The organism is Pigmentiphaga litoralis, assembly GCF_014651835.1.
GTDB classification, from domain to species: Bacteria; Pseudomonadota; Gammaproteobacteria; order Burkholderiales; family Burkholderiaceae_B; genus Pigmentiphaga; species Pigmentiphaga litoralis.
Genome location: NZ_BMXQ01000001.1, coordinates 2445201 through 2500433, shown reverse-complemented (window position 1 = coordinate 2500433; position 55233 = coordinate 2445201). Strand labels below are relative to the sequence as shown.

Sequence of the window (55233 nt, the reverse complement as noted above, 5' to 3'; positions counted from 1 at the left end):
TACGCCGAGCCTGACGCCGACTTCGACGCGCTGGCCGCCGAGCAGGGCGAACTCGAAGCCATCATCGCAACCGGCAGCAGCGGCGGCGACGTCGAGCATCAGCTGGAAATCGCAGCCGACGCACTGCGCCTGGCGCCCTGGGACGCCATCGTCGGCAACCTGTCCGGCGGTGAAAAGCGCCGTGTCGCCTTGTGCCGCCTGTTGCTGTCCAAGCCCGACATGCTGCTGCTGGACGAGCCGACCAACCACTTGGATGCCGAAAGCGTCGACTGGCTGGAAGTCTTCCTGCAAAAGTTTCCGGGCACCGTCGTAGCCGTGACGCACGATCGCTACTTCCTCGACAACGCCGCCGAGTGGATCCTGGAACTGGACCGCGGCCACGGCATTCCGTGGAAGGGCAACTACAGCTCGTGGCTCGAGCAGAAGGACGCGCGCCTGAAGAACGAAGAGGCCAGCGAATCGGCACGCCAGAAGACCATCAAGAAAGAACTGGAGTGGGTGCGCCAGAACCCCAAGGCGCGCCAGGCCAAGTCCAAGGCGCGTATCGCGCGCTTTGAAGAACTGAGCTCGCACGAATACCAGAAGCGCAACGAGACCTCGGAAATCTTCATTCCCGTGGCCGAGCGCCTGGGCAACGAAGTGGTCGAATTCAACAACGTGAGCAAAGGTTATGGCGATCGTCTGCTGATCGACAACCTCAGCTTCAAGGTGCCCCCGGGCGCCATCGTCGGCATCATCGGCCCGAACGGCGCCGGCAAGTCGACCCTGTTCCGCATGATCGCCGGGCAGGAGACGCCCGATTCGGGCGAAGTCGTGACCGGTTCGACCGTCAAGACCGCCTACGTGGCACAGATGCGCGATGCGCTGGAAGACGGCAAGACCGTGTTCGACGCCGTGTCGGACGGCGCCGACATCCTGACCGTCGGCCGCTTCGAAATGTCGTCGCGCGCCTATCTGGGCCGCTTCAACTTCAAGGGCGGCGACCAGAACAAGATTGTCGGCAACCTGTCGGGCGGTGAACGCGGCCGCCTGCACCTGGCCAAGACGCTGCTGGCCGGCGGCAACCTGCTGCTGCTGGATGAGCCGTCCAACGACCTTGACGTCGAAACCCTGCGCGCGCTGGAAGACGCCTTGCTCGAATTCCCCGGCAGCGTCATGGTCATCAGCCACGATCGCTGGTTCCTGGACCGGATCGCGACGCACATCCTGGCATTCGAAGGCGACTCGCAAGTCACCTTCTTCGACGGCAATTACCAGGAATACGAAGCCGACAAGAAGAAGCGCCTGGGCGAAGAAGGGGCCAAGCCCAAGCGCCTGCGTTACAAGGCACTGAAGTAAGGCAGCAAGCCAGGCACAGGGATCGAAAAAGCCAGCACGATGTGCTGGCTTTTTTCATGGCTCTATTTTTTTACAGGGGTGCGTGGACTCGGCAGATCCAAGGTCACGCGCAAGCCTCCCAGGTCCGAGCGGTCCAGCCGCAGCCGGCCGTGATACGCATCGACCAGGTCACGCGTAATCGCCAGGCCAAAACCCGTCCCCGGCGTCGACTCGTCCCATCGCTGGCCCCGGTCGATGTGGGCCGTCTCGGCTTCCGACATGCCCGGGCCATCGTCTTCGATCACCACCGTCACGCGATCCCCTGAAGCACTCGCAGACAGCCGCACCTGGCTTGCCGCCCACTTGCGCGCGTTGTCCAGCAGGTTGGCAAGCAGTTCGGTCAGGTCACCTTCGTCACCGGCAAAACGCAGGCCTTCCGGCACGTCGCTGACCCAGGTCAATGCGCCGGCATCGGGCAAGGTCTTCAGCATGCGGAGGGTCTTGCGGCACACCACCGACACGTCGGCCGCCTGCTGACCCAGGGCGGCTGCCATGCCGGCCCGTGCGCGGGCCAGGGCGCGGTCGACGTGCCGGCGCATGGCGTCGATCTGCTCGTCGATGCCGGTGGCCAGGTCGGCCTCGCCTGCGTCCCGGGCCGTGCGCGCCATGGCGGCAAGCACGGCCAGGGGCGTCTTCAGGCCATGGGCCAGGTCGGCCGATTGCGTGCGTGCGCGTTCGACGGCGGCGTCCTGGAAACCGATCAGGCGGTTGAGGTCGTCAACGACAGGCTGCACTTCTTCGGGCACGTCGCGCGACAGCGTGCGGCGCCGGCCGGCGTGGATGTCGCCCAGGTCCGCGCGCAGGGCGCGCAACGGGCGCAGCGCAAGGTGAATGAAGAAGGCCATGGCCAGCACCAGGAGGACCGCCAGGGCAAGCAGCGAGGGCAGCAGCAGGCCAAGAAAGGACCAGCGCTCGGCCGACAACAGCGCTTCGTCGACCGCAACCGTGATCTGCAGGCGCTGTTCGCTGGCGCCCTGCGGGACCACGATCGTGCGCTGGATCGCCAGCAACTGGGCCGTTTCCGGTCCGGGAATCTCGTGCATGTCCAGGTCGCGCGCGGTGGTGCTGCCGGGCGGGTCCTGCAGCACGAAGTCCCACAGGGACCGGGACCGGAGCCCCTTGCCGCCGGGCCCATCGATCTGCCAGTACAGCCCGCCATAAGGCCGTTCGAAGCGCGGTTCCTGCGGTGGCACGTCGACCTGCAGCGCACCGGCCGTATCCACGCGGACCTGCGCGGCCAGCGTTTTCACGTGCAGATCCAGTTCCGTGGCGGCGCGTCGTTCTGCCTGCTCGTCAAAGATGGCGGTCAGGCCAACGCCGCCCAGTGCAAGCGCAAGCACGATCAGCAGCGCCGCCGCGCCAACCAGCCTGAACCGCAGGGACCGCGGACTCATTGAAACCGGTCGGGTACGAGGTAGCCATGCCCGCGCCGCGTTTCGATCAGGTCTACGTCCAGCTTGCGGCGCAGGCGGCCGACCAGGGCTTCGATGGCATTGGTGTCCCGGTCCGAATCACCGGAATACAGATGATCGATCAGCTCGCTTTGCGAGACGATGCGGCCGCGGTGGTGCAGCAGGTAGGACAGCAATCGATATTCGAGCGCGGACAGCGGCAGGGCGCTGCCGTGCACGGTCACCAGCCGGGTGCGGGTATCGACTTCGACCGGACCGGCCGTCAGCAGCGACGTGGTCTGGCCGACCGCGCGCCGGGTGATCGCCCGCAGCCGCGCCAGCAGTTCTTCCATCTGGAAAGGCTTGGCCAGGTAATCGTCGGCGCCGGCATCGATGCCTTCGACCTTGTCGCGCCAGCCGTCGCGCGCGGTCAGGATCAGCACCGGCGTCGTGACGTCGGACGCCCGAAGTCGCTTGAGCACCGACAGGCCGTCCATCTTGGGCAGGCCCAGGTCGAGCACGATCGCATCGTAGTCTTCGGTGCCGGCCTGGAACCATGCGCTTTCGCCATCGGTGCAGACGTCGACCGCATACTGCGCGCGCTCAAGGCCGGTGCGCACATCGGCCGCAATGCGGGGTTCGTCTTCGACGACAAGAATGCGCATATCAATCTATCTTCAGGATATCGAGCGAATGGGCGTCGACGTCGACTTTCTTGCGCCGCCCGTTGGAGGTGAGGACCTTGACTTCATAGACCCACCCCGTGTCTTCCCGGTCGAGCTCGATCTCGATGATCTCGCCGGGCACCTTGTCGCGCACGGTCCTGAGCACGGCCGACAGCGGCCGGATTTCGCCCTGCAGCAGCGCGTTGCGCGCGCGGTCCTGGTCCCTGTCCCTGTCGCGGTCCCGCGCGCCTGCCGGCGGCGCGCACACGGCAAGCAGGACCGCCAGCAGCAGCGCCAGCAGCGAGATAAGAAGGGCGGGTCGGTATGACATGCCGTCACCCTAACAAACCGAGACTGATAGAACGCTGACAGCGCCAGTCAGGGTAATCCGGGCGGCCGTTGCTACGCTGCGGTCTCAATGATCCCTTCCTGGAGTTCCCATGCGTCTGCTGCCTTCTGTCCTGATTGCCGTGTCGGCCCTTGGCCTGACCCTGTCCGCCGCACACGCCGCCGACAAATGCCCCTACCATCCGCGCGACACCTGGATCCCGATCGACCAGGCGATCAGCAAGGCCGAGGCGCTGGGCTACGACGTGCGCGATGTCGAAGCCGATGACGGCTGCTGGGAAGTCGAAGGCTATGACCGCAATGGCGCCAAGGTCAAGGTCTACCTGGACCCGGTGTCGGGCGAGGTGGTCAAGCCGTCCAGCTGGTTGAGCCGCCTGCGTTGACATTCCGGCGCAAGACAGGTCAGGCGCAAGACGGCGTGCGCCTAACGCAGGAACAGGTACCGCGTCAGCCGGTTCAGCGGATATTCGATGCCGGCCTGCATGCGGGGCGGCAGGTCCAGCGGCTTGAGCAGCATCTTCACGCTCATGTCCACGGGCAGGTTGCGCCGGATCAGAAGGCGCGTGCGGCGGCTGACGTCGGCCAGCCGTGCCGCATCGGCCTGCGGTTCGCGCACCGCCATCACATGCCGGATCGCGCAGTCCGCATCGTCGTTGCGGATCTCCATCAGGCGCCGCAGCAGGGCACCGAACACGGCACGGCGTCCGTTGCGTTCGCGCGCGTTGTAGTCGCAAAAGTAGCGGTATAAATATTTGTAGTGCCGCACTTCGTCGCTGCGGATGTTGTCCATCAGCGTGCGCAGCACCGGCTCGCTGGCATAGGCCTGCAGGCTGCGGTACAGGCTGGCCGTGCCCATCTCGACGACGCAGCGCGCGGCCAGTTCCAGCCCTTGTGTCGGCTCGAGCTCGTCAAGCGTGCAGCGCTGCGCATAGTCGGCAAAGAAGGTGCGATAGGCCGTGTCCCAGTCGAAGTCCGGCCAGACATGTTCGATATAGGCGCGCAGCGCACTGCCATGCTGCAGTTCTTCTGGTTCCCACTGCAGCGCAAGCCAGCGCGCCAAGTCGTCGTTGTCGCCGTAGTAGGCGACCAGATTGCGGGTGTAGGTGTCCGAGCCGCTCTCGACCATCGATGCGCTGGCCAGGACATAAAAGAGAATGTCGTCCTTCTCGACCGTGCGCGGGTCGATGTCGGCAAAAGGAATATCCTTGACGGACCAGGACGCCATGGAAAGAGCAGTAGACGGCACGCACAACCTCCGGGCACGCGCCGAAACCGCACAAAGTGTGGTCAGGACGCTATCAGCATGAAACAGCGCGTAACGGCGCAGCAGGGCCTGGCGTTGATGGCGCATCAAGGTCGTATTGATGAGCAGGCCTGCCGGCTCCAGGGGATCAGGGTACACCCGGCATCATGGCAGTTTGCTGAACGGCCGACAGCTTATCGCCGCTGCAAAGTCACGTTACATTCTGACATGGTTAAGCGATGACGCTGACACACGACCCCCAGCACATCTGTCAACCTACAGCCATGCGGTGGGTTAACAAGGTAATAGCGTTCGGGCCGCGGGCAGGTAACGAACATAATGCTTATAAGGAGTCCATCATGAATACATCGATTATTGCGAAGCTCGTCATCGGCGCGACCCTGGCCATCTCGGCGGTGGGTTGCTCGACCTGGGACGGTATGTCGGGTCGCCAGAAGAGCACGGCAGTTGGCGCAGGCGCCGGCGGTCTGGTTGGCGCGGCTGTGAGCGGCGGTGGCATTCTGGGTACGGTTGGCGGCGCTGCGATTGGCGGCGTGGTCGGCGACCAGGTTGGCAAGAACCGTTAATTCGGTACTGAACGAAACAGCCCCGTCCATGGAAACATGGGCGGGGCTGTTTTTTTTTACTTCAGATGTTCGGCCACTTCACCCGACGTCATCACATCGCCGAATTGCTGGATGAAGGTTTCCAACGTTGCGCGATGCTCTTCGTCCGACAGGGCGGCCAGGCAGTCCGATACCATGATCGGAAAGAAGTCGAGCATCATGGCATCGCGGCCCGTCGACTCGCAGCACACATTGGTCTTGGTGCCTGCGATCAAGAGATTCGTGATGCCAAGACTGCGCAGGCTACGTTCCAGTCCCGACGATCCGCTGACCAGCGCGCTGTAGCGATTCTTGACGATGTGCACGTCTTCGGGATGCACGTCCAGGCCATGCCACAGCGCATCCGCCGTGGGCCGCGGCGCGTTCATTTCGATTGTGCGCGCGCGCACGTCCTGCGCCACGAAGCGGTCGTAGAAGCCCGACCAGTCCGAGCTGTCTCCGATCCGCGCGTTGGCATGAACGACCCACACCACGACACCGCCCCGGTCCCGCAACACCTGCGCCAGCGCATTGATGTTGGGCACGATGCTGCGTGACATCGGCACCTCGCCCGCGCCGCCCTCAGCCACGAAGGTGGGCTGCATGTCGATCACCACCAGGGCCGTGGTTCTGGCGTCGATACGATCGAACAGGTGGTGGCGTCCCCGCCGCGCAACCACGCGGTCGATGATGTGGGGACGGATGTCGATGTCATGCATGGCGAGTCCTTGACGATGGCTGAACAATCGTCAGCATACTGCCGTCTTCACTCGGGCGTGATGCCGGCCGCCTTGATGACCTTCTGCCACTTGGTGTATTCCGCCTTCGAGATCGCCTGCAGTTCCGCCGGCGACACGCGCTTGGAAATGACGCCCTGCTTGGCCAGCGTGGACTTGACCACGTCGGTGTCCGACAGGCGGTTGATCTCGGCGTTGAGCTTGGCCACCACATCCGGCTTCATGCCCTTGGGGCCGACCACCGAATACCATGCCTCGGCGTCATAGCCCGTGGCGCCCACGCTCGCCAGCGGCGGGATGTTCGCGTATTGGGTGTCCTGTTCCTTGCGGGTCGAACCCAAAATGACCGTGCGCTTTTCCTGCACGAACGGCGCGGCGATATGCACCGGCTGGAACATGGCCTTGATGTGGCCGGCCAGCAGGTCGGTCGTGGCGCCGGCCGAGCCCTTGTAGGGTACGTGGACCATGTTCAGGTTCAGCGGCGCCGCCAGCATTTCCATGCACAGATGGTGGAAGGTGCCCTTGCCCGGCGAACCGTAATTGACCTTGCCCGGGTTCTTCTTCACGTATTCCACAAACTGCCCGAAGGTCGTGACTTCCAGCGACGGATGCACGCACAGCACGAAGTTCGTGTAGCCCACCATGGCGATCGGCTGGAAGCTGTCCAGCACATCGAACGGCACCGCGTTGTAGACGAAGGGCAGGGTCAGCGCCGTATTGGTGCTGAAGGCGATGGTGTGCCCATCGGCAGGGGCCTTGGCGACCGCACTCAGGCCGATGATGCCCGAAGCGCCGGGCCGGTTCTCGACCACGAAGGGTTGGCCGGCGGTTTCGGCCAGGCGTTGCGAATACAGGCGCGCGGCCAGGTCGGGGGTGGTGCCCGGCGTGAACGGCACGATCACCTGCACCATCTTGTCGCCAAGGCCGAGTGCGTCGGCGGCGGCAAAGGCGCGGCTGACGCTCAGTCCGCCAAGAACCATGGCCGCGATGAATTCGCGGCGGCCCAATCCGGTAGTCGTTTGCGACATCTCATGTCTCCAGTGCTTTTATGAATACGGCTTTTTTGATCGGGTGGGCCGCCACGGTTCGTACCGTTGCGGCGATACGGCTGTGCTGCCCGCGTGGTTACGCGATCTCGTTCGCGCGGCGCACGCTGGCAATCATCGACGAATTGATGAGGAATTGTCGATGGGCATCTTTGTCCTTGGCCGTGGCGCGCATTTCGTCCAGGCGCTGCTTGCGCACTTCCGGGTCGCGCTCTTCCAGCAAACGCTTGTTGCGGATCGTGATGGCCTGCACGTACTCGACGTTGACCGTGCGGCGCTGCCGCTCGTAGCGCGTCAGCACATCGTCATCGGCGCCGTTCTGCATCACCTGCGCAATCTTGTCGGCCAGGTTGATGGCGTCGTGGATGCCGCTGTTCAGGCCCATGCCGCCCAGGGGATTGTTGACGTGCGCGGCGTCGCCGGCAATGAACACCCGCTGGTCGCGGAAGTTCTTGGCCACGCGCTGGTGCACGCGGTACACGCTCTTGTACGGAATGTCGTAGTCGATGTCGGGCGACAGAAAGCCCTTGATCTTGCCCTGCACCGACTCGGGCTGGAGCACTTCGGCGTCATCGGCGTCACCCTTGATCGGGAACGCGATCCGCCAGATGCCATTGCCATCATGGGGCTGGATGAAGATGGCCGTCCATTCGTCGGGGTCGGCGATATAGGCGTTGCCGGTATAACCCTGCTGGCGCAGGTCATAGGGCGTCGCGAACACCAGGAAACGTTCCGGCCACGTAAAGCCTTCGAACTCGGTGCCCATCGTCTTGCGGACCACGCTGCGGGCGCCGTCTGCGCCGATCAGGTAGCTGCCGCGGATTTCGCCCGCGCCGTCCGGCCCGTCGAAGGTCACGGTCACGCCGTCGGCATCCTGCGTGTAGCCGGTGCAGCGATGGCGATACATCACCTTGGCGTTCGCGTGCTGCTGCAGCGCCTGGTAGGCAATGTTCGACAGCTTGTGCTGCTCCACATGCAGGCGGAAGGGGTAGGGCGTCAGGTCGGCAATCAGGCCAAGGTCGAACTGGGCGACCAGGCCCGTCCTGCGATCGCGGATCTGCCACTCGGGCACCTGAACCGCACGGCTGCGCAGCGTTTCGCCGATGCCCAGCGTATCGAGCATCTCGACGGTAGGCGGATGGAAGGTGCCTGCGCGCAGGTCTTCAGGAATGTGCGACTCGCCTTCGAGCAGCACGACGTCGATGCCTTTCTGTGCAAGCGAAAGGGCGGCCACGAGGCCGACCGGGCCGGCGCCCGAAATGATGACTGGGTGTTGTGCCATGTCTCTGCTTTATTGAATGTCGTTGATGCGTGGCGTTCGGGCGGGCGGCGGACGCGCTCAGACGCGGCCGCTGCGGTTCTCGCGGTACAGCGCCAGGGCTTCCTGCACCGGGCGGTCCGAGAAGCTGAACAGCACCGCATCGTCGCGGACCGAGAACGTATGCGCGGCCCAGCTGGGGATCACGAAGACATCGTTGGGCACCGCGGTAAACCGCTTGTCGCCCACCTGCACGTCCACATCGCCTTCCAGCACGGCGAACACGGTGCCCGACGAACACTGGTAGGGCAGGGTGGTCGTGCCGCGCGGCAGCAGTTGCGCGTAGGCGCCCATGGTCGGCATCGGCGCGCCGCCGGTCAGCGGATCGATGTAGCGCAGCTTGTAGCCCAGGCAAGGATCGGGCGGGCCGCCGGCCTGCATGCCGAACAGCGACTCGCGCGTGCGGGCATACGGATAGCAGAACAGCGGCGATGCCTTGTTCGGTGCGGGGGTCCAGTCGACCGGCGCCATGCCGTTGCCATACCGCAGCACGCTGTCGCCGACCGGGCGCTGCAGTTCCTGGCGGTCGTCATCGGACGACTCGGCAAAGCTGGCGTCAAGCGCCGCAACCAGTTGAACGTCCAGACCGTCCAGCCAGACCATCGGCTTGTCGCTGTCGTTGCCATGGTCATGGAAGGTCCATGAAGGCGTGGTGACGAAGTCGCCGCGCCGCATGATCGTCTTCTCGCCATTGACGGATGTGTAGGCGCCGTCGCCTTCCAGGATCAGCCGCAGGGCCGATTGGGAATGGCGGTGCGCACGGGCGACCTCACCCGGCAGGATGCACTGCAACCCGGCATACAAGGACGTCGTGATCGCCGCCTTGCCGCGCAGGCCCGGGTTTTCCAGGATCAGCACGCGGCGCTCGGCCTCTTGCGCCGTGATCAGGTCGGTCGCTTCCGTGATGTAGGCGCGGACCTGCTCATAGGACCAATGCGCGGGCACGCACGCTGACGTGGGCGTCTTGGTGACCAGATTGTGCAGCTGTTCCCACAGCGGCGCCAGGTTGTCCTGCCCGATGCGGGCATAGAACGCCTCGCGCTCGGCGCGGATCGCCTCGGGGGTTGCAGGTGAGGTCATGTCCATGTCAGCCCCGGACGGCAACGTCCATCTTGCCGATTTGATCGATGCTGGCGTGCATGACGTCGCCCGCCTGCACCGTGCCCACGCCTTCAGGCGTGCCGGTCATGATGATGTCGCCGGGGTACAGCGTGTACACGCTCGATGCCATCGCGATGAGTTCAGGAATGCCGGTGATGAGGTCGCGCGTGTTGGCGTTCTGGCGCGGCTCGTCATTGACGTGGATCGAAAAGCCCAGCTGGCCCGGTTCGGCGATTTCGTCGGCGGTCACCAGGTAGGGGCCGAGCACGCTGTACGTGTCGGCCGACTTGCGATAGCTGCGGTCTTCGGTGCCGCGAACGGTCATGTCCAGGCCGATCGAATAGCCGGCCACGACCGACATCGCGTCGGCTTCGGACACGTTCTTGCATTGCTTGCCGATGATGACGGCCAGCTCGACTTCGTGGTCGTTGCGGCGGCCAGGAAAGTGGATCTGCACGCCTTCGCCCGCACCGACGATACCCGTCGCGTTCTTCAGGAACACGCCGAACTTGGCGACCGGGCTCTTGAAGCCTTCATAGTGCGCAACATGCACGCCGTTGTGGATGCCGGCGTCGGCCAGCGACTCGTCCACATGCGCGTGGTAGTTCAGCGGCGCGGCAATGATCTTGGCGGGCGTGGCGACCGGGCTCAGCAGCTTGACGTCGGAAATCGGGATGCCCTTGGCGCCTTCACGCGCGGCCAGGATCGCCGGGGTCAGCCGCGACAGGTGTTCGATCAGCAGATCGCCCGGGGCCACCGGCCAGGTCAGGGTCGGCAACTGTTCCAGCACGGACGACACGTCGTACACGGTATCGTTTTCGACCAGGCCCAGGCGGCCTTCGTTGTAGCGGCAGATTCTCATGGTCCGACTTCCTGAAATTTTTGATCGTGTTCTAATTTTGAACGTGCTCAATATTAGGGTTCCGCGAGCACTGCTGTCAAGTTGGCGGGCGCGCGCAGGCCTGCCTTGGCAAGGCGGGGTTCAGGGCAGTCGGGGGGAGTGAAACAGCAGGGTGGAGGGGGTGCGGACGGCGGGGCAGACGACGGCGTGGTGCTGCCGGGCCGGCCGCGCAACGCTCATTGCAAGCGTCGCGCGGGGGGTGGGCTGGCCCGGCGGGGCCTTACTTCGACGGCATCTCGATCTTGACTTCGAGCACCTCGAGCGTGTCCTGCCGCTCGAGATTGACTCGGATGTCGTCGGGGTTGATGTTGACGTACTTGGAGATGACCGCGATCAGCTCCTTTTGCAGCTGCGGCAGGTAGTCGGCCGATGCGCCGCGGTCCGAGCGCTCATGCGCAAGAATGATCTGCAGCCGTTCCTTGGCGACGCCCGCCGACTGCTTTTTTTCCCCCAGGAAAAACGACAGGAAGGATTTCATTTATTTTCCCCCGAACAGGCGTTTGAAGAGGCCGGGCTTTTCGTAATCGACGAAACGCAGCGGCTTGTCTTCGCCCAGGTAGCGCGCGACCACGTCGGAATACGCTTCCGACACTTCCGTCCCTTTCAGGTGGATGGCGGGCAGGCCCTGGTTCGACGCGTGCAGCACGTTTTCGGATTCGGGAATCACGCCGATCAGCTTGATGCGCAGGATGTCTTCGACGTCCTTGAGCGACAGCATTTCGCCATCGAACACGCGCTTGGCGTTGTAGCGGGTCAGTAGCAGGAACTCCTTGACCGGCGTATCGCCCTTGATGGCGCGCTGCGACTTGGCGGCCAGGATGCCCAGGATGCGGTCCGAGTCACGCACGGACGATACTTCCGGGTTGGTCACCACCAGGGCGTCATCGGCGAAATAGGCGGCCATCAGCGCACCGGCCTCGATACCCGCGGGCGAGTCGCAGACGATGTATTCGAAGTCCATTTCGCGCAGGCCGTCGATGACCTTTTGCACGCCTTCCTGCGTCAGCGCGTCTTTGTCGCGGGTCTGCGATGCCGGAAGGATGTACAGGTTCTCGAGCTGCTTGTCGCGAATCAGTGCCTGGTTCAGGGTCGCTTCGCCCTGGACCACGTTGATCAGGTCGTACACCACACGGCGCTCGCAGCCCATGATGAGGTCGAGATTGCGCAGGCCCACGTCGAAGTCGATCACGGCGGTCTTGTGACCGCGCAGGGCCAGACCGGAAGAGAAACTGGCGCTGGTCGTTGTTTTACCGACGCCGCCTTTGCCTGAAGTCACGACGACAATACGTGCCATGGAGAGTGGGTCCTTTGAATTAGATGTCTAGCGGGTCGACCAGCAGCTTGTCGCCGGTCAGACGTACCGTAGCAGGTTTGTTTTCGATGTCGGGGGACAGCGCGGCAGTCATGCTGCGGTATACCCCGGCGACGGCGATCAGCTCGGCGTCGAACTGGGTCGTGAAGATGCGTGCGTCCGTGTTGCCGCGCGCGCCGGCCATTGCCTTGCCACGGAGCGGACCATACACATGAATGTTGCCATCCGCAATCACTTCGGCGCCGTGGCTCACGACGCCCAGCACGATCAGGTCGGCGTGGCGGGCATAGACTTTCTGGCCCGAACGAAGCGGTTTGTCGATGATGAGCGTGGCCACGGCCATGCCTGCCGAGGCGGGCGGTTCGCTGACGGCAACACCGGTATCGGCAACCACATCGACCGCCTTGCGAGCGGTCGGCGCGGGAAGGGTGTCGGCCCTGGCAGCGGCATCGGGCGCATCGGCGTTCGCGGCATCGCCATTGGCGGCATCGGTCCTGGCGCCACCGATCTTGGTGGCGCTGGACGGCGCTGCGGCGCCGGCTTCGCTGGACAGCTTGGCCGCCAGCGGCGGCAGGGACACCTGCGCCAGTCCGGCAGCGCGCGCGCTGTCAGCCAGGGCGTCCGGCACCATTACGCCGATCGGGGGCAGGCGATGCCGGCGCAGCGCGGCCAGCAAGGGGTCCCAGTCGACCGGATCGGTCAGGCGGGACGCGTCGATCACGACGGGTTCGTCGTCGAAGAACCCGGCGGCGTCGGCCATGCGTTGATCGAGGGCTGCGAGTATCGCGGCGGTGTCGGCGGTGTAGAGCACCACGCGAACGGCATAGAGCGTCGTGCTCTTGAAATCGAGGACGGGACTGGAAGCTTCCATGGGGGGCGCCGGTAGGGCGCGAGCGCGCAAAGACTCGATTCTACCGGGACGCCGTCCAGTTGGGGTGAGAGGTTGTGACGCGCGGTCTATTTGACCAGCAGAACCGGGGTGCGGCCTTCGGCAAGGACCTTGGTCGACACCGAGCCCGTCACAGCCTGGGTCAGCGTGCCGCGGGCATGGCTGCCCATGACGATGAGGTCGGACTGGTCACCGTAGCGAATGATCTGTTCGACGGCATCGCCTTCGGCCACCTGCAGGGTCGCCTGGAAACCCGCCTGGTTGAGATCCGCAACGATCCGTTCCGGCCCGAAATCCATGTCGTCTTCGCGCAGGACCTTGCGGGCCTGTTCGGCCACGGTCAATTCATTGGTGGCGGGCAGATCGTAGGTGACGTGCAGGCACAGTACCTGGGGGGTGCCGGCCAGCGCGGGGCGCAGGCGCTTCAGGTAGTCGACCGCATCGGCCGTGTGCTGGCTCGCGTCGATTGGCAATAGCAGCTTCATGATGGTGCTCCCTGACGTACGGCTCTTGTGAGCCTGTGTGATTGTGAACGGGGGCCGGCCGCATTCCGGACACCCCGTCACCACATGGTACGGACCTGAGTGGCCCGACAGGAAGCGAAGCTGTTTCCTTATTTAACCCAGGAGTCCTTCAGGGTTGCCGTGCGGTTGAAGATCGGCGCGTCAGGCGTCGAGGTCTCTCGGTCTGCGACGAAATAGCCGTAGCGTTCAAACTGATACGCTTTCCCGGGGGTGGCGTCGGTGCCGGGCTCCACGAAGCCGCGAATCACTTCGACCGAATTCGGATTCAGGCAGGCAATGAAGTCCTTGCCGCCCGCATCGGGATGCGGATCGGTGAACAGCCGGTCGTACAAGCGGATGTCGGCCGACACGGCGGCGGTGATGCTGAGCCAGGTGATGGTGCCCTTGACCTTGACGCTGTCGGCGCCCGGCGTGCCACTGCGGGTGTCGGGCAGGTATTCGGCCTGGACTTCGATCACGTTGCCATCGGCGTCCTTGGTGCAGCCGGTGCACTTGACGACATAGCCGTACTTCAGGCGCACCATATTGCCCGGGAACAGGCGGAAAAAGCCCTTGGGCGGCGTCTCGACGAAGTCGTCGGCCTCGATCCACAGCTCGCGCGAGAACGGGAATTCGCGGCGGCCGGCGTCGGGGTCGTGCGGGTTGCGCGGCGCCGAGCAGACTTCGGTCTGACCTTCCGGGTAATTGGTGATCACCAGCTTGACCGGACGCAGCACCGCCACCGCGCGATCCGTTTTCGGATCGAGGTCTTCGCGCAGCGCCTGATCGAGCAGGCTGTAGTCGATCCACGAATCCGACTTCGATGCGCCCGTGCGTTCGCACAGCAGCTGGATCGACTCGGGCGTGAAGCCGCGGCGGCGCAGGCCGACGATGGTCGGAAGGCGCGGGTCATCCCAGCCATCGACATGGCCGTCGGCCACCAGCTGGCGCAGCTTGCGTTTGCTGGTCACGATGTAGGTCAGCTTCAGGCGCGCGAATTCGTGCTGGCGCGGCAAGGGGCGCAGCAGCAGGCCCAGCCTGGCCAGGTTGTCGAGCAGCCAGTCGTAGAACGGACGCTGGTCTTCGAATTCCAGGGTACAGATGCTGTGCGTGATGCCTTCCAGCGCGTCTTCGATGGGATGCGCGAAGGTATACATCGGGTAGATGCACCACTTGTCGCCCGTGCGATGGTGCGTGGCATGCCGGATCCGGTACAGCACCGGGTCGCGCATGTTCATGTTCGGTGACGCCATGTCGATCTTGGCGCGCAGGGCCATCGACCCGTCGGGGTGTTTGCCTTCGCGCATTTCACGCAGCAGGGTGCGGGATTCTTCGGCCGGGCGGGCGCGCCAGATCGAGTCCACGCCGGGCTCGGTCAGGGTGCCGCGCGACGCGCGCATTTCATCGGGGCTTTGCTGGTCCACATAGGCCAGGCCGTCATCGATCAGGGCTTCGGCGGCCTGGTACATGACGTCGAAATAGTCGCTGGCATGGTAGTAGTGCTCGGTGCCGAAACCGTTCCAGTCATAGCCCAGCCACTTGACCGCATCGACGATGCCGTCGACATAGCGCTGCTCTTCCTTTTCCGGATTCGTATCGTCCAGCCGCATGTGGCAGACGCCGTCGTAGTCACGCGCCAGGCCGAAGTTCAGCGCGATGCTCTTGGCATGGCCAATGTGCAGGTAGCCGTTGGGCTCGGGGGGGAACCGCGTGCGGATGCGCGCCGGGTCGGCCGGCGCACCTTCTTGCACGGCGGCCGGGCCGGGGTGGCCAGCCCACCGCTTGTCCGCATAGCGACCGGCAGCCAGGTCGGCCTCGATGATATTGCGCAGGAAATTCGTGGCGGGAGCCGGAGTGGGTTTGGCAGATGCAGTCATTGTCACTTTTGTATGGACGAGCTTGTCCCTCGGCTAATTTTGCCATGAATACGGGGGCTAACCCTTGGGTGCATGCCCGGGCGTGGCAAAAATGACGGCGCGGCGGCAAGGCGGTGCGCCACGAGCCGCCGGGCGGCTCTTCTACAGATGAGCATCTGCCAGCGGCCGGTCAGGCAATCAGCGGCAGTTCCACGTCGACCTGCAGGCCGCCGCCTTCGGCCTGCGCCAGGGCAATCCGGCCGCCGTGGGCGCGCGCAATGGCGTCCACCAGCGCCAGCCCCAGGCCGACGTTGCCGGTACGGCTGCGGGCGGGATCGAGCCGGGCGAAGGGCTGCAGCGCTTCCTGGCGCCGGTCGGGCGAAATGCCCGGGCCGTGGTCCCGCACCTGGATGACCGCCGACGTATCGCGCTGCGTCAGCGTGATCTCCACCGGCGGCGCGCCATGCTGCAGCGCGTTCTGGATCAGGTTGTCCACCATGCGGGCCAGCGCGACCGCGTCGCCATTGACGCGCAGTTCCTGGGTCGGGACGGCGGCCAGTTCGACCGCCATGCCCGTGCCTTTCCAGGCGTGCATGCGTTCGCTCAGCCAGTCGCCCAGGTCCATGGGATCGAAGTGATAGGCCGCCGGATCGGTGCCCCGCACGTAGCCGATGAACTGATCCACGATGTGCTGCATGTCCTGCGCGTCCTTGCGCAGGCCTTCTTTCAGCGTGGGGTCATCGGCCATCTCGGTCCGCAGGCGCATCCGCGAGAGCGGGCCTTTCAGGTCGTGCGGCAGCCCGGCCAGCAACGTGCGGCGCACGGCATCCGATGCGTCCAGCGCATCCAGCATGGCGTTGAAACGTTCGCCCAGCACCCGCGTTTCGTGCGGTCCCGAGGGCTCGACCCGCTGCGGCTTGCCGGCCGCAAGCTGGTCGGCGGCCATTGCCAGCGACGTCATGGGCCGCGTGATGTGCCACGAAAAACCGGCGGCGATCAGCAGGATCACCCCCAGGCCGCCCAGCCAGATCACCAGCAGGGGCGTCGTCACCCCCGGGCTGATGCGCTCGAGCGAGATCACCAGCCATGCGCGCTGCGCAAACCCGTCTTCCTGGCCAAGCGTCGAGCTCAGCGAGATGTACAGCGCCGGTTCGGGGCCGCGCGACAGCGCCACGCGCGTGCCTTCGCCCAGTTGCTGATTGAGCCGGCGGATCAGGCCGCGCATGCCGCTGCGGGGATCGTCTTCGGCCCACCGGGGGGCTTCCCGTGGCGGGAGCCGGCCATCGGGCGGGGCGCGAAATTCAAAAGGGCGAAAGTCGGGCGGCATGCGGCCGGTAGGCGGGAATCCGGGCGGCCCGCCTTCGCGCGGCGGACGGCGCGGTCCGGCGTCGGCACGCCGTTCGGCCTCCGTGCGCCGCGCGCGCGCGGGCAGGGCGCGCGACTCGAAACGCCATTCGCCATGCGAAGCCTCGGACACGAAATCGGCGCGGTTCTCTTCCGGGATCTGCGCAATGGCCGCGCGCAGGGTGCGGATCGTCGTCGCCATCAGGTCGGGCGCGACGTTGTCGAGATAGTTGCGGCGATAGTGTTCAATGGCCGCGAATGTGGCGGCCTGCGCCACCAGTACCGCGCCCAGGATCAACAGAATCAACCGGGCGCGCAGCGAGCGGGGCAGGAAGCGCGCGTAGGGCGTCACGGAAGCGCCGGCGACAGCGGCGCGGCGCCTTCGCCGTCGGATGCGCCCAGCGGCAGGAATCGGTAGCCGATGCCCCACACGGTCTGGATCCACCGCGGCTGCTTCGGATCGTCTTCGATGGCCCGGCGCAGACGAAGAATCGCGATGTCGATGGCGCGGTCGTTGCGATCGCCGGCTTCGTCATCCCGGGCAAGGGCGAGCAGGCGTTCGCGTGACAGCGGCCGCCCTGCGTTGCGCAGCAATGCCTCCAGCAGATTGAATTCACCGCCGGTCAGCCGCACCGGTTCGCTGCCCTTGTGGAGCGTGCGCGCCTGCGTGTCGAATACGAAGGGCCCGAAAGTGATCGGGCCATCTTTCAACAGCGCCGACGGCCCGCGCTTGCGGCGTAACACCGCTTCGATACGCGCCAGCAGTTCGCGCGGATCGAAGGGCTTGCCGACGTAGTCGTCGGCGCCCGACTCGAGCCCGATGATGCGGTCCACGGTTTCATCGCGCGCGGTCAACAGGATGATGGGAAGGTCTTCCCCCCGATCCCGCAGACGGCGGCAGGCGTCCGCGCCGTCGCCCCCCGGCAGCATGCGATCGAGCACCAGCAAGGCGGGCGCATACCGCGTGATGCGCGCTTCCAGGTCGGTGGCGTCCGGAGCGAGCAAGGTGTCGTAGCCCTGCTTGTTCAGGTAGTCGGCCAGCAACTGGCGCAGGGCCGGATCGTCATCGACGACCAGCAACTTCGGTTTCGCGGTTTTTTCCATAGGGCGGATAGTCGCGTGGCGCCCCGCAGGGCGCAAGTTGCTGAAATCGGTTGAAACAGCTGCCGTGTTTTTCGGAACAGGTCCGTAACCGGTCCGCCGCAAGAATGCACTCACTGCCACAGACATGTTGGCATTCATCCGAAACATCAGGAGTACACAGCATGACCAAGCATACCCTTCGTATCCTCGCCGCTGCCATGACCCTCGCGACTGGCGCGAGCGGTATTGCCTACGCTGCCCCCGCCGCCGAACCGATCGTGATCGCCCAGGCCGCACCTGCCACCACTACGGCGCCGGCCGCAACCCCCGAGCGCAATGCCCCGACGACGGGCGGCCAACGGACCGACGGCCCGCGTGCCGACGGACAACGCGGTGACGGCCCCCGCCACGGCGGTCCGCGCGGCGACCACCGCAAGGGTGGCCATCATGGCCACCACGGTGGTCCGTCGATGATGATGATGCTGGGCCAATTGAAGTCCAAGCTGAATCTGACCGACACCCAGCAGACCCGCTGGAACGCCGCCGAATCGCAGCAACGCGCTCTTGGTGAAGAGATGCGCGCCCGCCGCGATGCGCATCGCAAGCAGATGCAGGAGCAACTGGCCAAGACTGGCCCGGCCGACTTCCGTGCGATGACTGCCCAGCGCGAAGCCGAACACGCCGCGATCAAGCCCAAGCTCGACGCTGCGCGTGACGCCTGGCTGGTGGTGTACGACTCGCTCGACACCAAGCAGAAGCAGATCGTGACGGATGCGTTCAAGCAGCGCATGCAGCGCATGGGTGACCGCAAGCACCGTGGTGGTGAGCAGCGCGCCCCTGGCATGCGCGGCGACCGCCAGGCGCCTGCGGCGGCAGCACCGGCGGCGCCGGTGCTGCCTTGATAAGCCCCCCCTAGGCGCTTTGCGCCTCCCCCAGGGGCGGCACTGGCGGACTGGCGGAGCCAGATCCGCTGTGCCCTGGGGGGTAGCCCCCCTTGGCGCTGCGCGCCTTCCCCAGGGACGGCACTGGCGGACTGGCGGAGCCAGATCCGCTGTGCCCTGGAGGGCGCAGTCGCCTCGGGTTGAGTTGATCGGTCGCTTTTCGTTTTTTCTCCGCCCCGCGCCGGGTTGCCGCCGTGGGGCGGTTTTTGTTGTGCGTGGCTCGCGACGGCGCGCCACTTCTAAATTTTGGTAAAATCGTGCCTTAGTATTTATGTGATTTAGGAAAATCGTATGCCAACTATTCTAGCGCCGCCCACCGTCAAGCTGGTGGGAGCCAATGGGCAAATTTCGCTGGGCAAGCAGTACGCTGGCCGGCAAGTGCTCATCGAAGAACAGGAGGCCGGTGTTTGGCTGGTGCGTACAGCCACCGTCATTCCGGATAACGAACGCTGGTTGCATACGGCCGAAGCGGCTGCAGGTCTTGACGAAGCGGTGGAATGGGCACGCACGCATCCCGCGTCCGACGCGAAGTCGAACGCGCTGCTGAAGAAGTTGCGTGATGCCTGACGACCATGCAGTCGTTCGACTGGACTTGAACAATCCCGTTTTCCAACGCGACTTGCTGACGCTGCAGAAAACCGAGCGTCACGCTGCATTGGATGCCCTGGCCAAGCTACGGCAATTGACGTGGCAGCAGGTGTACCGGGACAAGGGGCTGCACTGGGAAAGAATCGTCAGCGTCAAGCCACCCCCAGGTATCACTGCCATATACAGCTTGCGCCTGACGCAGTCGAGGCGCGCGGTGGCCTATCGAGATGGGGAATTCATTCGCCTGCTTTCCATACCTCCCGACCACGATGCCACGTACGGCAAGAAGTAGGAAGGCGGGGCGATAGCTTTGGACAAGATGACCGCGGCTCAGCCGCCTACACCCTGTATCACCCGCCGCCCCCTTGCGGGTTTACAGTGAATGCTCGACGACGACATCCCCGGGGGGAGACCCATGACACGCACATCGCAATGGTTGGCCGTAGTCCTCATGACCGCTGGCGCCCTGGCCGGTTGCGGCCGCAAGGTCCCGGATCGCACGCCGCCGACCCCGACAATGGCCCCCAAGCCGTCGCCGGCGCCATCCTCCACCCCCGCGACCAAGATGCCCTCATCGCCCGCAGCATCCCCCTCCAGCACCGCTCCGGGCGGCTGAGCCATTTGCATCCATCCGCAATGATCCTCACGGCCAAAACGCCGCCGGGGGAGGCGCGCAGGGGCCAGGGGGGACCCCTCGCCGGCTTATAATGATTTATGCACAAACGCGATACTTTGCTGGCGCACGCCGGCCGGTCCCCCGACGACCACGACGGTATGGTGAACACTCCGGTGTTTCGTACCTCCACTGTGGTGTTCCCCAGCCTGGACGCCTACGAAACGCCCAAGGATCCCTACGGCAAGTCGGTGCGTTACGGCCGTCATGGCACGCCCACCACTTACGCATTCGAAGAAGCCGTCGCCAGGATGGAAGGCGGGTTCCAGGCGGTCGCCACACCGAACGGGTTCTCGGCGGTGGTCGTGGCGTTGATGACCTTCGCGCGGCCGGGCACGCACCTGCTGATGGTGGACTCGGTCTACGGACCGACGCGCACCTTCTGCACGCGGCAACTGGAAAAGCTGGGGGTCGACGTCGAGTATTACGATCCGCTGATCGGCGCCGGGATCGCCGGGCTGCTGCGCGACAACACCTGCGCGGTGTTCTGCGAATCGCCGGGGTCGCTCACGTTCGAAGTGCAGGACATTCCCGCGATCGCGGCGGCGGCGCACGCGCGTGACATCCCGGTGCTGGCGGACCAGACCTGGCCCACGCCGTATTTCCAGTCGCCGTTCGAAATCGGTATCGACGTGTCCATCCAGGCGGCCACCAAGTACATCGGCGGTCACTCCGACATCATGATGGGCGTCGTCACCACGACCGAACGCTACTGGAAGCCGGTGCGTCAGACGGTGGCCGATTTTGGGTATAGCGTCAGTCCCGACGATTGTTATCTGGCGCTGCGCGGCCTGCGGACCATGGGGGTGCGGCTCAAGCAGCAAGAGATCAACGCCCTGCGCGTGGCGCAATGGCTCGAGAGCCGGCCGGAAGTCAGCCGCGTGCTGTTTCCTGCGCTGCCCAGCCATCCGGGGCATGCGATCTGGAAGCGGGATTTCCGCGGCGCCGCGGCCCTGTTTTCGGTGGTGCTCACGCCGCCGGTGGACGATGCCGCACTGACCGCCTTCGTCGACGCGCTGACGTTGTTCGGCATCGGCTCGAGCTGGGGCGGTTTCGAAAGTCTGATCACGGTCGTGCACGCGGCGTCGATCCGCACGGCAACGAACTGGCATCCGGAGGGTCCGGCAGTGCGTCTGCACATCGGGCTGGAAGATCCGGATGACCTGATTGCCGACCTGGCGCAGGCCATGGTCCACCTGCCCAATCACCCTGCCGACTCGAACGGAGCTGCCACGCATGTTTGATGACGATTACGCGCTGGAAGACCAGGGCCTGGAAGAGCAGGCGCTGGAAGTGCTTCAGCGGGTGTTCGGATACGACGCGTTTCGTCATCCGCAGCAGGAAATCGTCAATCACGTGGTCGCCGGCAATGATGCCCTGGTGTTGATGCCCACGGGCGCCGGCAAGTCGCTGTGCTATCAAGTGCCGGCACTGGTTCGTGCGGGCACCGGCGTGGTCGTGTCGCCGCTGATCGCGTTGATGCAGGACCAGGTCGATGCGCTGACCGAACTGGGCGTGCGCGCGGCCTTTCTCAATTCGACCCAGGATTTCGCGCGGGTGCGCGAGGTCGAACAGGCTTTCCTGTCGGGCGAACTGGACCTGCTGTACGTGGCGCCCGAACGCTTGCTGACCGACCGTTGCCTGTCCTTGCTCGACCGCGGCCGCATCGCCTTGTTTGCCATCGACGAAGCGCATTGCGTGTCGCAGTGGGGACATGATTTCCGGCCGGAATACCTGGGCCTGTCGACCCTGCACGAGCGCTGGCCCGACGTGCCGCGTATTGCGCTGACCGCGACCGCGACCGACGCAACGCGTGTCGAAATCGCGCAGCGCCTGGGGCTGGATAATGCCCGCGCCTTTGTGTCGAGCTTCGACCGGCCCAACATCCGCTATCGCATCGTCGAAAAGAACGATCCGCGCCGGCAACTGCTTGAATTCCTGACGACCGAACATCCTGGCGACGCCGGCATCGTGTATTGCCTGTCGCGCGCCAAGGTCGAAGAGACGGCCGAGTTCCTGTCGGCGCAGGGCATCCGTGCCCTGCCGTATCACGCCGGGCTCGACCAGGCGATCCGCGCCGCCAACCAGTCGACCTTTCTGCGTGAAGACGGCGTGGTCATGGTGGCCACGATCGCGTTCGGCATGGGCATCGATAAGCCTGATGTGCGCTTTGTTGCCCATCTGGACTTGCCCAAGTCCGTGGAAGGGTACTACCAGGAAACCGGCCGAGCGGGTCGTGACGGCATGCCCGCGCAAGCGTGGATGGCCTATGGCTTGCAGGACGTCATGCAGCAACGCCGCATGATCGACGAGTCCACCGGCGACGACGCGTACAAGCGGCGGCTGGGCGCCATGCTCGACGCCATGCTGGGCCTGTGCGAGACGGTCGAATGCCGGCGTGTCCGGCTGCTGGCCTACTTCGGTCAGAAGGCCACCGCCTGCGGCAACTGCGATACCTGCCTGGAACCGCCGCAGACCTGGGACGGCACGCAGGCCGCGCAAAAGATCCTGTCGGCCGTGTACCGGCTGTGGAAAGAGCGGGGCCAGCGGTATGGCTCCGGTCACGTCATCGACATTCTGCGTGGCAAGAAAACCGATCGTGTCACGCAGTATCAGCACGACGAATTGAGCGTGTTCGGTGTGGGCGCCGACCTGTCCGAAAAGGATTGGCGCAACGTGCTGCGGCAGTTGATCACGCAAGGTTTGCTGGCCGTGGACCACGAGTCTTACGGCACGCTCGCATTGACCGAAGACAGCCGCGCCGTGCTCAAGGGCGAACGCACGCTGATGCTGCGGCGCGAGTTGGCCAAGCCCGGCAAGACGCGCGAAAGCAGCGGCAGCAAGGCCAAGGTCGCGGTCAATCTTCCGCCCGAAGCCGAAGCGCTGTTCACGGCATTGCGGGCATGGCGGGGCGAAGTGGCGCGCAATCATGGCGTCCCGGCGTACGTCATCTTCCATGACGCAACGCTGCGCGAAATCGCACTGGCGCGCCCGTCGACCATCGATGAGCTGGGCGGCGTGAGCGGTGTGGGAGCTCGTAAGCTCGAAGCCTACGGCGAGGAAATCCTGGAGCGCGTCTCGAAGTTCTGACGCGTCGGCGCGTCGGCCGCCTTGCGCGGCGCCGCTCCAGTGCCAGACACCCCGTTGCGAGACACCCGGTCGCGAGCCACCCCGTTCTTCGCACTGCCGCCAGCCGCCCGGCCATTCGCTTTCGCCGCCGGCTTGGCCGTCTCCACCCACTCGTCTTCCTGATCATTGAACAGCTCGGACACCAGCGAGCGCAGCCATCGGCATTTAGGATCGTTGTTGAAACGTTTGTGCCAGTGCTGCCGCAGATCGAACCGCGGCAGGGCCAGTTCCGGGCGCATCAATTTCAGGTTCTCGAAGCTGCGTGTATAGCCCAGTGCGAGCGCATGCGGCACGGTCGCGATCAGGTCGGACCGCGCAACGATAAACGGCAGGCTCATGAAGTGCGGCGTGTGCAGCGCAATGCGCCGCTCGATCGACTTGCGCGACAGGAAGCGCTCGAACAATTCCTGCGTGCGCGATTCGGCCTGCACGACCGCATGCTCGCAGGCCAGGAATTGCGCCATTGTCAGGGTCTCGCCCGCAATCGGATGATCGGCGCGCGCGATGCACAGAAAGTAGTGGGTGAACAGCCGCTGCTGCAGCAGCAGGCGGCCCTTCAGGTCCGGGAAGTAGCCCACCGCCAGATCGATCGCCCCGTTCTCCAATCCCGTTTCGGTATCCCGCGGCGACGCCGCGACCGACCGCAGTGACGCCATTGGCGCGCGCTGGCGGATCTGCTCGAGCAGGCGCGGCACGAACACCATCTCGCCCACGTCGCTCAGGGTAATCGTGAAGGTGCCGCGAAAGGACGATGCATCAAAGATCGCGTCGTGCCGCAAACCTTGCTCGGCAAGGATGACCAGCGCCTGCGCTCGCGCGCCCAGTTGCCGGCCCAGCGGCGTGGCGTCCATGCCGTGCGCGGTCCGCACGAACAGGGGGTCATTGAACTGTCGCCGCAGCTTGGCCAACGCCATGCTCACGGCCGGTTGACTCATGCCCAACAGGTGCGCGGCACGGCTGACGTTGCCCGTGTCATGGACCGCCGAAAGCACGCGGAACAGGTTGTAGTCGAAGCGTTCCACGGATTTTTTCGCCTGTCTCGTCGTATCACTGGGGCTGATACACCGTATCAGCATTAGTGGATTGAGTTATTGTTTACGCCCCTCTACTATGCAGCCCATGAGGCATGTCATGGCAGGCTTCGGCCCTGGTGTTTTCCCGGGGACGACGGCGCCGCGGCAGGGCGCCTCTGATAACGATACGATGCTGGCGCCGCTCGCGCGACCAGACAGGAGAGACAGTCATGAAGCTCAGGCACACCCTCGGCGCGCTGGTCACGGCCGCTGCATTTGCGCTTACCGCCACGCCTGCCTTCGCGCAGAACACCGTCAAACTGGGCCTGATCGCCGAGTTCTCCGGACCCTTCGCCGAATACGGCCAGCAGATCCATGGCGGCATGAAGGCCTACATGAAGCAGCATGGCGACACGGTCGCCGGCAAGAAGATCGAGATCATCCAGAAGGACACGACCGGCCCCTCGCCCGACATTGCCAAGCGGCTTGCCGGCGACCTGATCACGCGCGACAAGGTCGACTTCCTGGTTGGCTTCGGCCTGACGCCCAATGCGCTGGCCGTCGCGCCCGTCGCGACGCAGGCCAAGAAGCCCATGATCGTGATGAACGCGGCCACGTCCATCATCACGACCAAGTCGCCGTACATCGCCCGTGTGTCGATGACGCTGCCGCAGGTCACGGAACCGCTCGCGCAGTGGGCGTTCAAGAACGGCATCAAGAAGGTCTATACCGTCATTTCCGATTACGGCCCGGGGCTCGATGCCGAGGCCGCGTTCACCAAGGCCTTCAAGGCAGCCGGTGGCGAGATCGTCGGTGGCGTGCGGGTGCCGCTGCAGAACCCGGAATTCGCGCCCTTCGTGCAACGCGCCAAGGATGCCAAACCGGAAGCCGTGTTCCTGTTCCTCCCCGCGGGCGAGCAGGGCATTGCCTTCATGAAGACCTACAAGGAGCGCGGCTTGGCCGAAGCGGGCATCAAGCTGATCGCAACCGGTGACATCACCGACGATGGCGTGCTCGATGCCATGGGTGACCCGACCCTGGGCCTGACGACGTCCTTCCACTATTCGGCCGCGCATGACTCGGCCGAAAACAAGGCCTTCCTGAAGGCCTACGCCGACGCGAACGGCACGCAAAAGCGCCCGAACTTCATGGCCGCTGCCGGCTATGACGGCATGGCCGCGATCTACGAGTCGCTCAAGAAGACCAAGGGCTCGGTCGATGCCGACGCCATCATGGGCGCGCTCAAAGGCATGAAGATCATGAGCCCGCGCGGCCCGATCACCATCGACGCCGAGACCCGTGACGTGGTGCAGACCATCTACATCCGCAAGGTCGAGCGGGTGAACGGCGGGCTGTACAACGTCGAGTTCGACAAGATCGCCGACGTGAAAGACCCCGGCAAGTAATCATGGCAGCCAACGTCATCGGAATCGTCTTCGACGGGGTGGCGTATGGCTGCCTGTTGTTCCTGATCAGTATCGGCCTGTCGGTGACGATGGGCCTCATGAATTTCATCAACCTGGCCCATGGCGCCTTTGCCATGCTGGGCGGCTATGTCTGTGTGATGGGCATGACGCGGCTGGGCATGCCCTTCCTGGCCGCGCTCGCCGTCTCGCCGTTCATCGGTGCGATCGTGGGCATGCTGCTGGAGCGCACGCTGTATCGCCGGCTGTATGACGCGACGCACCTGGATCAGGTGCTCTTCACCATCGGCCTTGTCTTCATGTCGGTCGCGACCGCGGCCTACTTCTTCGGACCCAGCCAGCAGCCGGTCACGCTGCCGGCCTTCATTACCGGGCAGGTGTCCTTGTTCGGCGTGCAGCTCGGGTCGTACCGGCTGTTCCTGATCGCCGTCGTGCTGGTCATTACCGTGGCGCTGCACCTGCTGCTGGAGCGCACGCGTTTCGGCGCGCAGGTGCGCGCGTCGGTCGACAATCCGGTGGCCTCGAAAGGGCTGGGTATCAATGTGGAACGGGTCTTCAGCGTGACCTTTGCGCTGGGCTCGGCATTGGCGGCACTGGGGGGCGGACTCGCGATCAACATGCTTGGCCTCGACCCGAACTTCCCGCTCAAGTACATGGTGTATTTCCTCCTGGTGGTCGCCGTCGGCGGCGGGGCGAGCATTCGCGGGCCGCTGGTGGCCGCCATCCTGCTGGGGTTGTTCGATGTGGCGGGCAAATACTATGTGCCGGAAGTCGGATCCTTCGTCATCTACTTCATCATGGTCGTGACCCTCGTGGTGTTTCCCAACGGCCTTTTCGGGAAACGGTCATGAACCCGGATATCCGCAAGCCTGTTCCGTCGGCCGATCCCGCGGTCACCCGGGTGGACGCGGCCAATGCCGTCGCCGCGGCGAACCCGGCCAACGCGTCGCCCACCCCACCGCTGGTGTGGGCCGAGGTGCTGTTCTGGCTGCTGCCGGTCGCTGCCTTCTTCCTGTTTCCGGGTTATCGCACACTGGGCGGACAGATTTTGATCGCCGGCCTGTTCGCCCTTTCGCTGGACCTGATCCTTGGCTACGCACGGATCGTCTCGCTGGGCCATGCCGCCTTTTTTGGCCTGGGCGCTTACACGGCCGGCCTGCTTGCCAAGCATGGCTGGGGCGAGCCGATCAGCGGCCTCGTTGCCGCCGCCGCGGTGGCCGCGGTGGCTGGCCTGATCACCAGTGCACTGATCGTTCGCGGCAAGGACCTGACGCGGCTGATCGTCACGCTGGGCATCGGGCTGATGCTGTACGAAGTCGCCAACCGCCTGCATCACGTGACCGGTGGCGTCGACGGCCTGAGCGGGGTCGAGATGAAGCCGTTGCTGGGCCGCTTCGAATTCGGGTTCGACGGCACGACGGCCTATGTCTACATCCTGGTGGTGCTGTTCCTGATGTTCCTGCTGGCGCGGCGCATCGTGCGGTCGCCGTTCGGGCTGAGCCTGAAGGGCATCCGCGAAGGCGAAAAGCGCATGCCCGCAATCGGCGTGTCGGTGGCCGGACGCCTGGCGGCGGTGTACACCGTGTCGGCGGCGCTCGCGGGGGTAGCCGGCGGCCTGCTCGCGCAAACCACGCAGTTCGTCGGCATCGACGTGCTCAGCTTTACCCGCTCGGCTGAAATCCTGATCATGCTGGTCGTTGGCGGTGCAGGCTATTTGTACGGCGGCCTCATCGGCGCGGCAATCTTCATGGTGCTGCAAGACCAGCTGTCCAACCTCAGCGCCGTGTACTGGCAATTCTGGCTCGGCCTGCTGCTGGTGTGCCTGGTGCTGTTTGCACGCGGCGGCGTGATGGGCGCGCTGACGCGTCTGCGCTCGCGCAATGACAGTCGCAACAACCGCGGCAAGGCCACGAACAAGGTTGAGCACAAGGGCAACCGTCCCTCGTCCGGAGGCCGTCCATGACCATCGCCCTGCGAACTGAAGGGCTCGGCAAGGCCTTCGGCGATTTTCGCGCCGTCCATGACATGACGCTGTCGTTCGAGACCGGCGCGCGGCATGCGCTGATCGGCCCGAACGGCGCCGGCAAGACGACGCTGATCAACCTGCTGACCGGGGCCCTGCGCCCCACCGCAGGCAGCATCTTCCTGGAAGGGGAGGCCATCACCGGCCTGCCGCAACATGCGCGCGTCAAGCGCGGCATGACCCGCACGTTCCAGATCAACACCCTGTTCCCGGGATTGAGCGTGCTCGATTCGGTCGTGCTGGCGATTTGCGAGCGCAAGGGCATCGGCCGCACCTGGCACAAGACGGTGGCCAGTCATCATGCCGAGATCGACGAGGCCATGGCCTTGCTGACCTCATTGCGGCTGCAGGACGACGCCCACACGATCACGCGCAACCTGGCCTACGGCCGGCAACGCCTGGTGGAGATCGCGCTGGCGCTGGCCACGCAGCCGCGCATCCTGTTGCTGGATGAGCCCGCCGCGGGCGTGCCGACCGGTGAAAGCACCGAGCTGTTTTCGGTGATCGCCGACCTGCCGCGCAACGTCACCATCCTCTTCATCGAACATGACATGGGGCTGGTGTTCAAGTTTGCCGACCGCATCACGGTGATGGTGGGCGGACAGAAACTCGTGGAAGGCACGCCGGCCGAGATCGCCGCCGATCCCCGCGTCAAAGAGGTCTATCTGGGAGACGAACAGCATGGCTGAGCTGCTGCGGCTGGATCACGTCAGCGCCGGCTATGGCGATGCGGTCGTGCTCGAAGACATATCGCTCTCGATGCAGGAAGGCGACAGCCTGGCCCTGCTCGGCCGCAACGGCATGGGCAAGACCACGCTGCTGGTCACGCTCATGGGCATCACCCGCCTGCATGGCGGCTCGCTGGCCTGGAAGGGCGGCGACCTGGCGGCTGTGCCGACGCATCAGCGCGCAGGCCGTGGCCTGGGATGGGTGCCGCAGGAACGGCATATGTTCCCGTCGCTGACCGTGGAAGAACACCTGACCGCGGTGGCGCGGCCCGGCCCATGGAATGTCGAGAAGGTGTATGGCGCCTTCCCGCGGCTCAAGGAACGCCGCCGCAACATGGGCAATCAGCTGTCGGGCGGTGAACAGCAGATGTTGGCCATTGCGCGGGCGTTGATGGTCAACCCCAGTCTGCTGTTGCTGGATGAGCCCATGGAGGGGCTGGCGCCGATCATCGTGCAGGAGCTGACCGGGGTGATCCGCCGCCTCGTACAGGACTCACAGATGGCTGTCATCGTGGTGGAACAGCATGCCAAGCTGGCGCTGGCCCTGACGCAGCAGGCCATCGTGCTGGAACGCGGGCAGATCGTGCACGCGTCGACCAGCCAGAGCTTGCTGGACGATCCGCAAACCTTGACGCGCCTGCTGACGGTGGCCTGATCACGTTCGCGTCCGGACAGGCCCGGCCCGCACGTGGGTCCCCAAACGAAAGGGGCGCTTTCCTGGCAGAAAGCGCCCCTTTGTAGTGACGCCGGCTCGGGCCGGCGCCAGCACGCGTTACGGCGTCACGGTCGGCAACGCCGGCGTAAACCGCGAGAACTGCGGACGCTCGAAAATCACGTCCCATACGCCGTGGCCCAGGCGCAAGCCGCGGGTCTCGAACTTGGTCTGCGGACGCCAGGCCGGACGCTCGGCGAAACCATCAGCCGTGTTGGCCAGCAGCGGTTCGCGCGACAGCACGTCCAGCATCTGCTCGGCATAGTTTTCCCAGTCGGTCGCGCAGTGCAGGTAACCGCCCGGGGCGATCCGGCTGGCCAGCAGCGACACAAAGGTCGACTGGATCAGCCGGCGCTTGTTGTGGCGCTTCTTGGGCCACGGATCGGGAAAGTACACGTGCACGCCCGCCAGCGAGTTCGGCGCGATCATGTCGCGCACCACCTCGACCGCGTCGTGCTGGATGATGCGCACGTTGGTCAGGTTCGATGCCTCGATACGCTTGAGCATCGCGCCCACGCCCGCGTTGAAGACTTCCACGCCGATGAAGTTCAGTTCGGGCTTGGCCAGCGCGATCGTTTCGGTCGTCTCGCCCATTCCAAAACCGATTTCGAGCACGGTCGGCGCTTCCCGCCCGAAGGTGGCCGCAACGGGCAGATGACGGTCGGTGTACTTGATCGACCATTTGTCGAGCAAGGTATCGAGCGCTTCTTTCTGGCCGAGCGTGATGTGGCCCCGGCGATGCACGAAGCTGCGGATATGCGCCGTCGCTGCGGTCGCCGCATTGGCCGGGCCGGTCGCCAGCGTGGCAAGACCGTCAAAAGGCGCCGGGCGCAAGATATCGGAATTAGTCATGTCAGCCTCCGCCGACCGCGACGACGATCTCAAGGTGATCACCGTCGGCGAGCATTATTTGTTGATGCACACTGCGCGGCACGATCTCGCCATTGCGCTCGACGGCTACGCGTTTACCCGCATAGCCCAGCGTTTGGATCAGATCCGCGACAGAGGTGGGGACCTCGATCGTGCGCGATTCCCCGTTCATTACGATTTTCATGCGCCGGATTTTAGTCCGAGACAGGGCATCGGCGGTAATCGGGGTCAAACAGACCGTAACCGAATGCGTGCGATCGACGATAGGGGAGCTTACCCGGGGCGTGTGGCCAGGAAAACCGGGTATTCGGCGGACATTGTAGGCTTAACCAGCCTTGCGAAAGCTCCACCCTTGGGTGGGGAGGGATGACCGGCTGTCGGACGCAGGAATGTCATCGAAATCCAGCTTGCCCGGATTGAGCAGCTTGTACGGGTCCATGCTGCGCTTGAAGACGGCGTCGCGGTCGTCGAACTGCTTGATGCCGACCTCGCGCACCCCCGTGGTGTGGGAGTTCGCCACCTTCACGCCAAAGCCCTGCAGCCTCGCCACGATCGCCGCCATCTGCGCTTCGTCTTCGTACACGATGCCGGGCGAGCCCATGGTCACGACCTCGCCCTGGCTCAGGAACACTTCCATGCGCAGCGGCGCGGCGCCGCCCCAGGCCGCGTGCACCCGCTCGATGGTGGGCAGCAGGTCGTTGGCCGGAAACATGCCCTGCAGACCGGTATAGGTCGGCAGCCCTTTCTGGATTTGCCGCAGGCCATGGCCGTAGGCAAATTCATACAGCGGTGCGCCATAGAAGCCCTGGCCTTCCAGGCTTTCATGCACGATCCTGCCGCCAAAGTCGTCCACCAGCCCCTTGAAGGCGTCCAAAGTTGGCGCCGCGACCATGCAGTTCACCATCGTGTGGCCGTCGGGCACGACATCGCCCAGCGCCGTCATCAGTCGCGCCACGGGCCATTCCTGCAGCGAGATCAGCTTTTTGGTGATCGCGGGTTCCGAGGCCAGCTGCACCCCGAAGCGCGAGGCCGGCAAAAATTCCGGAAACGCCACGATCACTTCCTTCCACGTCCAGGCAGGCGTGGTCGGCATGTCGACTTCGGTAATGATGGCGTTCGTGCCGTAGGCGTGATGCACCAGTTCGACATCGCGGCCACGCAGCTCGACAAAGCGTGGTTCGGCCTCGACGCTGACGACTTCCATGGCCGTGATGTTGCCGCGGTCACGCAGCATGCCCCACTGGCAGCTGCCCATGCCGCCGCTGCCGCCGGCCACGAAGCCGGCAATGCTCGACACGGAACGTGTGGACGGGTGCAGGCGCAGCTCCCAGCCTTTTTCGCGCGCGGCCACGTCGATGTCCGCCATGCAGGTGCCCGACAGCGCCCGCACATTGCCTTCGGTGATCGACACGATGCCGCTCAGGCCGGTCATGTCCAGCAGGATGCCGCCCTGCAGCGGCACGCTCTGGCCATAGTTGGCCGTGCCGCCGCCGCGCGCTGTCAACGGAATGCGGTGCCTGACCGCTGCCTTGATGATCGTCAGCACGTCGTCCTTGCTGCGCGGCGATGCCACCACGTCGGCCACCCGGCCGGCCAGCGACTGGCGCAGCAGGGGGCTGACCGCGAACTGGTCGCGGCTTTTCTTGCGGATGGTCATCGCGTCGGTGGCATGGGGCACGTCGCCCAGGTCGGCGCAGAATTCGGCTATCGGGTACGTCACGGCATTCCTTGGAAATCAATAGACAGGTCGTTGGCGCGGCACGGGGCCGCCGCCCTACACGGCCTTGCGATACATCCAGCTGTCGGTCGGCAGGGTGGCCGAAAAGGCCTCGTCCTTGCCGTCCGCATCGAAACGGCCCGGGTTCAAGAGCCCATGCGGGTCCATGTCCCGCTTGAACGCGATGTCGCGCTCACTCACTTCCTTTTTCCCGACCGACCGCACCGACGACGTGTGCGGATTGGCCACGCTCACGCCCTCGGCCTGCATGATCTCGACCAGCCGCGCCATCTGCGCTTCGCTCTCGAAAACCACATAAGGGGATCCGCTGCCCACCAGCGCGCCACCCCAGCGCCGCAGTTCCATCCGCATCGGCCCCATCCCGTCCACCTTGTCGTGCACGCGTCGCACCAGGCCGACCAGATCGTCGGCCTTGAAAAAGCCTTCGACCGACGTGCGGCGGGGATCCGTCTTCTGCACCTGCCTGAGCGCGTGGCCATAGGCGAATTCATACATCGGGACCGGGTAGGGCCCTTGCTTTTCGCGGCAGACCGAGGCCAGGTTTCCGCCATGTTCAGCCACCAGCTCTTCGAAATCCTGCCGGCACAACGACGAGACCATGCAGGAAATCATGGAATGCCCGTCGGGCACCAGGTCGCCGAGCACGCCCACCAGGCGCGGCGTCGGCCATTCCTGCACCGACAGCAGCTTCTTGACGATGCCGTCCTCATTGCCGAGCGCCACGCCGAACTTGACCGTGTCGATGTAGTCCGGGAAGGTCACGATGGCTTCCAGCCAGTCCCAGGCCGGGGCCAGCGGCATTTCCACCTCGCTGATGATGCAGTTCGCGCCATAGGCGTGGTGCACCATGCGGGCATCGCGGCCGCGCAGTTCGATCACGCGCGGCGTCTCTTCCATGGAGATGACCTCGACCGCCGTGATGTTGCCGCGGTCGCGCAGCACGCCCCACGACGCACTGCCGATCCCGCCCGTGCCGCCCGCCAGAAAGCCGCCGATGGTGGCCGTTGTCTTGGTGGTCGGAAACATGCGCAGTTCCCAGCCGATCTGTTTGGCCGCCGTATCCATGTCATCGACGATGGTGCCGGCCATCGCCCGGATCTCGCCGGGCCGCGTCCACAGCACACCGGCCACGCCGCTCATGTCCAGCAAAATGCCGCCGTGCAGCGGCACGCTCTGGCCGTAGTTGGCCGTGCCGCCCCCGCGCGTGGTGATCGGGATGCGCAACCTTGCCGCCGCCGCCACCACCCGGATCAGTTCGGCCTTGCTCGCCGGGCTCACCACCACGTCCGCGCGCTTGCCTTCCAGCATGGTCTTGAGCATGGGGCTGACCGCGTACCGGTCGCGGCTCTTGGCGCGCAGGCTGATGGGGTCCGTGGTCGAAGCGATCGGGCCAAGCGCGGCCACGAAGTCGGAGATGGGGTACATGGGGGCCTCGTTTACCCGAAGCGGGCAACTCGTCCCATTAAAGGGGAAAAGGCCGGACGGGGTTAGTCAAGGATTTGCCATAGAGTCTATAACTGGGCCGCAAGAATCGCCCTCCTGGCAAGGCCGCGTCACCCCGCCCAGTCGACAATGTAGCGCTTCAGAAAATCGGTGAATGTCGCCATGTCGTCGCGCTGGCGGCCCGCGCTGTTCCAGATCTGCCAGATCTCGAGTGGAACGATCGGGTCGATCAGGTCATGCACCTCGATCTTGCGGCGTCTGAACGCCGGCAAGGTCAACGACGGCACAATGGCCACGCCCGCGCCGGTCTCGGCCATCGCCACCTGGGTTTCGATGTGGTTGAACACCAGGTCGGCGTGTCCCCGTTCGATGCGGCTCAACTGTTCGTTCACCCGCTGCTGTATCGGGTTTTCGTCGGGCAACAGGATCAGGGTTTCATGGGCCAGGTCTGCCCAGGTGATGGCCCTGCGCCGTTTGGCCGGACTGCCGGCGCGCACCGCAGAAAAAGATCCTTGCACCAGTGGCGCGCCCTGGACGCCGCACCCGGGCCTCAAAAAGATCCCGACCGCCATGTCCAGCTTTCCGGATTCGACCAGCGGACAGATGTTGGCCCGATCGCTGTCCACCAGCCGCGCCTGGACGCCGAGAGACGAAGCGTTGAATTCCGCGATCGCAGCCGGCATGACGTAGGTCGACATGAACTGCGTCGCGCCGATGGTCAGGCAGCGCTCCTGCGTCGACGCCGACCGGGCGATACGATGCACGGCCGATTCCAGATCCGACAGGGTGCGTTCGACGACGGGGTGGAACTCCGCTCCAAATTCCGTCAGCGACACGTGCCGGGTCGTCCGGTCGAACAGGCGAAAACCGATCTGCGTTTCCAGATCGCGAATGAGCACGCTCAAACCTGACTGGGTGACACCCAACAGGTCGGCCGCCCGCGAAAAGTTGCGCTGCTGGGCAACCAGAAGGAAGGCGCGAAGCTGCCGGGAATTGAGCTGCATGGCATGGGGAGCAAGCCGCGCGCCGGGAACCGGGGCGGCGCGGCAGATGCGCAGGTGTGGCGATGGGCCACTATAGCGCCAGCAGCCTGCCCGCATTGCCCTGCGTGATCGCGTCCAGATCCTTCTGCCCATATCCGTAATTGACCAGCCCGTTGACGGTGTCAAGGCTGGTGCGATACGGAAAGTCGGTGCCAAAGACAACCTGTGCCGGATCGACCAGCTTCATCAACGAGGCCAGCGCATACGAGGCTGTTGCAGCATTCCGCCGTGGCGGCGGGAAACGCTGCACGCGCAGTTCATGGCAGTACTCCGGAAAGGTCGGGGTCGAATGCGCCATCGATTAGGATGAACGCAATGCTTGCCCGCTCCGTGGAACGGTTGCTCCACGCGTGATTGGTGCCACGCTGGACGACGACATCACCTGCCGTCAGCCGGACGTCTTCGTCGTCCAGGACCAGGTGCAACTCGCCGCTGAGGACAATGGCGTAGTCGACAGACTGGGTGCGATGCATCAAGGGGTGACGCCCGCCCGCGCCGTAGGTCGACGCCTGCGAATTGCCCATCGCTGAAAAGATCTTGCGGGACGTGTCCGGATCGATGCTGCGCAAGGCCTCGCTGTCGGGCTCGAAATGCGCGACTCGAACAATGGTGCCTTGCGGGTCGGGCATGATCCGATGCGAGCCTGCCGTCGGGTCCGGCTCCAGCGAAAGGCGGATGCGGGCCGGCGATTCGGTCGTGCGCCACACCTCCGTCGATTGCCAGCCGGGGCGCAGCGGATTGGTGCGCACTGCGCTGGCCGGGCCGTCCGACACGACGATGGCTTTGCCCTGTGCATCGTGGCCGGTGATCACGCGTCGTACGGGTAAGGTCATGGGGTCTCCTGGTTTGAGCGATCGGGGTGGGCGGGTGGATCATTCCGGTTCGACGCGGGCAATGCGCACCAGCTCGGTGTATTTGGCAATGTCGGTGTCGACCAGATGCGGGAACGCATCGGGCGCCAGCGTTGATGGCACCAGCCCCGTCTCCTTGATCGCCTGCATCATCTCGGGGGTCTGCAGCGCCTTGACGACTTCCTGGCGCAGGCGCTGGACGATGGCCGGCGGTGTGTTGGCCGGTGCAAACAGACCATGCCAGCCGGCATCGACGTCGAAGTCCGGCACGCCGGCTTCCTTCAGCGTCGGCACGTCGGGCAGATAGCTGGCGCGCGTGTCGCCGGTGAACGCCAGCGCACGCAGCTTGCCCGCGCGGATCTGCGGCAGGGCGGTGGGCGCCGTCATCAGCATCGCCTGGATTTCGCCGCCCAGCAGTGCCGCGGCAGCCGGGCCGCCGCCCTTGTACGGCACGTGCAGCATCTTCGTGCCGGCGCGCATGTTGAAACGTTCGCCGGCCAGGTGCAGCGTGTTGCCGATCCCCGGCGAGCCATAGGCGATCTTGCTGCCCGGGTCGCGTGCCAGCGCCAGGAACTCCGCCAGCGTCGTGGCGGGAACGCCCGGGTGCACCGCCAGGATCAAGCCTTCGCCCGCGGCCACCTGCGCAATGTCGATGAAGTCGCGTTTGCTGTCGTACGGCAGCTTCTTGTAGATGCTCGGATTGACCGCAAACGACGCCGAGGTCAGCATCAGCGTGTAGCCATCGGGCGCCGCCTTGGCCACCATGTCGGCGCCAATGATGCCGTTGGCGCCCGCGCGGTTGTCCACGATGATCGGCTGACCCAGCTGCTTGCTCAGTTGCTGGCCAAGAATGCGCGCCGTAGTGTCCGGTCCGCCCGCGCCGAAGGGCACGACCAGGCGTATGGGGCGATCCGGCCAGGACTGTGCGAACGCGGTGCGGGCGCCGGGCGCAACTGCCGTGCACACGACGGCGGCAAGCGCGGCCAGGCCCGCCCGGAAGATACGGTTCAACATGCTGTCTCCTTGCCGCCAGCTCGATCGGCGGGCTGCCATCGTTTGCAGTGTTCAGTGCACTGCGTTTATTCGTCGTGGACGGTATTTGCCAGCACGCCGATCCCGCTGACCGCGATCTCCAGCCGGTCGCCCGCCTTCATGAACACGGGCGGCGTACGCCGATGCCCCACGCCCGCGGGCGTCCCCGTCGAAATCGCATCGCCCGGCTGCAACTCGGTAAACGTCGACACGTAATGCACGATCGCCTCTGGCGTCCACATCAGTTGCTCAAAGGTAGTGGACTGCATCAACGATCCGTTCAGCGTCGTCGTCAGGCGCATTGCGCCCGGATCGATGATCGCGTCCGCGCTCACCATCCACGGCCCGAACGCACTGCTCCGGTCAAAGTTCTTGCCCGCCGTCACGCTGTGCTTCTGGTAGTCGCGCACGGATCCGTCCATCAGGATCGAATACCCCGCCACGTGCGACATGGCCTCGGCTTCCGGGATATGGCGCCCCGCCTTGCCGATCACCAGCACGATCTCGCCTTCGAAGTCGAACATGTCCGACACGCGCGGTTTCAGGATCGGCTGCTCGTGGCCGACCAGGGACTGCGGGTGCTTCGTGAACAAGGACGGGAAGTCCTGGCTGGCGCGGCCGGTCTCTTCCAGATGGTCCTTGTAGGCCACGCCCAGCGCGAACACGCGGGCGCCGCTGTCAGGGATCGGCGGCAAAAACACGATCTCGTCGAGCGGGACGTCGGGCCGGGCCTTGGCGCACAGGCAGCGAGCGTCGTGGACCCGATCCTGGCGCAGCAGGTCCGCCAGGCTGCGGCAGGCGCCATCGAATCGCGAAGAAAGGTCAATGAATCCCCCGTCCACGATCGCGCCAAAACACGCGCGGCCGTGCACCTGCACCGAGGCCAGCTTCATGGGTCGTCTCCACTGTGGTCGGCGCGGGGCCGACACCCGGGGTCTATGCGCCGTGAGCCACGAAGGTAGCGCGATGCGCCAGGGGCTTCCAACGATAGTTGGTCATGAGTCCAGCAGGGTGGGTCATGAATGCGGGTGCAATGACCGGTTCAGCGGATCTCGACGCTGTAGTAGAACCGGTCCGCCGGCACGAATGACACGCGCCATTCAACGACCTGTCCGCCATGATCGCGCATCGTGCGCTCGATGCGCATGCAAGGCGTTGCCGGATCGACGCCAAAGATTGCCGCGTCGTCGGCATCCAGTATGCCCATCGACAGCTCGTCGACCGCGCGCGACACCACCACGTCGCAAACCTCGTCATACACGGGATAGAGCAGCGGCGGCGATTCGCGTTTCAGATAGCTTTCGAGCTTGGCAAAGCGCCTGGCGGGCAGCCAGATATGCTCGACCAGAACGACCTCATCGCCGTAAGCGCGGGACCTGTGCAGATACAGCACCTTTTCTGTGGCCGAGCGCAATTGCAGCTTGCCCCGCATCACGTCATCGGCCGCTGTGGTTTCCAGCGTCAGGATGTGAGCCGCGGGCAGTTCCTGCTGCTCGGTGCCGCGAAACCGCACGAAGCGCAGCATGGATGAACGTTCGAACGCTCGCGTCACAAACGTGCCTTTGCCGTGGATGCGTTCCACCACCTTTTCCTGTTCCAGCGCCTGGATGGCCTTGCGCATGGTCCCCACCGAGATCGAAAACTCGGCGGCAAGGCGCTCTTCGCTGGGCAGGGCTTCGCCGGCTTTCCAGACCCGATCCGCAATACGCCGCATCAGTTCATCCCGGACCTGGACATGGCGGGGCAGGCGTTGATCGATGACGGGGGGCTGAGGCATGGCGAGCGTGGTGGGCGTGGTGGTCAATGCGCGAAGAAGCGTCGTCAGTGTACCGGGAAAACCATAGGCAACGCCTTCACATCTTTACACATACACTCCTGTACAGGAGTTAAGGACTCAACCATGAATGGGCCTGGCGCATCGACGCTGCCCGACGGAGACACGCATGCAATGGAAGATCGCGGCCACGCTGGCTGCCGCAGTGGTCGGATGGCACGGCCTGGCAAGCGCACAGGGTAGCTACCCCGACAAGCCGGTGCGCATCGTCGTCCCGTTCGCACCGGGTGGCAGCTTCGACCTGATCGCGCGGGACCTGTCGGCCAAGCTGGCGGCGGCATGGGGACAGGCGGTCATCATCGACAACCGGGGCGGCGCGGGCGGCAATATCGGCGCGCAAGCCGTGATCGGTGCGGCGCCCGACGGCTATACCCTGTTGTTCTGGGGCGATGGCGTGCTGGCCAATCCGCTGCTGTACGACAAGCCGCCCTTCGACGCCATCCGCGACCTGTCGGGCATCGCCCTGGTCGCCACTGCGCCGCAGGTTCTGGTCAGTCGTCCCGGCACGGGGCCGTCCACCATGAAAGACGTGTTGGCCGCGACGCAGCCGCTCAACTATGGCACCGCAGGCAATGGGTCGCCCGGCCATCTGGCTGCGGAACTGATGAAGCGTGAGGGAGCGAAACAACTGACGCACATCCCGTACAAGGGCGGCACACAGGCGTTGACCGACCTGATCGGCGGACAGATCCAGCTCGTCTCGACCGGCCTGCCGGCATGCATCGCCTTCATTCGCAGCGGCCGTCTGCAAGCGGTCGCGGTGTCGTCGAAGACCCGGCTCAAGAACCTGCCGAACGTCCCGGCGGTATCGGAGACCCTTCCCGGGTACGAGGTCGACACGTGGTTCGGCATGATGGCGCCCAAGGCGACGCCGGAAGCGATCCGCAACAAGGTCGCTGCCGATCTGCGCAAGGTCATGGCCGATCCAGAATTACAAAAGAAGCTGATCGATGGCGGCTTCGTGCCGACCATCAGTACACCGACAGAACTGGACGCCAAGATGATCAAAGACCTCGCGTTCTGGCGTGCCCAGGTCGCCAAGTCCGGAGCCCGCGCGGAATGACCACAGATCTTTCTTGCCGCTACGGACCCGTGGCGCCAGTGCGCGCCATGACGATCACCACCACCGACGCCCAACGACTGCACCTGCGCGTACTTCGGGAAGCCGTCGATCCCGCTGCGCCCCCCGTGCTGTTCGTGCATGCATTGGCCATGAACGGCGACATGTGGGCTGGCGTCGCGGATGCGTTGGCCGATGTGTTGGCCGATGCGTTGACATCCCCTGCGGCGACGTCTCGATCGTCATCGTCTGAAGCGTCATCGTTTGAAGCGTCATCGTTTGAGGCGTCGACGCACGCGTTGCCGTCGTCTCTACTTGGCGGCGCGATGATCGCCATGGACTGCCGGGGGCATGGCGCCTCGGATGCGCCTGCGGGCGCCTACACCATCGACCGCTTTGCCCAGGACATCGCCGACGTCGCGACCGCGCTCGGCGCGGGACGTCTGCATCTGGTGGGCTGCTCGATGGGTGGCACGGTGGCATTGGCCTTTGCAGGCGGGCATCCCGACCGTCTCGCCAGCCTGACCGTCATCGACGCGACCGCCTGGTATGGCGCGGATGCGCCAAAGAACTGGGAAGGCCGCGCGCAAGCTGCGCTCAAGGACGGCATGGCATCGCTGGTCGAGTTCCAGCGTGCCCGCTGGTTCAGCCCGCAATTCCTTGCTGACAACAACGACCTGGTCGAGCAGGCCGTCGATGTCTTTACCGCAAACCGCGTGGACGCGTATGCGAGCACCTGCCGCATGCTGGGTGTTGCCGATGCGCGGGCCGGCCTGGGTCGGTATGACGGACCCGCGGCGGTGGTGGTCGGCGAACACGACTACGCCACCCCTGTGTCGATGGCGCAAGACGTCGCGGCGCATCTGCCGAATGCGCGTTTAACAGTAATTTCGGAGACCCGTCACTACACCCCACTGGAGGCGCCACGGCAGGTCGCCGCCTGCATTGCAGAGGTCATGCGACGCGCAGTCTGACGCTGCGGAACGCGTGTCGCCACATTCGTTGACCATCACAACTTTATAAGATCCGGAGACATTTCATGACCATCAATCCGCAACGACGCCAGCTGCTGCTCGGCGCCGGCGCGCTGGCCACCCTGTCGTTGACCGGCTGCGCCGCCCGTCCTCAGCACACTGACATTTTTGATTCGCACTGCCACATCATCGACACGCGATACCCGATCATTCCCAATCAGGGCTACACCCCGCCGTCCTTTCCCTTGGCGGAGTATCAACGCCAGACGCAGCCACTCGGGGTGAGCTCGGGCGCGATCGTGTCCGGGTCCTTTCATGGCAATGACCAGACGTACCTGCGGGCCGTGCTGGCGCAACTCGGCCCGCGCTGGGTCGGCGTCACGCAAGTCGCGCCCAACGTTCCCGATGCCGAAATCGCCAGCCTGTCCGCCATTGGCGTGCGCGCCTTGCGCTTCAACATCTTCCGCGGTCGCGTGGACACGGTGGACGACATCGTCGAACTCGCGACCCGCGCGCACGCGGCGGGCCGCTGGCATGCCGAAATCTATGCCGACGCCGCCGCCCTGCGTGCCCACGTCGCCAAACTGTCGAAGCTGCCGCAGATCGTCATTGACCACCTGGGCATGACCGAAGAAGGACTGCCGGTGGTCTTGGATCTGGTCGATGCCGGCGCACGCATCAAGGCGACCGGCTTTGGCCGCGTCACGATGGACGTGCCCCGTGCGCTAGAACGTATCGCCGCGCGCAATCCGAACGCGCTCATGTTCGGGACCGACCTGCCGTCTACGCGAGCCAAGCGACCGTTCGACGTGGCGGATATCGCATTGGTGCGCAAGGTGCTGGGACCGGAGCTGGCCCGCAAAGCGCTTTGGGACAACGCGGTGGCGCTGTATCGGCCGCGGGTGTAATTTGCCGCGTTGCCGATTCGCGCTTAGAATGCCGTACGGCGTCGCCCCAGGGCGCGCGCCGGTCTTTTGCCCATCCCTGCAGTGCGATACGGATGGCGCGTCATGCGGGTGTAGTTCAATGGTAGAACGGCAGCTTCCCAAGCTGCATACGAGGGTTCGATTCCCTTCACCCGCTCCAGGCACCTCAGCTGAACCTTCCCCCACGTATACCCAGGCACCCTCGCGTCGTCCGGAAGCGTACGGGTTATTCATGATTCTATGTCAGTCATCTTTATATCAAACTGACTTACATATGTGGTGGAGATAGGCGTGTCATCGCATCGGCCTGCACCTCACCTCGATAAAAAATAACAAGCCTGTGTGCAGGCGTATCGCTGAGAGGGGACGGGACAATGAAAAAGACAACGTGGCAGTTGGGGCTGAGGGTATCGGCTGCAACTGCCTTGGCCGGATTGGGCCTGGCCGGCTGCGGGGGGTCCGGAACGGATTCGGAGCCCGTGGCGGTGGCCGGTGAACAGGCGTGCAAGACATCGGCAACGTTGGGCGGCATCGCCAACGCGCCGGTGATCACCGAAGCGTCGTGGGTGCCTGCCAATACGGAAAAGCCGGCCAGCACCGCAACGACGTTCCTGCCGGCGCACTGCGTGGTTCGCGGAGCCATCTCGCCGCGCACCGGCGTGGACGGGATTGCCTACGCGACCAAGTTCGAGCTTCGTTTGCCAGCGAACTGGAACAGGAAGTTTCTGTTCACGGGCGGCAGCGGTCTGGAAGGCACGCTTCCCGCCGCGTACGGCGCCACGGGCGGACCCAGAACGGCACTCGAGCAGGGCTATGCGGTCGTTTCGCAGAACGGCGGACACGACAACGCGGCCATGCCCTTGCCGTACTCGTTCGGCCTCGATTCGGACGCCCGGATCGACTTTGGCTACCGGTCGATTCAGCAGACGGCACAGACCGCGAAGAGCTTCGTTGCGACCTACTATCAGCGGGCGGCCGACAAGTCCTATTTCGACGGCTGCTCGACAGGCGGCCGCCAGGGGATGGCGTTTGCCCAGCGTTTCCCGGAGATGTTCGACGGCATCGTGGCCGGCGCGCCGGTGTTCGATTTTGGCCGTGTCGTCGCGGCGCGACTCTGGGGTTGGCAAAAAGCCGCGGCCCTGGTGACCCGGGAGCCGGGGAGCTATCCCCGCTTCCACGAAGCCATGCCCGAGGCGGATCGTCGTCTCTTCCAGCGCGGACTGCTGGCGGCGTGCGATGCCACCGATGGTGTGGTCGATGGCATGGTCAGCCGTCCGTTGTCTTGCGGCTTCCAACCCGCATCGCTGCAATGCACCGGCGCAAAGACGTCGGAGTGCCTGTCGGCCGATCAGGTGCGCTTGTGGGAAGCCGTCATGAGCGGTCCGGTGGATTCGCAAGGCAAGCCGTTCCAGGTGCCGGGCTATAGCACGAACCGCGAAGTGCCGGTGGCGGGATACCGGGTCGATCCGGCGTGGATGACCTCGTCCGGCCAGGCCGCAAGGATCACGGGGCAGGGTGTCATCCTGGACATTCAATGGAAGCTGAACGTCGATCCCACGCCCTATCTTTTCATGACGCCGCCCGATCCGACCTTCCAGCCGCTGTCGGACATCAATTGGGATACCTGGTCCGAACGCATGACGGTCAATGCGCCGTGGCTGATGTCGAATCCCGATATCGCCAGCTACCGAGACCGGGGTGGCAAGATGATTCTGTATCACGGCAGCGGCGATTCGGGTCCCAACGCCGTCGACACCGCCAATTACTACGATGCCGTCGTGCAGCGCAATGGAAGTTATGAAGCGACGGCGAAGTTCGCCCGCCTGTTCCTTGTGCCAGGCATGGGGCACTGCCAGGGAGGTCCGAGCACGGATACCTTCGATCGTCTTGCGGCGATCGAAAAATGGGTCGAGGGCGGCGTGGCTCCCGACCGCATCATCGCCACGGCGCGAGCCGGCAATGCGGACCTGACCGCCGTCACGCCGGCCATCTCCGCCAGCACCAGCCGTCCGTTGTGCCCCTATCCAAGCTATGCCCATTACAACGGGACGGGGTCGGTGGAGGACGCGGCGAACTTTACGTGCAAGGCGATCTGAGACGCGGGTACCCTTGACGGGGGCGGGTGGTCGGCTGACGTGAGTTCTGGCGTGGCCGGTCATCCGAGCTGTCCGGACCGGGTAAACTCCGCGCTCCATGCGCTTTTCCGACCTCGACCACCGTCTCGCCGCACTCGGCGCCCAGCCTGCCCACCGTGGGCGGATTCTGCGCGTCTGGCTCAGTGGCCAGGCGCTCGATAGTGGAACGCGGAAGGACTTCGAGAACTTCCTGCCCCTCGCGGTGCGTCAAGCCCTGCCCGAGCTGAGCGCGGAGCTGGACGGCCTGGCCCGCATCCAGTCCGCACACCCCGGTAACGACGGCACGCGCCTGCTTGTAGCACTGGCCGACGGGCAGATGGTGGAGAGCGTGCTGCTGCCGCGTGATGCACTGTGCGTCTCGACCCAGGTGGGCTGTGCGGTCGGCTGTCGGTTCTGCATGACGGGCAAGAGCGGCCTGATCCGCCAGGTCAGCAGCATGGAAATTTTGGCCCAGGTCGTGCTGGCGCGGCGCCAGCGCGTGGTCAAGAAAGTCGTCTTCATGGGCATGGGCGAACCGGCGCACAACCTCGACAACGTGCTCGAGGCCATCGACCTGCTCGGCACCCAAGGCAACGTCGGCCACAAGAATCTGGTGTTCTCTACCGTGGGGGACAGGCGTGTGTTCGAGGCGCTGCCCCGGCAACGCGTCAAGCCTGCGCTGGCCCTGTCCCTGCACACGACCAAGGCGGACCTGCGCGAACACTTGTTGCCTCGCGCGCCCAAGATGGCGCCCGACGAACTGATCGAGCTTGGTGAAAAGTATGCTCGTGACACGGGCTATCCGATCCAGTATCAGTGGACGCTGCTCAAGGGAATCAACGATGGCGACGATGAACTCGATGCAATCTTGAGCTTGCTCAAAGGCAAGTATTGCGTGCTCAACGTCATCCCCTTCAACAGTCTTGAGGGCGACGATTACGAGCGGCCGGACGCCGAACGGACTCGCGAGATCGTCCGTTACTTGCACGGCCGCGGCTTGTTGACCAAGGTCAGGAACAGCGCCGGGCAGGACGTGGATGGCGGATGCGGGCAGCTGCGCTCGCGTGCCATCGGAACAGAGCAGGTCATCGAACTGCGCCGCTCGCGCACTGCGGCGCACTGACTCGAGGTCAATCGGCCTTGATGTTCCCGTCCTTGACGACCTTGCCCCACAAGGTCATTTCCTTCTGCAGATACGCCGCCATGTCCTGCGGCGTCGAGTCCACGATCTGCACACCTTCTTCCGCGAATCCTGCTTTCAACGCCGGGTCACGCAAGACCTTCACCAACTCCTTGTTGAGTGTGTCGAGCGTGGCTGGCGGCGTGCCCGCAGGCGCGGCGTAGCCCCACCACGCCGTCGCGTCATAGCCGGGGTAGCCGGCTTCAGCGATGGTCGGCACATCGGGCAAGGCCGCAATGCGCTGCGTGCCGGTCACGGCCAGCGGACGGGCGCGCCCGGATTTGATGTACGAGACCGCAGCCGTGTAGGACGTGAACGTGAACTGCACTTGCCCGCTGACCATGTCGGTCATGGCCTGCGCCGCGCCTTTGTACGGCACATGCAGCACGTCGATCCCCGCCATGCTTTTCAGCAACTCGCCCATCAGGTGCGCGCTGGCGCCGTTGCCCGTGGATGAATACGACAGCGTTCCGGGCTTGGCTTTGGCCAGCGCGACGAGTTCGGGCAGCGTCTTGGCCGGCACGGACGCATTGGCCAGCAGGATCAATGGCGCGGATGCCGCCAGGGTGATGAAGTCGAAGCTTTTGGTGCTGTCGTAGGGCAGCTTCACCAGGCTCGGGTTGACCGCGTGGGCGGACGACACCTGCAGCAAGGTGTAGCCGTCGGCCGGCGCCTTGGCGACGAAGTCCGTGCCTATGGTCGCACCGCCGCCCGGGCGGTTTTCCACGACGACGGGTTGCTTGATGTTTTCGGACAGCTTCTGGCCGATGCGCCGTGCCAGGGTGTCGTTGATCGCACCGGGTGTGAACGGCACGATGATCCGGATGGCTTGCGAAGGGAAGGGTTTCGAATCCGGTGCTGCCTGCGCTGCAACGTGTCCCGATCCAGCCATCAGGCTGCCGATCACACATGCCGCGCCAGTGAGCTGCCAACGTCCGTTCTTGTTCATGCCGTCTCCCGCTGTCTTTATTGTTGTCACGTCTGCGCGTGTGGGGACAGTCTAGGAGCGGTGGCCTGGTCGGGATACGGCGCGGTGAACATAGCTGGTTTGCGAACAGCGCCGCCTTCCACATCGGGGGAGAGCAGTTCGTGGTCGCGGGCGAACCGATCAAGGAAGTCAAATTCACGGCGGGGGGTGTGCCGCTCAAGATCGATCCGAATGGTACGTATATGGTCGGGCAGATGTATGTGCAGTACTTCATTCCACAGGCGCCGAAAGGCAGCGTGCCGCTGTTGATGTGGCACGGTGGCGGGCTGTCCGGGGTCACATACGAGACGACGCCCGACGGCCGCCAGGGCTGGTTGAACGACTTCCTGCGCCGCGGCTGGCCGGTCTACAACTCCGACGCAGTGGAACGCGGCCGGTCAGGCTGGCCTGCGACGGCCAAGCCGGTGTGGGAAGGCGAGCCGGTGCTGGTGACGGCGGCGAACGCCTATGAACGTTTCCGGATCGGCGGTCCGGACTCGTGGAGCGATGATGCGTCCAGGCGCAAGTTGCTGCCCGGCAGTCAGTTCCCGGCCGAACAGATCCAGCAGTTCGCACGGCAGTTCGTGCCGCGCTGGACGACCACGGATGTGCCGACGCTCAAGGCCTACCTGGAACTCGTCGACAAGGTGTGCCCATGCGTGTTGCTGGTGCACAGTCAGGCGGGCAAGTTCGGCATGCAGGCTGCGCAGCTGCGCCCCGAAAAGATCCGCGCCGTTGTTGCAGTCGAACCGGCGGAAGTCGGCGACATGGACAAGGTCGCCGCGTTGAAGAATGTGCCGCTGATGATGGTCTATGGCGATTACATCGAACAGGATCTGCGCTGGCCAAAGATCCGCGCGAACGGCGCGAAGTTTGCCGAGGCAGTCCGGCAGGCCGGCGGCCAGGTTGACGAAGTGGACCTGCCCAAGATCGGCATCAAGGGCAATTCGCATATGGTCATGATGGACAAGAACAATCTGGAAGTGTCTGCCGTCATCAACGATTGGCTGGCCAAGCGAGGCCTGTACAAGCCGTAATCTGCCAGGCCGGCGTCAACACGGGTGGGGCATCTCCAGGCCATAGAGCTCCGCCGTGTTCTCCCACAGAATCCTTCGCGCCAGCCATTCGGTCTGCTGCGCGTTCCACACCTTGCGTTGATACCCCTGATCGAGCACGACGTTCAGTGAGTCGCGTGCGTAGTGCGCGGCGGCCACATGGAACTCGGGCGCAGCCGTGTCGGTGCCGAACAGCAGCTTGTTGGCCGGCAGGATTTCCATCCATTCGGACAGCTTCTGCCGCAGGTAAAAGTGGTGCAGGTAGGGCATCCACGAGAAGTCCAGATAGACGTTGCCGTAGGTCTGCACCAGCGCGGCGCAGTCGCTGGAAAAGGGATAGCCGCCATGCAGCAAAGTGATCTTGAGCCGGTTCAAGGATCGGGTGTTCAGGAATCCTTCCAACAGAAACGGGGCAGTGTTGGCCATCAGCATGCCGGGCTCCGGGTGCCCCATGCCCACATGCACTTGCAGGGGCAGGCCACGATCGCACGCATATTGCGCGGCGCGCCGGGCCAGGAAGTTTTCCAACGCGCGTCGATCGCCTGAGCGGCCTGCGGCAAACGACTCGTACGCCGCCTGGGCGTATGCCTGTCCCGCCGGTCCGAAGTCGATGGGTCGCACATAGGCCGACGCCAGTTTCAACGCGACCGCGCCTTCGCGTACCCGCCGGTCCAGCGATGCATCCACGAACTGCAGATACGCATCGAAGCTGGAAGGAGGCGTGTCCATGCCATAGTGCTTCAGCTCGCTTCGCAGCACGTTGCCAAAGGTGGTGTGGAAGCGCTGGTATTCGGTGCCGCGCAGGGTCGTGTCGGTGCCGTGGAACGGGTACAGGTAGGCGTCGACACGGATGGCTTGCCGGTACCGTTCCGGGTTCCACGTCGTGCGATCCAGATAGGGCACGTCGGTCAGGATGATCGGGGTGTTCGCCAGGTCGGCGGCGGCGTCATACGAGAACGACGGGCTGCGCGCACCCCATTCCTGCGCGGTGCGCATCTGCGTGTCCCAGTCGGCTTCCGGCCCGTACAGGCGGCGGCATCCTTCGCGCAGTGCGGTCGCAAAAAAAGTCGTTGAGCGAAACAACAATCCCTTGTTCAGCAGGGTCTGCGTGCCATGGTCGGCTTCCAGCCGCGCCAGCGCTTGCGCATCGCCTTTGTTGCGTGCGGCAATGAACGCGTCATAGACCTCGGCCGGCACGTTGGCTTCCATGTGCGCGGTCGCGAAGTGCTCTTCGATCTGCCGCACGGTGCGGAAGACCCGCAGCGCGAGACCCAGGTGATTCGCGGCATTCTTGGACGCCGGCCGGCGGGCATCGTATTGACGGGTGGCGAGCACACCGATGAGACCGTCCGCCTTATCCAGCAGTCGGGCGTGCCGGTGGTGGAGACGTGGCTATCAAGCGCGCCCAGCATCGACATGGCCGTCGGCTTCTCGCTGTTTGACGCCGCGTATGACATGACTCGCCTGGTCATCGACAAGGGGCTGCGTCACATTGGCTGGGCGGGGCACAACCTGCCCGACAGCCAACGCTATCTGCAGCGCCAGCAAGGCTTCCAGAGAGCGATGGAGGAGGCGGGTCTGCGCGCCGACCTGATTCATCTATCGGCGGAAGCCGAAGGTTTTGCCGGCGGGCGCCTGGCCATCGAGGCCTTGCTGAAGAAGGAACGGCGCCTGCAGGCCTTGTGCTGCGTCACGGATGTGGTCGCCGCAGGTGCGCTGTTCGAATGCGCGCGGCGTGGGTGGAAGGTGCCCGGCCGGTTCGCGGTGGCAGGCTATGGCGACTACCAGATCGCGGCCGAGGTGCCGCCGGGACTTACCTCGGTCAAGACCAACGGCGCGGGCATCGGCCAGGCGGCGGGCGAACTGCTGGTGCAGAAGATCGAGACGGGGCAGGTCGAGGATCGCGTGCGGCGCGTGCCCTACGAGATCATCGTGCGCGGCAGCGTCTGAATCTCCAAGCGTGGTTCAACGCCCATCCCTCGGCAGGAACACCAGCACCAGCAGCGAGCTCAAGCCCGCGCAAAGAAACGCCAGGTCATAGCGCCCGCTCGACGCAATGGCAATGGCGAAGGCCGACGGGGCGACGATGTTGACCAGCGTCACCAGGATCGACGACCCTGCGGCGGTTTCCGATACCAGATCGGGCGGCGAGCGGCGAGCCACCTCGGCGATCTGCACCCCGTTCCAGCTTGCGGCCGTGCAGCCCGCGACAAAGGCCAGCAGGATCAGCGTCCACAGCGGCCAGTCGGCCTGGGTAAAGCCGAGCAGGGCGGTGGTGCCCGCCGAAAAGACGGCGGCAAGCGACAGCGTCGCGGTGGCCGATTGCAGGCGGTCCGATATCCAGCCCAAGGCAATACGTCCCAGCACACCGCCCAGTTGCATCACCGCAAAGATGGCGCCGGCCAGGCTCAGCGAAAAGTTGAGACTGTCAACGAGATAGATGACGGTGAATGCGAACCAGCAGCTTTGCGCGACGGCGAACAGGCTGCCGACGATGGAGATGTTGAGCAGGCCCCGGTTGTGTCCCAGGGAAGCCAGGGGCACGGCAAGCGAGCGCAGCGACTGCAGGCTGACGGCGTACCACGCCCGGCCCGGAACGCCGGGCCGTGGTTCGTCGATGGCGTTGCTCAGGCGCCAGGTGATCGCGGTGGGCAGGAGCACGATCACGGCGCAGGCGCACAAGGCAATCCGCCAACCGGCCAGGGCGATGATGCCGGGGATCAGCAGGCCGGCGAGAATGCCGCCCAGGGGCACGCCAGCCTGCTTGATCGAGAACATCAGGTTGCGTTTGCCCGGGGGCGAGTAGCGCTGAAGGACTTCGCTCCCGGCCGGGTTGGCCGCGCCGTTGCTCATGCCCATGGCGATACAGGCGACCAGCGCGACATGGACGCTCGGATACACGAACAGCGCCATGCAGGCCGCGCCCATGATCAAGGTCAGCTGCAGCGTGCGCGTGCCGCCCAGCCGCCGCAGCAGCGCGGCGCCGGCCACCAGCATGACGAGGCCGCCAAGGGCGTTGCCGGCGGTCAGGTAGCCGATCGAGCTGCCGCTCCAGCCGAACTCGGCGGAGATCGCGGGAACGATGATGGGAATGAGGCGCGACAGGAAGGCCGCGATGGTCTGGAGGGCGAAGATTGCTGCCACAGGCACGAGCCAGGTAGGAGCGTTGCGTTTCATGAGGCCTGGAAATGGACGCCGGGGGGGCGGTCGATAAGCGGTGCAGTGTACTGAGGGTTGACACTCAGTACACTGCACCATAACGGAAAGCGGCATGTTACCCGTCCGCCGCATCGTCCGTTTCTGCTCCGGAGTCTTTTCTTAAATGAATCACGTTTTGCCGCGCCTTGTCGCGTTCATCCTGGCTGCCGTTGTGACGGGCGGGCTGGCCAGCATCGTGCAGACCCAGTTCAACCTGGCGTCGCTGGTGGCGTTCGGTGCGCCGGTGACCCCGACCTTGCGCGCCCTGACGACGTTCGAAGACCTGGGGCGGTTCGGGCCGGTGATGGCGGGCATTGCGGCGGTGGCGCTGCTCCCGGCGTTCATCATTGCGCACGTGGTCAGCCGCGTCGTGCACGCGGCTTGGCACAAGGCCTTGCTGATGCTCGCGGGTGTCTGCGGGATGGCCGTCGCGTTCTGGTTGATGGCGTCGGTGATTCCCATGCCGCCGCTGTCGGCGATCCGTCGCCTGCCCGGGTTCGTGTCCATGTCCTTGACCGGACTGGTCGGCGGAGCGGTCTACGCGGCCGCGTTGGCGACGAGCCACCGACGGATGCATCCTGGGCAGAGCCGCCTGCGCAGGGTGGCGACGGCGGTCGCGATCACGTTGGTGCCGGTCATTGCCTTTGTCTTCATGGCCCCGCCAAGGGGCGCCGAGCCGGTTTTTGCCGATCCTTCCACCTACCGTGTACTGACGGTCGCCACAGGCCTTGAACGGCCGTGGTCGGTGGCCTTCCTTCCCGATGGCCGGACCCTGGTGACTGAAATGCGGGGACGCCTGCGCGTGGTGCGCGGCGATGGCACGATGTCGGACATCGCGCTGGACGGCATGCCGGCAGGCTTTCATGAGGGCGGCGTTGCCGGGCTGATGGAAGTGATGTCCGACCCGGACTTTGCGCAGAACCGGTGGCTATACCTGACCTTGAGCTACGGTGCGGCCGGGGCCAATGGCACCCGGCTGGTCCGGGGCACGTTGAACGGCGACCGCGTCCAGGACGTACGCATCCTGTTCGACGGCACACGCAAGACCCGCGCCGGCAACAACGGCGGCCGCATGGCTTTCCTTGGCGATGGCACGCTAGTGTTGACCGTGGGCGATGGCAATCTGCAACGCGAAGCGGCGCAAACCACTAGCGACCATCTGGGCACCGTCATTCGGATCGACAAGGACGGCCGCGCGCCTGCCGATAACCCCTTCGTACAGGTGCCCGGCGCCTTGCCCGAGATCTACAGTCTGGGGCACCGCAACGCGCAAGGCATCGCGGTGGACCCTGAGACAGGGGACCTGCTTGTCTCGGAACATGGGCCGCGCGGCGGTGATGAAATCAACCGGATCGTTGCGGGCGGCAACTATGGCTGGCCGATCGTGACGGGCGGCATCGACTACCCCTATCCGAAGGTGTCGCCGTTCAAACGCCTGGAAGGCTATCGGGATGCCGACCTTGAATGGACGCCGTCGATTGCGCCAGCGGGGTTGGCCGTCTACCGCGGCGCGCTGTTCCCCGAGTGGCGCGGCGATCTGCTCGTGCCGGCCCTGAAGGAACGATCGGTGCGCCGGGTCATCCGCAAGGACGGCCGGATCATCGGGCAGGAATTGCTGTTGGCGGACCTGAAGCTGCGCATGCGCGACGTCAAGGTCGCGCCCGACGGATCGGTCTATGTGCTGACCGATGGCGCCGATGCAAAGCTGCTGCGGCTGGTACCGCCAACGGCAGCCCTTGCCGAATCGTCGGCGCGCTAGCGCCCAGGTTCGCTCAGGCCCCTTCTGCAATCACCAGCAGCACCGACGCCGGGGCCTTGCCGAGCGACGTGATCTTGTGCGGAATGCTCGAGTTGAAGTGCACGCTGTCGCCCGCCTTCAGGATCTCGGTGCGCCGCGCCAGCTGCAGTGTGATGCTGCCCTTGAGCACGTACAAGATTTCTTCCCCCTGATGGTGGCTCATCGGGTGGTTGCGGGTCGGCTCGTCGGTCGGACTGACTACAAAGGCAACCATCTTGTGGCCGGGCAGGGTGCCTGACACGAGCCGCGGGTTGCGGGCAGTCCCGGCGGCCGCGGTCGCCGATGACGCAGGCGGCGCGCGGTGGATCACGACCGGGTCATCTTCGTGGGACTCCGAAAACAGGGCCTCGACCTGGACGCCCAGCACCTTGGCGATCCGCAGGGCGGCGCCGATCGACGGCGTCGACACGCCGCGTTCCAGCTTCGACACATAGCTGCGCGTCAGCTCGGTCTGTTGCGCCAGGTCCTCCAGGGTCAAGCCGGCCTGCACGCGCAACAACTTCAATTTCAAAGACATCTATTTCCTAAATGACACTTGTGTCCTACACTAAACACGGGTTCTGGACGTTGATCGAAGTTGGAGCCGGCTCGCGGCCGCTCCGTCACCGGGGATAGGTATGACGCTCACCAAGCGCTGTCTTGCAGCAGTTTTCATTGCCTTATGTAGCACCGCAGCGGGCGTGGTGCAAACCGCGGCAGCCGCGGACGCCAATTATCCGAACAAGCCAATACGGCTGATCATTCCCTTTGGCGCAGGCGGCATCACCGACGTGGCCGGTCGCATGATTGGCCAATACCTGGGCGAAGCCTTGTCGCAGCAAGTCATCATCGACAACCGGCCCGGCGCGGGCGGGTCGATCGCCGCGCAGGCGCTGGTGGGGGCCAAGCCCGACGGCTATACGCTGTTGCTTGGGACGGTCGGAACGCAGGTCGTCAACAAGATGCTCTACAGCAAGCTCAGCTACGATCCTGCGGCCATGACGCCGGTCTCCCTGGTCAGCAATTCGCCCTATGTGATCGCCATCAATGGCATCGACGGGGTCGACGATCTGCAGGGCCTGGTGCGCCATGCCAAGGCCAACCCGGGCCGCCTCAACTTCGGATCGGCCGGTAACGGCAGTTCGCCACACCTGGGCATCGAGCTGTTCAAGCTGGCCACGCAGACCGACATCGTGCACGTGCCGTTCAAGAGTGGCGCCGAGGCCGTCAACGCCGCGGTGGGCGGACAGGTCAACATCGTCATCGACGCGCTTCCGGTGATCGACCCGCAGGCCAAGGCGCAGCGGCTCAAGATCCTGGCGATTGCCGCCGCCGAGCGCAGCCCGGCCGCGCCCAGCCTGAAGACCAGCGTCGAACAGGGCCTGCCGCAGTTCCAGATCGGATCGTGGAATGCCCTGGTGGCGCCCAAGGGCACACCGGATGCGGTCGTTGAGATTCTCAACAAGGCGCTGGCGCAGGCCTTGAAGCGTCCCGAACTCATGGCGCGCCTGACCGACATGGGCATCGAGACCTTGCCGACGGGCGTGGCCGCCTATCAGCAGCATGTGGCCAGCGAAACCGCGAAGTGGACGAAAGTCATCCAGACCGCGGGCACCCGGCTCGACTAAGGAGCGATCACCATGCTGCTCTATGACACCCTGCGTTCAGGCAACGCGTGGAAGGTCAGGCTGATGGCAAGCCTGCTTGGCGTGCCGCTCGACCGCCGCACGCTGTCGATCGATCGTGGCGATCTGGCTACGCCGTCCTTCCTGGCGGTGGCGCCGCTCGGCCATGTGCCGGTGCTGCAATTGCCCGACGGCTCGCACCTGGCCGAATCGCTTGCGATCCTCCACTATCTGGCGCAGGGCAGCCGGTGGTGGCCCGATGCCCTGGCCGCGCAATCGTCGGTGCTGACCTGGCTGTCGTTCGAGCAGGATCGCCACATGAAACCGCTGGCACAATTACGGCTGCGGCTGGCCTTGCATCCGGGTGGCGATCCGCAGGGCGCAACCTGCGTCGCGCATGCCGGGGCGGCGCGTGCCGCCCTTGGCGTGCTCGACAGTCAGCTGGCGCGCCAGGGCAGGAATGCCTGGGTGGCGACGCCCGACCACCCGAGCATTGCCGACGTCGCCCTCTACCCCTACACCTGCATGGCGCCCATGGGCGGCATCGCACTGACCGACTATCCGGCAATCCGGGACTGGCTGGAACGAATGGAACACCTGCCCGGCTATCAGGCGCTGTTTCCGGGCCAGCCCGAGCGCAATCTTTCCACACAAGAACAACCTTAGGGACATCATGAACCGAACCGATACCTTCGAGCTCGACAAGGCGACGCTGGTGGCCGAGTCCACTGACCAACTCAACCAGCAGTTCCAGGACAGCCGCTTCTCGCTGCGGCAAAAGCTGGCGCTGACGTGCCGCATCCTGTTCGACAACGGTCACGACTCGGGGCTGGCCGGGCAGATCACCGCGCGCACCGGTACGCCGGGCCAATTCTTCACGCAGCAGCTTGGCTTGGGCTTCGATGAGATTGCGGACAGCAATCTGTTGCTGGTCGACGAAGACCTGAACGTGCTGGAAGGCGACGGCATTCCCAATCCCGCGAACCGTTTCCATTCGTGGGTGTATCGCGCCCGGCCCGACGTCAATTGCATCATCCACACGCACGCGGTCTATGCCGCCGCGCTGGGCATGCTCGAGCAGCCACTGGTCATCTCCCACATGGACAACTGCGTGCTGTATGACGACGTCGCATTCGTTGGCAAGTGGCCCGGCATTCCAGTGGGCAACGAAGAAGGCGAGTTCATTTCCGCCGCGTTGGGCGACAAGCATGCCTTGCTGTTGTCGCACCACGGCCTGCTCATTGCTGGCTCAACCGTGGAAGAAGCCTGCGTGCTGGCAATCGCTTTCGAGCGCGCCGCGCGCATGCAGTTGCTGGCCATGAATGTGGGCGAGATCCAGCCGATCGACCCCGCGCTGGGCCGCGAGGCGCACGATTGGGTACTGCGCCCCAAGCGCAATACCATTGCCTTCGAGTATTACGCGCGCCGCTCGCTCAAGGATCCGCGCAACGCCGACTGCATGCGCTAGGCAGCGGCTGACAGGTATCGGAGTCGCACTGAAGTACACCGATACAACAGGTACACATCCATGACGCATCCGGCGTGTTGCATTGCGCAATGTTCCGTGAGGATGCCGGTAGACTTTGTCCAGTCGGCGGTCCTGCCGGGTCATGGGCAAATAGATGAACGTGTCAACCAAACCGGGCGCTGCCGAACAACGGCAGACCTCCCGCGAGCAACTGCTGCATCTGCTGGCTGAAGCGGCAGAGCTTGAACACAACCTGTTGTGCTGCTACCTGTACGCCGTGTTCAGCATGAAGCGTCGAGGGCAGCCGGGCGTGACCGATGCCCAGGCCGACACGGTAGACGGTTGGCGCGCCTCCATCATGCAGGTCGCGATGGAAGAGATGGTGCATCTTGCGCTGGTCGCCAACCTGACGGTGGCGGTCGGTGGCAGGCCGCACTTCAACCGTCCCAACATGCCGGTCTCGCCGCTCTATCACCCGGCCAACATCGTGGTGGAACTGGCGCCCTTCAACGTCGACACCATCGAGCACTTCATCTTTCTGGAACGCCCGGAAGGGTCGGACGTTCAGGATGGCAAGTCCTTTGCCGACGCTGCGGGTGAATACCATCGCGGCCCGCATCCTGCCGCGTCGGTGATGCCCAGCGGGACAGATTACGAAACCATCGGCGACTTCTACGAGCGGCTGCGCGCCTGCATTCAGTACCTTGCAAAGGAATTGGGCGAAGCCACGCTCTTCTGTGGCGGCGTTGCCGGCCAGATCGGACCCACCCAGCTGGACATGCCGGATATGCGTGCCGTGGCGACGCTGGATGACGCCATGCAGGCCATCGATACCATCGTCACGCAAGGCGAAGGCGGCAAGTCGGACCACGACACGTCGCACTTCAACCGGTTCGTTGCGATCCGCAAGGAGTTGATCGCGCTATCCAGGGCGGACGCGGCCTTTGTCCCGGCGTGGCCGGCCGCGCGCAATCCGCTGATGCGCAAACCCGCCGAAGGCGCACGCGGCGTGCACGTCAGCGCGGTGGCGGCGGCGCAGGTCCTGGACCTGGCGAACGCGGCCTATGGCCTCATGTTGCGGGCGCTGGCCGCCGCGTGGGGGAAAAGCATTCCGTTGCCTGGCGGCGC

56 protein-coding genes, 1 tRNA gene and 1 pseudogene (2 of these 58 running past the window's edge) are annotated in these 55233 nt (G+C 64.9%); 27 read left to right on the top strand and 31 right to left on the bottom strand.

The window, feature by feature from the left end; genetic code table 11:
* Positions 1–1338, top strand: partial view of an energy-dependent translational throttle protein EttA gene (ettA, locus tag IE116_RS11315; protein ID WP_189612483.1) — the 3' portion only. It extends 330 nt beyond the left edge of the window; 1338 of the gene's 1668 nt are visible here — the last part of the coding sequence; its start codon lies beyond the left edge, outside the window; it ends in the stop codon at positions 1336–1338.
* Between the two features lie 62 nt (positions 1339–1400).
* Here ettA and IE116_RS11310 read toward each other — a convergent pair whose 3' ends face one another.
* Genes IE116_RS11310 through IE116_RS11300 form a run of 3 tightly spaced genes read right to left on the bottom strand, consistent with a single transcriptional unit; the run spans position 1401 to position 3764 of the window.
* On the bottom strand, positions 1401–2771 hold the full coding sequence (locus IE116_RS11310; protein WP_189612482.1) for a sensor histidine kinase: 1371 nt from the start codon (positions 2769–2771) through the stop codon (positions 1401–1403).
* Positions 2768–3433, bottom strand: a complete 666-nt coding sequence (locus tag IE116_RS11305; protein ID WP_189612481.1) for a response regulator transcription factor — start codon at positions 3431–3433, stop codon at positions 2768–2770. The genes IE116_RS11310 and IE116_RS11305 overlap by 4 nt, the downstream gene beginning before the upstream one ends.
* A 1-nt stretch (position 3434) precedes the next feature.
* Positions 3435–3764 (bottom strand): PepSY domain-containing protein, encoded by a 330-nt coding sequence (locus IE116_RS11300; protein WP_189612480.1) that lies wholly within the window; start codon positions 3762–3764, stop codon positions 3435–3437.
* Between the two features lie 109 nt (positions 3765–3873).
* Between IE116_RS11300 and IE116_RS11295 the strand changes: the two genes are divergently transcribed.
* Complete coding sequence (locus tag IE116_RS11295; protein ID WP_189612479.1) at positions 3874–4164, top strand: PepSY domain-containing protein; 291 nt, start codon at positions 3874–3876, stop codon at positions 4162–4164.
* A 41-nt stretch (positions 4165–4205) separates the two neighbouring features.
* Here the strand turns inward: IE116_RS11295 and IE116_RS11290 are convergent, their stop codons facing one another.
* Positions 4206–5006, bottom strand: a complete 801-nt coding sequence (locus IE116_RS11290; protein WP_189614569.1) for a ferritin-like domain-containing protein — start codon at positions 5004–5006, stop codon at positions 4206–4208.
* A gap of 78 nt (positions 5007–5084) precedes the next feature.
* Here IE116_RS11290 and IE116_RS11285 point away from each other — a divergent pair, with 78 nt between their 5' ends.
* Both IE116_RS11285 and IE116_RS11280 read left to right on the top strand, forming a co-directional pair.
* The gene (locus IE116_RS11285; protein ID WP_189612477.1) at positions 5085–5267 is read left to right on the top strand and encodes a hypothetical protein; all 183 of its coding nucleotides are present in this window, start codon (positions 5085–5087) and stop codon (positions 5265–5267) included.
* 116 nt (positions 5268–5383) lie between these two features.
* A complete protein-coding gene (locus tag IE116_RS11280) occupies positions 5384–5611 on the top strand; it encodes a YMGG-like glycine zipper-containing protein (protein WP_189612476.1) in 228 nt (75 codons plus the stop codon).
* A 56-nt stretch (positions 5612–5667) separates the two neighbouring features.
* Here IE116_RS11280 and IE116_RS11275 read toward each other — a convergent pair whose 3' ends face one another.
* The 12 genes from IE116_RS11275 to IE116_RS11220 form a co-directional block, all read right to left on the bottom strand.
* Positions 5668–6348 carry an isochorismatase family protein gene (locus tag IE116_RS11275; RefSeq protein WP_189612473.1) on the bottom strand — a complete coding sequence of 227 codons (681 nt, stop codon included), beginning with the start codon at positions 6346–6348 and terminating at the stop codon, positions 5668–5670.
* A gap of 47 nt (positions 6349–6395) precedes the next feature.
* Positions 6396–7394, bottom strand: a complete 999-nt coding sequence (locus tag IE116_RS11270) for a Bug family tripartite tricarboxylate transporter substrate binding protein (protein WP_189612471.1) — start codon at positions 7392–7394, stop codon at positions 6396–6398.
* A gap of 97 nt (positions 7395–7491) precedes the next feature.
* Positions 7492–8694 carry an FAD-dependent oxidoreductase gene (locus IE116_RS11265; protein ID WP_189612469.1) on the bottom strand — a complete coding sequence of 401 codons (1203 nt, stop codon included), beginning with the start codon at positions 8692–8694 and terminating at the stop codon, positions 7492–7494.
* A 57-nt stretch (positions 8695–8751) separates the two neighbouring features.
* Positions 8752–9810, bottom strand: coding sequence for a gentisate 1,2-dioxygenase (gene gtdA, locus IE116_RS11260; RefSeq protein WP_189612466.1), 1059 nt, complete (start codon positions 9808–9810; stop codon positions 8752–8754).
* Between the two features lie 7 nt (positions 9811–9817).
* Positions 9818–10693, bottom strand: coding sequence for a fumarylacetoacetate hydrolase family protein (locus IE116_RS11255; protein WP_189612463.1), 876 nt, complete (start codon positions 10691–10693; stop codon positions 9818–9820).
* 259 nt (positions 10694–10952) lie between these two features.
* Positions 10953–11210: a cell division topological specificity factor MinE gene (gene minE, locus IE116_RS11250; RefSeq protein WP_179585033.1), complete on the bottom strand. Its 258-nt coding sequence runs from the start codon at positions 11208–11210 to the stop codon at positions 10953–10955.
* Positions 11211–12026, bottom strand: a complete 816-nt coding sequence (minD, locus tag IE116_RS11245) for a septum site-determining protein MinD (protein ID WP_179585036.1) — start codon at positions 12024–12026, stop codon at positions 11211–11213.
* Positions 12027–12045: 19 nt separating this feature from the next.
* Entirely contained in the window at positions 12046–12915 is an 870-nt protein-coding gene (minC, locus tag IE116_RS11240; protein WP_189612461.1) for a septum site-determining protein MinC, read from the bottom strand.
* 86 nt (positions 12916–13001) lie between these two features.
* A complete protein-coding gene (locus IE116_RS11235; RefSeq protein ID WP_189612459.1) occupies positions 13002–13418 on the bottom strand; it encodes a universal stress protein in 417 nt (138 codons plus the stop codon).
* A gap of 128 nt (positions 13419–13546) precedes the next feature.
* Complete coding sequence (locus IE116_RS11230) at positions 13547–15313, bottom strand: glutamine--tRNA ligase/YqeY domain fusion protein (RefSeq protein ID WP_189612457.1); 1767 nt, start codon at positions 15311–15313, stop codon at positions 13547–13549.
* A gap of 169 nt (positions 15314–15482) precedes the next feature.
* Entirely contained in the window at positions 15483–16988 is a 1506-nt protein-coding gene (locus IE116_RS11225) for an ATP-binding protein (RefSeq protein WP_189612455.1), read from the bottom strand.
* The gene (locus IE116_RS11220) at positions 16985–17740 is read right to left on the bottom strand and encodes a response regulator (protein WP_189612454.1); all 756 of its coding nucleotides are present in this window, start codon (positions 17738–17740) and stop codon (positions 16985–16987) included. Before IE116_RS11220 ends, IE116_RS11225 begins: the two co-directional genes overlap by 4 nt.
* 161 nt (positions 17741–17901) lie before the next feature.
* On the opposite strand from IE116_RS11220, the gene IE116_RS11215 reads away from it, so the two are divergent.
* The 5 genes from IE116_RS11215 to recQ all read left to right on the top strand — a co-directional run bounded on the left by IE116_RS11215 (position 17902) and on the right by recQ (position 23011).
* Positions 17902–18621, top strand: coding sequence for a Spy/CpxP family protein refolding chaperone (locus IE116_RS11215; protein WP_189612451.1), 720 nt, complete (start codon positions 17902–17904; stop codon positions 18619–18621).
* A 330-nt stretch (positions 18622–18951) separates the two neighbouring features.
* Positions 18952–19227 carry a hypothetical protein gene (locus IE116_RS11210; RefSeq protein WP_189612450.1) on the top strand — a complete coding sequence of 92 codons (276 nt, stop codon included), beginning with the start codon at positions 18952–18954 and terminating at the stop codon, positions 19225–19227.
* Positions 19220–19540, top strand: coding sequence for a hypothetical protein (locus tag IE116_RS11205; RefSeq protein ID WP_189612448.1), 321 nt, complete (start codon positions 19220–19222; stop codon positions 19538–19540). The genes IE116_RS11210 and IE116_RS11205 overlap by 8 nt, the downstream gene beginning before the upstream one ends.
* 422 nt (positions 19541–19962) lie before the next feature.
* Entirely contained in the window at positions 19963–21165 is a 1203-nt protein-coding gene (gene metC / locus IE116_RS11200) for a cystathionine beta-lyase (RefSeq protein WP_189612445.1), read from the top strand.
* Positions 21158–23011 carry a DNA helicase RecQ gene (gene recQ / locus IE116_RS11195; protein ID WP_189612443.1) on the top strand — a complete coding sequence of 618 codons (1854 nt, stop codon included), beginning with the start codon at positions 21158–21160 and terminating at the stop codon, positions 23009–23011. Before metC ends, recQ begins: the two co-directional genes overlap by 8 nt.
* A 119-nt stretch (positions 23012–23130) precedes the next feature.
* On the opposite strand, the pseudogene IE116_RS11190 reads toward recQ, so the two are convergent.
* Positions 23131–24126, bottom strand: a pseudogene (locus tag IE116_RS11190) (LysR family transcriptional regulator); the annotation flags it as partial.
* A 167-nt stretch (positions 24127–24293) separates the two neighbouring features.
* Between IE116_RS11190 and IE116_RS11185 the strand changes: the two are divergent.
* From IE116_RS11185 to IE116_RS11165, 5 genes are read left to right on the top strand one after another with little or no spacing between them, the layout of a single operon-like run.
* Positions 24294–25469 carry an ABC transporter substrate-binding protein gene (locus IE116_RS11185; protein ID WP_189612439.1) on the top strand — a complete coding sequence of 392 codons (1176 nt, stop codon included), beginning with the start codon at positions 24294–24296 and terminating at the stop codon, positions 25467–25469.
* 2 nt (positions 25470–25471) lie between these two features.
* The gene (locus tag IE116_RS11180; RefSeq protein ID WP_189612437.1) at positions 25472–26338 is read left to right on the top strand and encodes a branched-chain amino acid ABC transporter permease; all 867 of its coding nucleotides are present in this window, start codon (positions 25472–25474) and stop codon (positions 26336–26338) included.
* Positions 26335–27450, top strand: coding sequence for a branched-chain amino acid ABC transporter permease (locus IE116_RS11175; RefSeq protein ID WP_189612435.1), 1116 nt, complete (start codon positions 26335–26337; stop codon positions 27448–27450). The genes IE116_RS11180 and IE116_RS11175 overlap by 4 nt, the downstream gene beginning before the upstream one ends.
* Positions 27447–28199, top strand: a complete 753-nt coding sequence (locus IE116_RS11170) for an ABC transporter ATP-binding protein (RefSeq protein WP_189612433.1) — start codon at positions 27447–27449, stop codon at positions 28197–28199. Before IE116_RS11175 ends, IE116_RS11170 begins: the two co-directional genes overlap by 4 nt.
* Positions 28192–28893, top strand: a complete 702-nt coding sequence (locus tag IE116_RS11165) for an ABC transporter ATP-binding protein (protein ID WP_189612431.1) — start codon at positions 28192–28194, stop codon at positions 28891–28893. Before IE116_RS11170 ends, IE116_RS11165 begins: the two co-directional genes overlap by 8 nt.
* Positions 28894–29010: 117 nt before the next feature.
* On the opposite strand, the gene trmB is transcribed toward IE116_RS11165, so the two are convergent.
* The 10 genes from trmB to IE116_RS11115 form a co-directional block, all read right to left on the bottom strand.
* Positions 29011–29802 carry a tRNA (guanosine(46)-N7)-methyltransferase TrmB gene (gene trmB / locus IE116_RS11160; RefSeq protein ID WP_189612429.1) on the bottom strand — a complete coding sequence of 264 codons (792 nt, stop codon included), beginning with the start codon at positions 29800–29802 and terminating at the stop codon, positions 29011–29013.
* A gap of 1 nt (position 29803) precedes the next feature.
* Entirely contained in the window at positions 29804–30004 is a 201-nt protein-coding gene (gene thiS, locus IE116_RS11155; protein WP_189612428.1) for a sulfur carrier protein ThiS, read from the bottom strand.
* 141 nt (positions 30005–30145) lie between these two features.
* Complete coding sequence (locus tag IE116_RS11150; protein ID WP_189612427.1) at positions 30146–31540, bottom strand: FAD-binding oxidoreductase; 1395 nt, start codon at positions 31538–31540, stop codon at positions 30146–30148.
* Positions 31541–31594: 54 nt separating this feature from the next.
* On the bottom strand, positions 31595–32983 hold the full coding sequence (locus tag IE116_RS11145; RefSeq protein ID WP_189612426.1) for an FAD-binding oxidoreductase: 1389 nt from the start codon (positions 32981–32983) through the stop codon (positions 31595–31597).
* A 128-nt stretch (positions 32984–33111) separates the two neighbouring features.
* The gene (locus tag IE116_RS11140) at positions 33112–34005 is read right to left on the bottom strand and encodes a LysR family transcriptional regulator (protein WP_189612425.1); all 894 of its coding nucleotides are present in this window, start codon (positions 34003–34005) and stop codon (positions 33112–33114) included.
* Positions 34006–34075: 70 nt separating this feature from the next.
* On the bottom strand, positions 34076–34294 hold the full coding sequence (locus IE116_RS11135) for an amidohydrolase family protein (RefSeq protein WP_189612424.1): 219 nt from the start codon (positions 34292–34294) through the stop codon (positions 34076–34078).
* A 7-nt stretch (positions 34295–34301) separates the two neighbouring features.
* Complete coding sequence (locus tag IE116_RS11130; RefSeq protein WP_189612423.1) at positions 34302–34877, bottom strand: cupin domain-containing protein; 576 nt, start codon at positions 34875–34877, stop codon at positions 34302–34304.
* 39 nt (positions 34878–34916) lie between these two features.
* Entirely contained in the window at positions 34917–35909 is a 993-nt protein-coding gene (locus IE116_RS11125; RefSeq protein ID WP_189612422.1) for a tripartite tricarboxylate transporter substrate binding protein, read from the bottom strand.
* A gap of 65 nt (positions 35910–35974) precedes the next feature.
* The gene (locus IE116_RS11120; RefSeq protein ID WP_189612421.1) at positions 35975–36820 is read right to left on the bottom strand and encodes a fumarylacetoacetate hydrolase family protein; all 846 of its coding nucleotides are present in this window, start codon (positions 36818–36820) and stop codon (positions 35975–35977) included.
* Between the two features lie 149 nt (positions 36821–36969).
* Positions 36970–37704, bottom strand: a complete 735-nt coding sequence (locus IE116_RS11115) for a GntR family transcriptional regulator (RefSeq protein ID WP_189612420.1) — start codon at positions 37702–37704, stop codon at positions 36970–36972.
* Between the two features lie 166 nt (positions 37705–37870).
* Here IE116_RS11115 and IE116_RS11110 point away from each other — a divergent pair, with 166 nt between their 5' ends.
* The 6 genes from IE116_RS11110 (at position 37871) to IE116_RS11085 (ending at position 43958) form a co-directional block, all read left to right on the top strand.
* A complete protein-coding gene (locus tag IE116_RS11110; RefSeq protein ID WP_189612419.1) occupies positions 37871–38824 on the top strand; it encodes a Bug family tripartite tricarboxylate transporter substrate binding protein in 954 nt (317 codons plus the stop codon).
* On the top strand, positions 38821–39795 hold the full coding sequence (locus IE116_RS11105; RefSeq protein WP_189612418.1) for an alpha/beta fold hydrolase: 975 nt from the start codon (positions 38821–38823) through the stop codon (positions 39793–39795). Before IE116_RS11110 ends, IE116_RS11105 begins: the two co-directional genes overlap by 4 nt.
* Before the next feature lie 65 nt (positions 39796–39860).
* Entirely contained in the window at positions 39861–40703 is an 843-nt protein-coding gene (locus IE116_RS11100; RefSeq protein ID WP_189612417.1) for an amidohydrolase family protein, read from the top strand.
* A 104-nt stretch (positions 40704–40807) separates the two neighbouring features.
* Positions 40808–40881 (top strand) — tRNA-Gly (locus IE116_RS11095).
* Positions 40882–41095: 214 nt separating this feature from the next.
* Complete coding sequence (locus IE116_RS11090; RefSeq protein ID WP_189612416.1) at positions 41096–42817, top strand: tannase/feruloyl esterase family alpha/beta hydrolase; 1722 nt, start codon at positions 41096–41098, stop codon at positions 42815–42817.
* Between the two features lie 97 nt (positions 42818–42914).
* Positions 42915–43958, top strand: coding sequence for an RNA methyltransferase (locus tag IE116_RS11085; protein ID WP_189612415.1), 1044 nt, complete (start codon positions 42915–42917; stop codon positions 43956–43958).
* Positions 43959–43965: 7 nt separating this feature from the next.
* Here the strand turns inward: IE116_RS11085 and IE116_RS11080 are convergent, their stop codons facing one another.
* Positions 43966–44964, bottom strand: a complete 999-nt coding sequence (locus IE116_RS11080; protein WP_189612414.1) for a tripartite tricarboxylate transporter substrate binding protein — start codon at positions 44962–44964, stop codon at positions 43966–43968.
* Positions 44965–44984: 20 nt separating this feature from the next.
* Here IE116_RS11080 and IE116_RS11075 point away from each other — a divergent pair, with 20 nt between their 5' ends.
* Positions 44985–46019, top strand: coding sequence for an alpha/beta hydrolase (locus tag IE116_RS11075; protein ID WP_229828102.1), 1035 nt, complete (start codon positions 44985–44987; stop codon positions 46017–46019).
* A 15-nt stretch (positions 46020–46034) separates the two neighbouring features.
* Here IE116_RS11075 and IE116_RS11070 read toward each other — a convergent pair whose 3' ends face one another.
* Positions 46035–47246 (bottom strand): amidohydrolase family protein, encoded by a 1212-nt coding sequence (locus tag IE116_RS11070; RefSeq protein ID WP_189612413.1) that lies wholly within the window; start codon positions 47244–47246, stop codon positions 46035–46037.
* Between IE116_RS11070 and IE116_RS11065 the strand changes: the two genes are divergently transcribed.
* Positions 47151–47987 carry a substrate-binding domain-containing protein gene (locus IE116_RS11065; protein WP_189612412.1) on the top strand — a complete coding sequence of 279 codons (837 nt, stop codon included), beginning with the start codon at positions 47151–47153 and terminating at the stop codon, positions 47985–47987. The two genes, IE116_RS11070 and IE116_RS11065, sit on opposite strands and share 96 nt — an antisense overlap.
* 15 nt (positions 47988–48002) lie before the next feature.
* On the opposite strand, the gene IE116_RS11060 is transcribed toward IE116_RS11065, so the two are convergent.
* Positions 48003–49214: an MFS transporter gene (locus IE116_RS11060; RefSeq protein WP_189612410.1), complete on the bottom strand. Its 1212-nt coding sequence runs from the start codon at positions 49212–49214 to the stop codon at positions 48003–48005.
* Between the two features lie 145 nt (positions 49215–49359).
* On the opposite strand from IE116_RS11060, the gene IE116_RS11055 reads away from it, so the two are divergent.
* Positions 49360–50994, top strand: a complete 1635-nt coding sequence (locus tag IE116_RS11055; protein ID WP_189612408.1) for a PQQ-dependent sugar dehydrogenase — start codon at positions 49360–49362, stop codon at positions 50992–50994.
* Between the two features lie 13 nt (positions 50995–51007).
* Here IE116_RS11055 and IE116_RS11050 read toward each other — a convergent pair whose 3' ends face one another.
* Positions 51008–51550, bottom strand: a complete 543-nt coding sequence (locus IE116_RS11050) for an XRE family transcriptional regulator (RefSeq protein WP_189612406.1) — start codon at positions 51548–51550, stop codon at positions 51008–51010.
* A gap of 100 nt (positions 51551–51650) precedes the next feature.
* Between IE116_RS11050 and IE116_RS11045 the strand changes: the two genes are divergently transcribed.
* From IE116_RS11045 to IE116_RS11030, 4 genes are all read left to right on the top strand, one after another.
* A complete protein-coding gene (locus tag IE116_RS11045) occupies positions 51651–52640 on the top strand; it encodes a Bug family tripartite tricarboxylate transporter substrate binding protein (RefSeq protein WP_189612404.1) in 990 nt (329 codons plus the stop codon).
* A 12-nt stretch (positions 52641–52652) separates the two neighbouring features.
* Positions 52653–53303, top strand: a complete 651-nt coding sequence (locus IE116_RS11040) for a glutathione S-transferase family protein (RefSeq protein WP_189612403.1) — start codon at positions 52653–52655, stop codon at positions 53301–53303.
* A 7-nt stretch (positions 53304–53310) separates the two neighbouring features.
* Complete coding sequence (locus IE116_RS11035; RefSeq protein WP_189612401.1) at positions 53311–54105, top strand: aldolase; 795 nt, start codon at positions 53311–53313, stop codon at positions 54103–54105.
* Between the two features lie 154 nt (positions 54106–54259).
* Positions 54260–55233, top strand: the 5' portion of a protein-coding gene (locus IE116_RS11030; protein ID WP_189612399.1) for a ferritin-like domain-containing protein. Its footprint extends 292 nt past the window's final position; only the first 974 of its 1266 coding nucleotides appear in the window; it begins with the start codon at positions 54260–54262; the stop codon falls past the right edge of the window.

What these genes read in the sequence shown, in the direction of transcription:
- IE116_RS11310 (WP_189612482.1), bottom strand. Translation starts at nt 2,771, where the DNA reads ATGAGTCCGCGGTCCCTGCGGTTCAGGCTGGTTGGCGCGGCGGCGCTG.
- IE116_RS11305 (WP_189612481.1), bottom strand. Translation starts at nt 3,433, where the DNA reads ATGCGCATTCTTGTCGTCGAAGACGAACCCCGCATTGCGGCCGATGTG.
- IE116_RS11300 (WP_189612480.1), bottom strand. Translation starts at nt 3,764, where the DNA reads ATGTCATACCGACCCGCCCTTCTTATCTCGCTGCTGGCGCTGCTGCTG.
- IE116_RS11295 (WP_189612479.1), top strand. Translation starts at nt 3,874, where the DNA reads ATGCGTCTGCTGCCTTCTGTCCTGATTGCCGTGTCGGCCCTTGGCCTG.
- IE116_RS11290 (WP_189614569.1), bottom strand. Translation starts at nt 5,006, where the DNA reads ATGGCGTCCTGGTCCGTCAAGGATATTCCTTTTGCCGACATCGACCCG.
- IE116_RS11285 (WP_189612477.1), top strand. Translation starts at nt 5,085, where the DNA reads ATGAAACAGCGCGTAACGGCGCAGCAGGGCCTGGCGTTGATGGCGCAT.
- IE116_RS11280 (WP_189612476.1), top strand. Translation starts at nt 5,384, where the DNA reads ATGAATACATCGATTATTGCGAAGCTCGTCATCGGCGCGACCCTGGCC.
- IE116_RS11275 (WP_189612473.1), bottom strand. Translation starts at nt 6,348, where the DNA reads ATGCATGACATCGACATCCGTCCCCACATCATCGACCGCGTGGTTGCG.
- IE116_RS11270 (WP_189612471.1), bottom strand. Translation starts at nt 7,394, where the DNA reads ATGTCGCAAACGACTACCGGATTGGGCCGCCGCGAATTCATCGCGGCC.
- IE116_RS11265 (WP_189612469.1), bottom strand. Translation starts at nt 8,694, where the DNA reads ATGGCACAACACCCAGTCATCATTTCGGGCGCCGGCCCGGTCGGCCTC.
- gtdA (WP_189612466.1), bottom strand. Translation starts at nt 9,810, where the DNA reads ATGACCTCACCTGCAACCCCCGAGGCGATCCGCGCCGAGCGCGAGGCG.
- IE116_RS11255 (WP_189612463.1), bottom strand. Translation starts at nt 10,693, where the DNA reads ATGAGAATCTGCCGCTACAACGAAGGCCGCCTGGGCCTGGTCGAAAAC.
- minE (WP_179585033.1), bottom strand. Translation starts at nt 11,210, where the DNA reads ATGAAATCCTTCCTGTCGTTTTTCCTGGGGGAAAAAAAGCAGTCGGCG.
- minD (WP_179585036.1), bottom strand. Translation starts at nt 12,026, where the DNA reads ATGGCACGTATTGTCGTCGTGACTTCAGGCAAAGGCGGCGTCGGTAAA.
- minC (WP_189612461.1), bottom strand. Translation starts at nt 12,915, where the DNA reads ATGGAAGCTTCCAGTCCCGTCCTCGATTTCAAGAGCACGACGCTCTAT.
- IE116_RS11235 (WP_189612459.1), bottom strand. Translation starts at nt 13,418, where the DNA reads ATGAAGCTGCTATTGCCAATCGACGCGAGCCAGCACACGGCCGATGCG.
- IE116_RS11230 (WP_189612457.1), bottom strand. Translation starts at nt 15,313, where the DNA reads ATGACTGCATCTGCCAAACCCACTCCGGCTCCCGCCACGAATTTCCTG.
- IE116_RS11220 (WP_189612454.1), bottom strand. Translation starts at nt 17,740, where the DNA reads ATGGAAAAAACCGCGAAACCGAAGTTGCTGGTCGTCGATGACGATCCG.
- IE116_RS11215 (WP_189612451.1), top strand. Translation starts at nt 17,902, where the DNA reads ATGACCAAGCATACCCTTCGTATCCTCGCCGCTGCCATGACCCTCGCG.
- IE116_RS11210 (WP_189612450.1), top strand. Translation starts at nt 18,952, where the DNA reads ATGCCAACTATTCTAGCGCCGCCCACCGTCAAGCTGGTGGGAGCCAAT.
- IE116_RS11205 (WP_189612448.1), top strand. Translation starts at nt 19,220, where the DNA reads ATGCCTGACGACCATGCAGTCGTTCGACTGGACTTGAACAATCCCGTT.
- metC (WP_189612445.1), top strand. Translation starts at nt 19,963, where the DNA reads ATGCACAAACGCGATACTTTGCTGGCGCACGCCGGCCGGTCCCCCGAC.
- recQ (WP_189612443.1), top strand. Translation starts at nt 21,158, where the DNA reads ATGTTTGATGACGATTACGCGCTGGAAGACCAGGGCCTGGAAGAGCAG.
- IE116_RS11185 (WP_189612439.1), top strand. Translation starts at nt 24,294, where the DNA reads ATGAAGCTCAGGCACACCCTCGGCGCGCTGGTCACGGCCGCTGCATTT.
- IE116_RS11180 (WP_189612437.1), top strand. Translation starts at nt 25,472, where the DNA reads ATGGCAGCCAACGTCATCGGAATCGTCTTCGACGGGGTGGCGTATGGC.
- IE116_RS11175 (WP_189612435.1), top strand. Translation starts at nt 26,335, where the DNA reads ATGAACCCGGATATCCGCAAGCCTGTTCCGTCGGCCGATCCCGCGGTC.
- IE116_RS11170 (WP_189612433.1), top strand. Translation starts at nt 27,447, where the DNA reads ATGACCATCGCCCTGCGAACTGAAGGGCTCGGCAAGGCCTTCGGCGAT.
- IE116_RS11165 (WP_189612431.1), top strand. Translation starts at nt 28,192, where the DNA reads ATGGCTGAGCTGCTGCGGCTGGATCACGTCAGCGCCGGCTATGGCGAT.
- trmB (WP_189612429.1), bottom strand. Translation starts at nt 29,802, where the DNA reads ATGACTAATTCCGATATCTTGCGCCCGGCGCCTTTTGACGGTCTTGCC.
- thiS (WP_189612428.1), bottom strand. Translation starts at nt 30,004, where the DNA reads ATGAAAATCGTAATGAACGGGGAATCGCGCACGATCGAGGTCCCCACC.
- IE116_RS11145 (WP_189612426.1), bottom strand. Translation starts at nt 32,983, where the DNA reads ATGTACCCCATCTCCGACTTCGTGGCCGCGCTTGGCCCGATCGCTTCG.
- IE116_RS11140 (WP_189612425.1), bottom strand. Translation starts at nt 34,005, where the DNA reads ATGCAGCTCAATTCCCGGCAGCTTCGCGCCTTCCTTCTGGTTGCCCAG.
- IE116_RS11130 (WP_189612423.1), bottom strand. Translation starts at nt 34,877, where the DNA reads ATGACCTTACCCGTACGACGCGTGATCACCGGCCACGATGCACAGGGC.
- IE116_RS11125 (WP_189612422.1), bottom strand. Translation starts at nt 35,909, where the DNA reads ATGTTGAACCGTATCTTCCGGGCGGGCCTGGCCGCGCTTGCCGCCGTC.
- IE116_RS11120 (WP_189612421.1), bottom strand. Translation starts at nt 36,820, where the DNA reads ATGAAGCTGGCCTCGGTGCAGGTGCACGGCCGCGCGTGTTTTGGCGCG.
- IE116_RS11115 (WP_189612420.1), bottom strand. Translation starts at nt 37,704, where the DNA reads ATGCCTCAGCCCCCCGTCATCGATCAACGCCTGCCCCGCCATGTCCAG.
- IE116_RS11110 (WP_189612419.1), top strand. Translation starts at nt 37,871, where the DNA reads ATGCAATGGAAGATCGCGGCCACGCTGGCTGCCGCAGTGGTCGGATGG.
- IE116_RS11105 (WP_189612418.1), top strand. Translation starts at nt 38,821, where the DNA reads ATGACCACAGATCTTTCTTGCCGCTACGGACCCGTGGCGCCAGTGCGC.
- IE116_RS11100 (WP_189612417.1), top strand. Translation starts at nt 39,861, where the DNA reads ATGACCATCAATCCGCAACGACGCCAGCTGCTGCTCGGCGCCGGCGCG.
- IE116_RS11090 (WP_189612416.1), top strand. Translation starts at nt 41,096, where the DNA reads ATGAAAAAGACAACGTGGCAGTTGGGGCTGAGGGTATCGGCTGCAACT.
- IE116_RS11085 (WP_189612415.1), top strand. Translation starts at nt 42,915, where the DNA reads ATGCGCTTTTCCGACCTCGACCACCGTCTCGCCGCACTCGGCGCCCAG.
- IE116_RS11080 (WP_189612414.1), bottom strand. Translation starts at nt 44,964, where the DNA reads ATGAACAAGAACGGACGTTGGCAGCTCACTGGCGCGGCATGTGTGATC.
- IE116_RS11065 (WP_189612412.1), top strand. Translation starts at nt 47,151, where the DNA reads ATGGTCGGCTTCCAGCCGCGCCAGCGCTTGCGCATCGCCTTTGTTGCG.
- IE116_RS11070 (WP_189612413.1), bottom strand. Translation starts at nt 47,246, where the DNA reads ATGGAAGCCAACGTGCCGGCCGAGGTCTATGACGCGTTCATTGCCGCA.
- IE116_RS11060 (WP_189612410.1), bottom strand. Translation starts at nt 49,214, where the DNA reads ATGAAACGCAACGCTCCTACCTGGCTCGTGCCTGTGGCAGCAATCTTC.
- IE116_RS11055 (WP_189612408.1), top strand. Translation starts at nt 49,360, where the DNA reads ATGAATCACGTTTTGCCGCGCCTTGTCGCGTTCATCCTGGCTGCCGTT.
- IE116_RS11050 (WP_189612406.1), bottom strand. Translation starts at nt 51,550, where the DNA reads ATGTCTTTGAAATTGAAGTTGTTGCGCGTGCAGGCCGGCTTGACCCTG.
- IE116_RS11045 (WP_189612404.1), top strand. Translation starts at nt 51,651, where the DNA reads ATGACGCTCACCAAGCGCTGTCTTGCAGCAGTTTTCATTGCCTTATGT.
- IE116_RS11040 (WP_189612403.1), top strand. Translation starts at nt 52,653, where the DNA reads ATGCTGCTCTATGACACCCTGCGTTCAGGCAACGCGTGGAAGGTCAGG.
- IE116_RS11035 (WP_189612401.1), top strand. Translation starts at nt 53,311, where the DNA reads ATGAACCGAACCGATACCTTCGAGCTCGACAAGGCGACGCTGGTGGCC.